The sequence below is a fragment of the Candidatus Villigracilis saccharophilus genome, assembly GCF_016711665.1.
In genome coordinates this window covers 1-49,225 of sequence record NZ_JADJSO010000040.1, presented here as the reverse complement: position 1 = coordinate 49,225, position 49,225 = coordinate 1, and the positions used below count along the sequence as shown (strand labels likewise).

Genomic DNA, 49,225 nt, shown 5'->3' with positions numbered 1-49,225 from the left:
CAGGCGCAGATGCTGCTAAATTCCAGAACTTTGACGCGCCGAAGATCGTCTCAGATTACGGCTTCAAATCCATGAATGGCGGGCAGGTCTCGCATCAAGCAGCGTGGAAAAAATCTGTCTTTGAAGTTTACAAAGGGGCGTCCATTCCGTTTGAGTGGTCAATGACTCTCGTGGAAGAATGTAACGAAGTCGGCATTGACTATTTCTCCTCCCCCTATGATTTTGAGGCGATCGATTTTCTCGATCAGTATGTGGAAGTTTACAAGGCCGGCTCCGGCGAGATTGACTGGATCGAAGCCTTGGAACGCATGGCATCCAAGGGCAAGCCGTTTTTTGTCGCGACAGGTGCATCCACGATTGGAGAGGTGCAGCAGGCTGTTCATGCCATTTTGAAGATCAATAAGCAGCTTGTCTTGATGCAGTGCAATACCAATTACACAGCCAATCCCAATAATTATGACCACTTGCATTTGAATGTCTTAAAAACTTTTGGGACGATGTTCCCCGATGTGATTCTCGGGTTATCCGACCATACTCATTCAGTCGCGCCAGTACTTGGCGCGGTGACTTTGGGCGCGCGTGATCGAGCGCCACTTTACGGACAGCAACGACCGCGAAGGCCCCGACCATAAGTTTGCGATGAACCCTGAGAATTGGGCGAAGATGGTCGAAGAGACTCGTTTGCTCGAGCGCTCGCTTGGGGGCTCTGATAAATTTATCGCAGAAAATGAGCAGGAGACACAGATCGTACAGCGCCGCTGTCTGCGTGCTGCGCGTGATATCAAGGCAGGCGAGGTGTTCACCCGTGACATGATCGATGTGCTGCGCCCTGCTACACCGGGCGCGATCAAGCCTGACCAGCTTCAAAATGTCGTTGGAACAAAGGCGTTGACGGATATGCCGCTCGGCAAGGAGTTGCGCTGGACAGATCTGGGCGCGTAAAAAAACATGTCATTGCTTCGTTGCACTGCCCTGGCGGGCGGTGCCAGGGAAGTGCAAGTGCGCTCCTCGCAATGATGAATTATGTATATGAAAATTCTTTATTTTTCCCTAGGCTACTGCACTCATGATCATCGCTTCTTGAAATCAATTTCAGACGGCGGGCATGAAGTGTTTTTTGTCCAATTGGAAGGCAATCAAAGACTGGTGGAGTCCCGCCCTGTGCCTAAAAATGTGACTCAAGTTATTTGGAAGGGTGGACGAGAACCATTCCGCTGGAGCAATCTGGCCGAGTTAACTTTAGACTTTCGGCGTTTAACCCGAGAGATCAAGCCTGACCTGATCCACGCGGGACCGATTCAAACCTGCGCGTTCATTGCTGTGTTAAGCGGGTTTAGCCCCATCCTGACCATGTCGTGGGGATTCGATTTAATGGATGATGTCCACCGCAATAAATGGTGGGAATGGGTTACGCGGTACACGTTGAAGCGTTCCACGTTTTTTACAAGTGATGCAAATGTGACTCGCGATAAAGCGGTTATTTATGGAATGAATCCCGAAAAAACAGTAGTATTCCCCTGGGGCGTTGATCTTGAACATTTTTCACCAAGCACGGATCACTGGTCACTGAACACTGATCACTTCACTTTATTTTGCAATCGCTCCTGGGAGACCCGCTATGGCGTGGATGTGCTCGCGCGCGCATTCGTAAAAGCGGCGCAGCAAAACGAACGTATGGATATGATCCTGCTAAATGGCGGTTCCCAGAGCGGACATCTCCGCCAGATATTGCAGAATGGCGGTGTGCTGGATCGTGTTACATTCGGCGGACAGATCTCGCAGACCGATCTGCCGCGCTGGTATCATATGGCTGATGTTTACATATCACCTTCGCATGTGGACGGTTCTTCTGTTTCGCTGATGGAAGCGCTGGCGTGCGGACTGCCTTGTCTGGTTTCAGATATTCCCGCCAATAAAGAATGGGTTGTTGAAAACGAGAACGGCTGGTTGTTCCGCGATGGTGATGCGGATCATCTGGCGGAAAAGATTCTCGCGGCCATCTCTCAAAGGGAGAATCTCTCTCAGATCGGCAGGGCAAGCCGATGGTCGGCAGAGATGCGCGCGGATTGGAAAAAGAATGCCGAGGTGTTGATGAATACTTATCGAAGTCTCATGGAGAGGAATTAATATGTTGAACCATAAGGAATTACTTGATGGATTTCGTCAGACCAGCGTGAAGCAGGGCGACACGATCATCGTGCATACTTCGTATAAATCGCTCGGGGGGGTGGAAGGCGGCGCGGAAACGGTTATTGACGTGATGCGCGAACTGGTTGGTACGAATGGCACGGTGATGTTCCCTGCCTTCAATTTTCAATCATGGACGGAGACCCATTATTTTGATGTGCTGGAAACTCCATCCAGGATGGGCATGATCACGGAACTGGCGCGCATCCGCCCTGACGCGAAGCGGACGCCGCATCCCATCTATAGTTTTTCCGTTTGGGGTGCGCGTGCGGATGAATTCTCCAAAACGGATGATGTCGAAGCGTACGGCCCGAACTCTGTTTTTGCATTATTCCACAAAACGAACGGGACGATCGTGAGCATCGGACTGGATTTCAACAGCACGTTTTCTCTGCACCATTATGTGGAATTCAACACAGGTTGTGACTATCGCCGCATCAAGGAATTCTCCGGTATCTATGTCGGATATGACCGCGAGCCGTGCATCAAAAAATATTCGATGTTTGTGCGCAAGAACGAGCGTGTCAAGACATACATTGTGCCAGGCATGAATGACCTGCTTCATGCAGGCGTGATCAAGGAAGTTCAGGTTGGCGCTGCGAAAGTCCACTTTGCGACCGCAAATGATTTTTACGATAATATGTCCGTTATTGTGCGCGAACACCCTGAGAAACTGCACTACATTGAAGAACCGAAATATTAGTGATTGGTAATTGATAAATCGTAATTTGTTGGCCGGGCGGCCGACAGATAGACAAGGAAACAAGTATGAAATCCTATACATCGTTAAAATCCGTATTGGCAGAATTCTTCCCGCTGCACCGCACATTGGCATCCGATGACCATGATAAGACGTTGGAGATCATCGGCTCGTACATGCCTGATTCCTCCAACTACACCATCGAGACGTATGCTCCGCTTGAAAAGGCGTGGACATGGTATGTGCCGGAGCGTTATGTAGTGCATGAAGCCTATCTGGAGATCGAAGGCGGCGAGCGCGTGGTGGATTTCAAGAATAATCCGCTTTATATTGTTTCCTATTCCCTGCCTGTTGATAAGACACTTTCATTTGAAGAACTTCAACCGCATTTGTACTTCAATGAAAAACGTCCGCATACGATTCCGTGGGTCTTCAAATATTATGACCGTGATTGGGGCTTCTGCTTACCAAAGAATATCTTTGATAAACTACCGCGCGATAAAAAATACCGTGCGGTCATCAGATCTGAATTCGTCACCGATCCCAAACAGGGATTCAAAATGGCAACCGCTGTCATTCATCCCGAAGGTGGAGCGAGCGTTTCGGCAGGCGAAATTATTGTGCAGGCGCATACCTGCCATCCCATGCAGGCCAATGACGATGGCGCGGGTGTGGTCAGCGCTATTGAACTGGCGCGCCGACTCGCTGAAAAGCCATTGCCCGCAGGTTCAATGAGCGTCCGCTTTTGGTTTGGCCCCGAAACCATCGGGACGATCGTTTACCTCTCGCACAACGAAAATATTATTCACAATTTACGCGGCGGCATCTTCATGGAAATGACGGGTAATAAAAATAAGATCGCCTGGCATCACACCCGCCAGCATACACACCTGCTTGACCGCATTACAAATTTTATTGTCGGTAAGTCTGCCCATGAGGAACGTGATTTTGCCGCCGCTCCCGCCAACGACGAACGCGTCATCAATGGACCGGGCGTCAATGTGCCGTGTATCTCGATCAACCGCTGGCCTTATGATGAATATCACACCAGTGATGACAATCTCGATATCATGCACGAAGACATGCTGGTCGGCGCGGCGGAAACAGCGGAGCACATCATCCGCATTTACGCCAGCAATTACATCCCGAAGCGTACTTTCCGTGGACCTGTTTTTCTCAGCGGAAACGGCCTGTGGGTTGATTGGCGCGAGAATTGGGCGCTCAACCGCGCCATTGAGAAGATCATGATGCGCTTCGAAGGCGGGCTTTCCGTTTTTGAGATCGCTGAACAAGTCGGCCTGGATTACTGGATGGTGCGCGACTACATCGAAAAATTCCGCGCAAAAGGATTTGTCACTGCTGAACCGATTCCGTCCGAGGCGCAAAACGCGTAAGTGCGGATCGCGATCCGCCCCAACAACAATATATGAAACCAAAAGTTGTAGCCATCATCCAGGGACGTATGTCCTCATCCCGCCTGCCTGGAAAGATCCTTGCAGACATTGCGGGTCAACCGATGTTGACCCGCGTATTCACCCGCACTTCACGAGCGAAGACGCTGGATGAAGTTATATTTGCCACGACGACAGACGCCTCAGACGACCCCGTAGCGGAGTACTGCGACTTTAGTGGCATTCCCTTCACCCGCGGCAGTTTGTTCGATGTCCTTGATCGTTATTATCAAACCGCTTTGCAAGCCAAAGCGGACATAGTTGTCCGTATCACAGCCGATTGCCCTGTTATTGATCCTGAATTAATAGATACTGTTGTAAATACCTTGCTTGAAGATGAGTACGACTTTGTATGTAACCGTCTGCCCCCGCCTTGGAGTCGTGTCTATCCTATCGGATTGGATGTTGAAGCTTGTACATTTAAAGTATTAAAGAAGGCGTGGAAGGAAGCCAAAGAGCCCCAGCATCGTGAGCACGCCATGCCGTATTTTTATGAAGACGTTCAACTGACAACCTTTAACCGTCAATTGCAGACTGGCACTTCCCCGCGTGGGTTCAAAATTGCCCTGATCCATAACACCACCGACTTTGGCGATTATCGATGGACGGTGGATACTCCGGAAGACCTTGAATTCATGCGCCAGGTGTACGCTCGCTTTGATGGACGAGACGATTTCACCTGGAAAGAAGTGCTTGACCTTGTACACGATAACCCGGAACTGATGAAAATTAATGCGGGTGTGGAACATAAGAAGTGGAAGGATATAGATAAGAGAGCCTTGAAACATTAATTTGTTGGAACGTTTTAACTTGTAAACGATTTTTTATGCCGCTGATCACATTATTTTCCGCTCCAAAACCATTCACGAATCCGCATATTGCGATAATTCAGCGCAATGCGATCAAGTCATGGACGCTGCTTCCTGACGTTGAAGTCATTTTGTTTGGCGAAGAAGAAGGTCTGCCCGAAGCCGCGCGCGAATTGGGCGTCAAGCATATCGCTCACGTTTCACGAAGCGTGACTGGCATACCGTTGATCTCGTCCATGGTTCAACTGGCAAGAGAGAATGGCAGCAGTGACCTGCTTTGCATCATCAACGCGGATATGATCCTCATGCCCGATTTTCTCGAAGCGGCGAAACAGGCTGTAAAGTTGAACGATAAATTTGTGTTGTTGAGTCAGCGTTGGGATTATGACATCCCGGCTGCGCTGGACTTTGCCGAAGGGTGGGAGTCAAGGCTAAGGGAATCTGTCAGAAAACAGAACCAGCTTCACCGTCCCGCGGGAAGCGATTTTTTCCTTTTCCCCAGAGACTGCTATCAAGACATCCCGAATTTCACGATCGGCAGGGCAGGCTGGGATAATTGGATGATCTATCAGGCGCGCATGCAGAACTGGCCTGTCATTGACTGCACGCCGTCGGTGATGATCATTCATCAGAATCATGATTACAGCCATCTGCCGGGCGGGAGGCCGCATTATAACCACCCTGACACCGATGTGAATATTCGTCTAGCCGGGGGGCAGGCGCATATCCGTTACACCATCCTCGATGCGACCCATCAACTCGCGGATGGTAAACTTATCCGCCCGAAGATGACTTCGCTGCGCTTCACACGCCGCTTTGAGTTGTTTCTGCGTTCTATATTTTCTTTCCTGCCGGAGAAGACGCTTGAGAATATCGTGAGACCGAAGCGATGGAAGAAGCGATTTAAGAAATTATTCAAATAAGTTGAAAGGTTGAAAGTTTGAATGTTGGAAAGTTTTGAACCTTCAACCTTTCAACGTTCAACCATGGAACCGATATGAGAAAAGGCCAAAACCCCGCCAAGTTCGTCAAAGATGTCGCCCACCCCGAGCGGATCACAGTTGCGTTATTAAATTACATCCCATTCCTGAGTGGATTCTATGCAGAGACATTGGAAGTGCTGAAGGTCTCGCTCGAATCCATGCGCAAAGATGCGGGGCTGCCGTTTGACTTGATGGTTTTCGATAACGGCTCCTGCCCTGAAGTGCGCGACTTCCTCGTAAAAGAAAAAGAAGAGGGACGGATCCAATATTTGATCCTCTCTGAAAAAAATATGGGCAAGGGCGGCGCGTGGAATGTGATGCTGACAGGCGCGCCGGGCGAGATCATCGCCTACACCGATGCGGATGTTTTGTTCTCCCCGAACTGGCTTTCGCGTTCTGTGGAGATTCTCGAAACCTTCCCGAATGTCGGCATGGTGACCGCGCGTCCGTTCCGCACGCCGCCTGAGTTTTACGAAGGGACTTTGAAGTGGGCGAAGGATAATGCCACGCTTGATGAAGGTCAATTCATTCCGTGGCAAACCTTCCTTGAATTTAACCTCTCACTTGGCCAAACCGAAGAAGAGAACAAAAAAGTATATGCCGAGACAAAAGATTGGCGTATCCAATACAAAGGCGTGACCGCGCTCGCAGGCGCGTCGCATTGGCAGTTCACGGCCTATAAATCCACCCTGCAGCAATTCCTGCCCTTTGACATGGACAAGCCCATGGGACAAGTCCGCCAGTTGGACAAGCGCATGAACGATGCGGGTTTGCTGCGCCTGATGGTCTCTGATCCGCTGGCGATGAATATGTCCAATACGCTGGGATATTTGCGCGGGGAGTTGGGGAAGGGACGAGTAACGAGTAAAAAGAGAGTGAGTTTCGGCAAGCGTATATTGGAAATTGGTTTTATCAAGAAGATTTTGTTGGCGGTGTATAACAAGATCTTCAGTTGGTATTACTCTTAAAAACTAAACACGAAGACTGCAAAGTTCGCAAAGAAAAGAAACTTTGCGGTCTTCGCGGGCTTGGCGGTTCAAAGGTTTCATGACCAAACGTATCTTCATCTCCGCCGACCACGGCATGGCAATCATCTACTTCCTGCAAAGCGACGTCGTCCCGACTCTGCTTGCTGCGGGCGTTGAGATCGTCGTCCTCACCGACGATGACACCAAAGAAAAGATCGCATCACGTTTCACTCGTCACGGCCTCACCTTCGAAGGCTTGCGCCTCAAGCAAGCCAATGACTACGCAAAAAAGTCAGCCCGCGCTGGCAGTGGCTGCTCGGCTACCTGCGCCGCGTGGGCGGCTCGCGCCGCATCAACACTGAAGCCATGGACAGCCACATCTGGGAAGTTTGGGCCGAGAACGGCTGGAAATTCCGTTTTGGTATTTGGATTCCCTCCGCGCTGATGATCCTGCTTCTGCGGAATTTTTCCTTCGCCCGCAAACTTTTGGTGCGGATGCAGAACCGCTTCACGCCTAGCCCGGGTCTGTACTCTGACCTATTCAAAAAGTACCAACCCGACATGGTCATCGCCTCAACCCCCGGCTGGCGTATGGACCGTTACCTCCTGCGTGAATCCGCCCGCCGCGGAATCCCGAACATGACCGTCATTGTCGGCTGGGATAATTCATCCTCGTACAACATCTCAGGCGCGGATGTGCAGTGGGCGACCTGTTGGTCAGAATTGCAAAAAGAAGAGCTCGTCAAAGGCTCCGATTGGGATCCCGAGCATGTGCACGTGGGCGGTATCCCTTCGTATGACGGATATTTCCGCAAGCAATGGCTCATGCCGCGTGACGAATATTTCAAACTGCACGGGCTTGACCCGCAGCGCAAGTTAATTTCATACGCCAGCAGTTTTGTTCATTTTGCGCCGAACTTCCCGAACATCGAAGCGCTGGCAAAACTGGTCTCGTCCGATTCACTGGCCGAACCTTCACAGTTGTTGATCCGTTTGCATCCCAGTCATTTTCAAGACAAGCCGAAGATCTTTGCAGACGAACGCGCGCAGGTCTTTGAATTGGAGAAAAAATATCCGCATGTGCATGTTGTCCAGCCTGTGGCATTGGGCGGCTCGCTCGGCTACTACGGCGGCGAGGACATGGACGAGAAGTCATCCATGATGGCGTATTCGGATGTGGTGGTGACCGTCTATTCGACCATGCTGGTCGAGACGGCTGTCCATGACACGCCAATGATCGCAGCAACGATTGACACTCCCGGTGGATGGAACAAGCCGAAGAAGTTCTCGCTGTCGCTGAAAGAGATCGGCAACTGGCCCACGCACAAACGTTTTTGCGATGCCAGGGCGGGGCGGGTAGCAGCAACAGATAAAGAGCTGCGTTCCATGTTGAATGCCTACCTGAAAAATCCGTCCCTTGATTATCCCGAACGCAGAAAATTTATCGAAGATGAAATCACATTTACAGATGGAACATCAGGTAGACGAACGGCAGAATTTATTTTGAAAGTGTTGGAGAAAACAGGTCGCGAAGAGCGCTAAGAAAAACCCTTTGTGCTTCGCGGCAAAAAAAAAACATTTGTGCTCCTTCGTGGCGTCGTGGTAAAAATGAATAAACCCATGTTCCTCTTTTACTTCTCGATCACTCTCGCCATTTGCTCCAGTGCGCTCTATCATTTCGTCGCCAAGAGCACGCCATCGAATGTGAATTTCACTGTATCCCTTTTAGTGACGTACGCCGTTGCTTTTGCCGTGACCCTTCTTACCTTTTTCTTCTTCCCCGCCAAAAATGGAATCACGGCAGAACTCAAACAACTCAACTGGGCCAGCATTGGACTTGCCGTTGCCATCGTCGGAATCGAGTTTGGTTTCCTGCTTGTTTACCGCTCTGGCTGGAATTTGGGCATCGCTGCAGTGCTGACGAATGTGGTCGCCTCGCTGATCCTGCTGCCTGTGGCGATTTTTCTTTTTAAGGATAAAATCTCATGGGTCAACATTGCAGGGATTTTTGTCTGCCTCGCGGGGTTGGTCATGTTGAATTGGAAACGATAGTTTGGAGACACACTCATCATGCTTTCCCGCTTAAGGTCCGCCGCCCGTATCCTGCTCAAGGGCGATCCAAGAAAGAATAAACGCAATCCCATTCCCGCCATAACGCTTGAGGAAGTCGCCGAGATCAAGCAATTCTTTTCGCGCGAGAAGTTCTTTATCTTCGGTCATGCCCGTTCCGGGACGACCCTGCTGACCCGTCTGGCGCGCCTGCATCCCGAAGTACATTGCAATTATCAGGCGCATTTTTTCACACGCCAGCCGCTGCTCAAGTCACTGGTCAACACGCCCGAAGCGGAAGAATGGCTGACTCGCAAATCCAATCGTTGGAATCAGGGCGGGGATCTGTCTGCGCTGGTACTGCGCGCGTCTGCCGATTTTATACTGGAGCGTGATGCCGCCCGCGAAGGAAAAAATATCGTCGGCGACAAGAGCCCCTCTTCCACGATCCACGGGCAGGCAGTCCGTGATATGCATGCGGTCTATCCTGATGCAAAACTGGTGTACATCGTCCGCGATGGACGCGATGTGTTGATCTCGGAACGCTTCCGAAATTTTGTGGAGGAATCCAAGTTCCTGACTGCGGAAGATCAGCGCATTATTGCCGACCTGAAAGTTGATCCTGCTCCGTTTACAGATGGCCGCCGTTCGATATTCACCGAGGCCTTCATCCGCCGCGTGGCAAAAGGCTGGGTCGCAAATCTTAAAGAAACCGAAGATGAAGGCCGCAGGTTATTCGGTGATCATTATTTCGGTATGCGCTACGAAGACCTGTTGCAAACTCCTTTTAATGAAATGAGCAAATTGTGGAACTTCCTCGGCGTGAAAAGTGTCGATGCGGCGCTTGGGGAGAAGATCAAAGCTGAAATGTCATCCAATCCCGATGAGGAGTGGCAGGCCAAAAGGAATGAAGGCATCGCGTCCTTCCTCCCGAAAGGACATGCCGGTAACTGGTCGCGCTTGTTCACAGAAAAAGATAAAGCCGTCTTCAAGGAAGTCGCGGGGGAGATGCTGATCAAATGGAATTATGAGAAGGATTTGAATTGGTGAAATAATGAAATATTTAATTGCAGGTCTGGGTTCCATCGGACGCCGTCACATGCGGAATTTGATCGCGTTGGGTGAAAAGGATATTGTCCTTTTCCGCACGCGCAAAGCGACCATGCCCGATGATGAGCTTGCGGGCTTTCCCGTTGAAACCGATTTTCACGAAGCGCTCAAGAAACACAAACCTGATGCTGTGATCGTGGGGAATCCGACATCCATACATTTGGATATTGCCATCCCTGCCGCGGAAGCAGGTTGTGCTATTTTGCTTGAAAAGCCGATTTCAAATTCAACTGAAAGGCTGGGGCAACTCGAATCTGCGGTGAAGAAAAGCGGGTCAAAAGTGTTGGTCGCTTTCCAATTCCGCTTTCACCCCGGGCTGATGCGCGCAAAGCAGTTGATCTCTGACGGCGAAATTGGGCGGATCATTTCCGCGCATGTGCATTTTGGAGAATACCTGCCCGCCTGGCATCCGTGGGAGGATTACCGCCAGGGCTACGCGGCGCGCGCAGATATGGGCGGCGGCGTGGTGCTGACGCAGTGTCACTCATTGGACTATCTCCCGTGGCTGGTTGGGAAAGTTAGATCCGCCTGGGGTTTCACCGGTAAGTTAAGTGATCTGGAAGTGGATGTCGAAGATACAGCCGAGATCGGGCTGCGTTTTGAAAGCGGGGCGCTGGGAAATCTGCATTTGGATTTCAACCAGCAGCCGCCCGCGCATCGTTTTGAGATCATTGGCACGAAAGGCACTATCAAGTGGGATCTTTCAGATGGCGCGACCCGTATCTATCGCGCTTCAGCCGAATCGCTGTCGATTTCAACGGGCAGGGAGATCAAGGCCGGCGGGGAGTGGGAAGCGTATCCGCTTCCTGAAAATTGGGAACGCAATGTGATGTTCCTCGAACAGATGAAGCATTTCGTCGCGGTGGTACGCGGTGAAGCCGAACCAGCCTGTACTCTGGAGGATGGCGTGCGCGTCATGAAGTTGATCTCTGCTGTGCACGAGTCGCAAAAAACGGGGCAATTGGCGCATCTCTAGTTTTTCCTGAATTTTAAATCCAAAATTCATTGACTGAATTTTGGAGTATAATTTTCGCTTGTCTGAAAATTAGCAGTAACGATTGTACAGAACGGATCGTTGCTTCATAACAATATTGGAGTGAAAATGACAAAAGCAAAATTAATTCCCCCCTATGGCGGCAAACTGGTCAATCTGGTTGTTGAAGGCAAGGAGCGTGAAGAGCTGCTCGCCCGCGCCGGGAAACTGCCTTCCATCAAGATCACCATGCGCAACATGTGCGACCTTGAGTTGATCGCCACCGGCGGATTTTCTCCGTTGACGACCTTCATGGGCAAGGCTGATTATGACCGCGTGCTCAAGGAAATGCGTCTCGCGGATGGAACTCTCTTCCCGCTTCCCATCACCCTGACAGCTGATCCGAAAGAACTGCCGACAGTAGGCGAAGAACTGGCCTTGCGCAGCGCAAATTTCGATCTGATCGCGGTCATCACACTTGATGAGGTCTACCACTGGGATGCTGAGGCTGAAGCCGCTCACGCTTACGGCTCAACCGATTCCAAGCACCCGATGGTTTCTGAGATGGCACGCTGGAACAAAGTCTGTATCTCTGGTCCATTGAAAGTTGTAAATCTTCCCAAGTATTATGATTTTGTGAATTTACGCCACACTCCTGCTCAGGTGCGTGCCATGCTCGAAGAGATGGGACACGACAACGTGGTCGCATTCCAGACCCGCAATCCCCTGCACCGCATCCATGAAGAACTGACCAAACGCGCCGCTGCGGAAGTCAAAGGCTCGTTGATCGTACATCCTGTGGTTGGCATGACCAAACCCGGTGACGTGGATCATTACACCCGCGTCCGCACATACAAGGCATTGGTCGATAACTACTACGATAAGAAAGACACCATGCTCAGCCTGCTTCCGCTGGCGATGCGCATGGCCGGCCCGAAAGAAGCTTTGCTTCACGCCATCATCCGCCGTAACCATGGCGCCAATCACTTTATTGTTGGCCGCGATCATGCGGGGCCGGGCAATGATTCGTCGGGCAAACCATTCTACGGCCCGTATGATGCGCAGGAACTCATGCAGAAGTACGAAGCTGAACTCGGCGTCAAGATGGTTCCGTTCGAGATGCTGGTCTATCTTCCCGATGAAGATCGCTATGTCGAAGAGAAGGATGTTCCCAAGGGCGCGAAGGTGGCAAATATCTCCGGCACACAAGTCCGCGATGATTACCTTGCCAAGGGCAAGCTGCTCCCTGAATGGTTCACCCGCCCTGAGACCGCCGAGATTCTGCGCGAGATGTATCCTCCCCGTCACAAGCAGGGATTCTGCATCTGGTTCACCGGTTTGAGCGGATCAGGCAAGAGCGCGACCACCGAAGTTGTGACCACTTTATTGCTTGAGCGTGGACGCGAGATCGCCATTCTCGACGGCGATGTTGTCCGCACGCACCTCTCCAAGGGACTTGGCTTCAGCAAGGAAGACCGTGACACCAATATCATCCGCATCGGCTTTGTAGCCGGTGAGATCGTCCACGCGGGCGGCGCAGTCATTTGCGCGGCCATCAGTCCCTACCGCGCCACACGCGCTGAGGCCCGCAAGATGGTCGGCGAGAACTTTATCGAAGTTTACATGGACACTCCCGTTGAAGTCTGCGAACAACGCGATGTGAAGGGTTTGTATGCCAAAGCGCGTCAGGCGATGATCGATGGCAAACCGATGGGATTCACCGGCGTGGATGATCCCTACGAACAGCCGATCGAGCCCGCGATCACACTTAAGGGATTTGGCGCATCAGCAGAAGAAAATGCGCATATCGTTATTTCATATCTTGAAGAACAAGGTTATATCGCCAAACAGGCGTAATTGATCCTCACGTAGAGACGCTTCCGAAGTTTCTCTCCCGATGGGAGAGGGACTTGAGCGAGGGGCGTCTCTACGCTTTATTTAAATGAAACACTTTTTGAAATCCCATTTTCTTTTCCTTGCAGTACTCAGCTTGATCGCTGTGATCGCAGTGTGGGCTGTTCTTTACAGCACACCGCAGGGACTCGGGCTTTCAGACGACTCGATTGCGTACATTGCCGGCGCGCGCAGCATCCTCAGCGGACAGGGCTATCGTGAAGCCTGGCTGGCGTCCAACCAACCCGTTACGCACTTTCCCCCCGCGTTCTCATCCATCCTTGCATTGATCGGCCTCAGCGGACTTGATCCACTGCGCGGCACGCGCTTTGTCAATTCCCTGCTGTTTGGCGGAAATGCGTTTTTGCTTGGAATTCTCGGCTGGCGCATGACCAAATCACAAAGTGCGGGTGTGGTGCTGGCCTTGTTATTTGCAGTCAATGCTTCATTTCTCAATGCTCATGCTGTTGCGATGAGCGAACCGCTCTATATTTTTTTCAGTCTTGCCTCATTCCTTGTATTTTTCCAATACTTTAATACGAAACAAAACTCCTGGCTGGTATTAACGGGTATTTTTGTGGCGTTTGCATATCTTACGCGTTATGCCGGTCTTGCATTAATTGCCACATTCCTGGTTGCGCTGATCCTGCTGCAGGATACCTGGAAGCAAAAACTGACCAGCGCCGGGATTTTTATTTTCAGCGCTCTTCCGTTCCTGCTGGGCTGGAGCATCCGCAATAAACTTGTCGCGGACAACGCCACCAACCGCACATTGATCTGGCATCCGCTCACAATTGAAAACATCAATACCGCAATATTTAATTTCTCCGAATTTTTCATTCCTGTTGAAACCTGGCGGCGTGCGCTTATAAAAATCCCCAACTTCTTTGTTACCTTATTATCATTGATCGCATTGGTTTTGCTGGTTTGGTTGTTGTATAAAGGATTGAAGAAATTTCTTGATCCTGCTGCCGAACGACCAGAAATTTTATCCTTCACCAGCGGACTGTATATCTTTGGGTATCTCGCCTCGATCGTCTCTTCGATGCTGTTGTTCGATGCCAGCACCAAATTTAAACTCCGTATCCTGGCGCCGGTATATGTCTCACTGATCATCCTGCTTGTTTTTCTTGGATATTGGCTGTGGCAGAGACGCGCAATGATTTGGCGCAGTATTGTTATTATTTCAACATTTATTATTCTTGCACTTTCCTTTAACGACATAGCAGGTCTCGCGGCAAAACTCCACAAAGGCGGTCAGGGCTATGCCTCCTTCCAATGGTATGATTCGCAGGCCATGGATTTCCTGGACACGCTCCCCGAGGGAACACGCATCTATACCAATCAGCCCGGCCCTGTTTACCTTTATACGGATCGCCCCAGTTATGTCCTGCCCGATCTCGTAGACCCGGTCACTGACCTGCCGCGCGAAGGATATGTTGAAGGTGTGGACGCGCTTCAAGAAGACGTGCTTTCGGGTGACGCCGCGCTCGCCCTCTTCAAGTTTGGTTCGGAAGAAGAGGATGTCCAATCCATTTATATACAACTCGCCGATGGCTTATATCTTGCGCACAACACGCATGGCGATAAAATCTATACAGCCTTTCCATAAGAGGAGCACATCATGACCGTTCTGGATAAATTCAACTTGAAGGATCGCGTGGCCGTTGTCACAGGCGGCGGCGGACAATTGGGATTTGAGTTTTGCAAATCGCTTGCCGAGGCAGGCGCGGCTGTTGTCGCGGCCGATCTGAATATGGAACTTGCCACCCAGACAGCCGCCCGCCTAACCGAATCCGGCTACTCTGCGATCGCTTTCCCGCTCGATGTCACCCGCATCGAATCGACCCGCGAGCTGGTCGCTGAGACGACGAAGCAATTCGGCCGCCTTGACATCCTCGTCAACAGCGCCGCCCTCGACCCGAAATTCGACCCCGAGGCCGCCTCCAAAGGGATTGCCCCCGGCGCCTTCGAAGATTATCCGCTTGAACAGTGGAATGCTGCATTGAATGTAAATCTAACGGGTATTTTCCTTGTCACTCAGGCTTGTGTAAAACAAATGATCGTACAGGGCAAAAAGGGCAGTATCATCAACATTTGCTCGACCTATGGACTGAACGGTCCCGACCAACGCATCTATATCAAAGACGGCAAACGCGTGGCATTCAAACCCGTTTACTACACCACCACCAAAGCCGGCGTGATGGGATTTACCAAATACCTCGCCGCTTATTATGCCGAGACCGAGATCCGCGTGAATGCGCTCACTCCCGGCGGCGTGTTTAACAATCACGAAGAATATTTCGTCAAGAATTATTCCGCCAAAACCATCCTCGGCCGCATGGCCAAGAAGGATGAAATGAACGGCGCGTTGTTATTCCTCGCCTCCGATGCCTCTTCTTATATGACAGGTAATAACGTCATTGTCGATGGCGGATGGACTGCCTGGTAGTGGCGCAGCACTGCGCCCCTACGGAGAATGAATGACCGAAATCCTTGCCCTTATCCCCGCGCGTGGCGGTTCCAAAGGAATTCCTCGCAAAAATATCCGCAGTTTTGCAGGCTATCCGCTGATCGCGTGGAGCATTGCCGCCGCCAAACAATCTCAGTTGGTGACCCGTGTCATTGTCTCGACCGATGATGAAGAGATCGCTGCGGTTGCGCGCGAATGGGGTGCAGAGACTCCCTTCCTGCGTCCTGCTGAATTTGCCCAGGATAAGACCACCGACCTGCCCGTCTTTGAACACGCGCTCAAGTGGCTGGAAGAGGTTGAAGGATATCACCCTGATATAGTTGTACAATTGCGCCCAACATCTCCCATTCGTCCCCAAACAATGGTGGATGATGCCATTCGTATCCTGTTGAATCATGAAGATGCGGATTGTGTACGCGGTGTGGTGCCTGCCGGGCAAAACCCATTCAAAATGTGGCGTTTCAATGGCGAAGGCAAGCCATTGAATCCATTGCTTGAAGTACCGGGGATTGCCGAGCCGTATAATGCGCCGAGGCAGATCCTGCCTCCTGTTTACTGGCAGACAGGTCACATTGATGCGATCCGTGTTTCTACCATCGTCAACAAGAAATCGTTGACCGGTGATGTCATCTATCCATTATTGATCGACCCGAAATACACGGTGGACATTGATACCCTGCCTGATTGGGCAAAGTATGAAGCATTGGTCTATAGCGGCTTGGAAATGATCTCGCCGGGCAAACCGCGCCGCGCGATACCTGATGCCATCCAAATGATCATCTGTGATTTTGACGGCGTGGTGACAGATAACCTTGTCATCACAGATCAGGATGGAAAAGAATCAGTCACGGCTTCCCGTAGTGATAGTATGCACATTAAGAAATTGCATGAGTTGGGTGTTGAGGTGATGATCCTCTCCTCGGAACCGAATCCAGTTGTGATGGCGCGCGCGAAAAAGATGGGGGTGGAGGCAATTCACAATGTGGGAATGCAGAACAAGGGGCGTGTGATGCGGGAAGTCCTCGAGCAGAAAAATGTCAAAGCGGAGAACGTCATCTATGTTGGCAATGACCTGAATGACCTTCCCTGTTTTGAGATCGCGGGCTGGTCTGTGGCGGTCGCGGATGCGTATCCTGAAGTGATCCGCGCGGCTGATCATGTGTTGACAACGACCGGCGGTCACGGTGCGATCCGTGAATTATGTGAAATTGTTTTGAAGCAATTATCTCAAAAGGAGAATTAAAAAATGGCTCGTGAAATTAAATTTGGAAACCGAATGATGGGTGATGGTCATCCTGCGTATGTGATCGCTGAAGTGGGAATTAATCACAACGGCGATCTTGATATCGCCAAGAAAATTATTGACGCCGCTGCTCACGCTGGCGCGGATGCGGTGAAATTCCAGAAGCGAACTCCCGAGGTTTGTACGCCGCTAGATCAGCAAAAACAAATGCGTGAGACGCCGTGGGGCTACATCTCGTATTTGGATTATCGTTATAAAGTTGAGTTCAACGAAGAGCAGTATCGTGAGATTGACCGTCATTGCAAGGAAAAGAAAATCGATTGGATGGTCTCGGTGTGGGATGAGCCTTCGGTTGATTTCATGCAAAAGTTTGATACTCCCGCGTATAAAGTTCCGTCTGCATCGTTGACCGATCACAATCTTTTAAAGTATGTCCGCAAGACGGGCAAGCCTATTATTATTTCCACGGGCATGTCCACGATGGAACAAATTCATAAAGGGGTGGATGCGGTTGGCGAAGACAACCTTGTTATCATGCACTGCACCAGCACTTATCCATGCGAGCCTGATGAGCTGAATCTCCGAATGATCGAAACCCTGCGCAAGGAATTCCCGAATAATCCCATCGGCTATTCAGGTCACGAAGTCGGGCTGGTGCCTTCCGCGGTGGCGATCGCTCTTGGTGCGACCTCTGTTGAACGTCATATTACGTTGGATCGCGCCATGTGGGGCAGTGATCAGGCCGCGTCTGTTGAGCCAGGCGGTTTTGAACGTCTGGTGAAATATATCCGTGTCACTGAAGCTGGTCTCGGTGATGGCGTGAAGAAGGTGTATGAATCTGAAAAGGGTTCCATGAAGAAACTGCGCCGCGTTGTAAACGAATAATTTTGTAGGGGCGCAGCATTGCTGCGCCCCTACGGTTAATTATGGGATTTACTCAAAAACTTCGCCGCACGCTCCGCCCGCTGGGCAAGACCGCTCAAGCCATCCTGCGATGGAAGCGGTTTTCTTTTAATGATGCGCCGCCCGTCTTTGGAAACTCCAAACCGAAGAGCGGCTCGCATTTATTATTACAAGTCCTGAACGGCTTTACGCAGATCATGCCATATAAGTATGTGGATGCGGATCCTGTACGGACGATCAAAAAAGACGGTGAACGGTGGACAGCGGACAGTATTGCAGCCAGTTTACGTGCTGTCCCGTCTGGTGTGATTGGCTGGGGTTATGTCGAGGCTTCGACTGAGAATGTGGCGGTTTTATGCCAGCCAGGCCGCGTCAACTATTTTATTTATCGTGATCCGAGGGATATGCTCGTTTCGCAGGTTTTCTTCGCGACTGACATGCACGGTGAACATGGAATGCACGATTACTACAATGCGCTCCCTGATTTTGACGCGAGATTAAATGTTGCAATTACCGGCATTGATAAAGACGGGTTGAAAATGGTCAGCGTGAAACAGAGATATGATGGCGTCTTTCAATGGCTGGAACAGAAGGATGGAATGTGCATTCGCTTTGAAGAATTGATCAATAACCGCGATGTCACGTTGAACGCAATGCTGGATGAAGTAGAGAAGACCGGTTATAAGATCCCAACTCCGCGTGAAAAGGCGCTGCCTGTTTTAGTGGATGCCATCCAGCCGAAGAAGAGTCATACCTTCCGATCGGGGAAAACAGGTGGATGGAAGCAGTATTTCACAGAGGAGCACAAGAAGCTATTCAAGGACGTGGCAGGCGATTTGCTTGTGAGGCTGGGGTACGAAAAGAATAATGATTGGTAAGTTTTCCGCTTAGTCACTGAAATAAATACTGTGACAACGGACCCTTTCCCGTGGTTTTGTCATGATGGATTCGATTTCCGTTTTCCATTTTATAGAATGGGGTGTTTCCCGGTGATGCAAAAAGTCTTCCTTTGTGCGATAGACTTCATGGATTACAAAGCAGGATATGTCATCTTCATTTTGCAAAATATCGTACCGCACATTTCCATTTTCTCTTCGCGTGGCAAGAGCACACTCCAGAGTTTTTTGAAGAAAAATTTCAATTTTGTTTTCAAGTACATGTGCTGTGACAGTTAATGTGTACATAATATCCTCCATGTTTTGGTAATCTCAGTATACAATAAGTTACTTCTCTATGTGTTTTAGGTGATTTGATAATGATTTCTGGCATAAAAGACTTTTATACCCAGCGCATCAAGCGCGGACTTGTCCGCAGGCTCAATAATCTTAAGATCTCATCTGTGGCGCGCAAGGTGGCCCGCAAAGAGCCGCCGCCAAATGGCGCGCCTGTTGTATTCTTTAAGGCATCCACTGGCATTGATGATCTATCATGGAACAGCGGATTTCATTTGCTGGCATCATGGGCATTTCGATTACAGGGAATCCCTGTGGTTTATTTTGCGTGCGACTCTGGTTTGAGTAAATGTGTGCTCGGTACAAACCGCGATGATCCTCATAAGGAAATGCCGTGTAAGTCGTGCGTCATGCAGTCGAAGGTTCTGTATAAAAACGTTGCAATGTTCAACCGTTCAATCATTCAAACTTCCAGCACTAGCTGGTTCAACTATCAGCGTGATGACAGACTCGTTGAGGCATTGACCAGGCTCCCTGTCGAAGAGATGATGCGTTTTGAATGGGATGGAGTTCCGCTCGGAGCGTTGTGTCTGCCCGGGCTGAGATGGGTCTTGAGAGTCCACCATCTGAATGATGATGAATCGACTCGTTATCTGTTTCGGGAATATATTTTATCGGCGTGGAATGTGGCGCAGAAATTTGACGCGCTGCTCACTCAGGCTCAGCCTCGGGCGGTTCTTGTTTTCAACGGCCAATTCTTCCCCGAAGCGACCGCGCGGTATGTCGCCCAAAAGCGCGGACTGCGCGTCATCACCCATGAAGTTGGCTTGCAGCCTGCGACCGCGTACTTCACCGAAGGAGAAGCGACTGCATACCCGATCACAATTCCCGAGTCGTTCGAGATGAATGATGAACAGAATGCGAAGTTGGATGCGTATCTTGCAAAGCGTTTCCAGGGTGACTTCACAATGGCAGGCATTAAATTCTGGGCGGACATGAAGGGACTCGACGAGACGTTCTTAAAAAAGGCGGCGGACTTCAGGCAGATCGTGCCCATCTTTACCAACGTCATCTTCGATACCAGCCAGCCGCATGCCAACACGGTCTTTGAGGATATGTTCGATTGGCTGGATCTGGTGCTGGAGGAAATTCGTTTACACCCAGAAACCTTGTTCGTCATCCGCGCACATCCTGATGAAACCCGCGTTCGCAAAGCCAGCCGCGAAACTGTCGAGGGTTGGGTGGCAAGCCGCGGTGTGGACAAAGAATCGAATGTTGTTTTTGTCAGCCCGAAGGAATCGCTCAGTTCGTATGAGTTGATTCTAAGATCCAAGTTCGTGATGGTCTATAACTCGACGATTGGGCTCGAGGCGTCCATCATGGGCGCGGCGGTGTTATGCGCGGGCAGGGCGAGATTTACACAATATCCCACGGTGTTCTTTCCGCACACGATCGAAGAAGTACGCGGCAAAATGAAGGAATTTTTGGCTGTGAACGTGATCGTTGTTCCGCTTGAGTTCAAACGCAATGCGCGCAGGTTTTTGTATTACCAGTTATTCAGAACATCCCTGCCGTTTGGGAAATTCCTTGAGCCATCCGTGAGAACCACGCAGACCAGGTTGAGGTCATTTGGATTGAACGAGCTGGTATCGGCTGATTCGATCAAGGTGATTATGGATGGGGTGCTGGCGGACGGGGATTTTATGTTGGGAGAGTAATCTGCCAATTCTTTCCTGAAACCATTAACGTGCCTTTGGGTTCCCTGTTCGAGATTGTATGAACAAAATAGCAGCCCATTTTCTACACGGTATAATGTCTTTGGAGTGGCTGAGCGTGGTGTAGACATATACTAACACTACATCGTCCCGCTTTACAAAATTTAGGAATATACATGTCGGTTTTTTCTTCGTATCTCAATTTGCACAAAACTGATCGCCGTTGGGCGATTGTTTTGTTCTTAATGTTGATTGTGGTATCTGCGCTTTATTTTTTGAATGCGAGCCGGTTAAATCCAACCGGTAATTTCTCCACGTACGCAGACGATACCTATATCCATCTCCGCTTTGCGCACAATCTTGTCAACGGCTGGGGCATCGTCTGGAATCAAGGCGAACAACCTGTGGAGGGATCGACCTCATTTATTTATCTTTTGATGATCGCTGCGATTGAAAAGCTCGGGGTGCAGCCGATTTGGACTCTCGCTTATACTTGCGCGATTTTTGCCGTGCTTGCGATCGCAACCACGTTTGTTCTCCTCCAAACAATAAATCAAGACCATTTGCTTGAGAATTTGACAGCCGTTATTATGCTTGGTCTCTCTGCTCGGCTCATGATTTGGGCCAACACAGGCCTGGAGGTAACACTGTATGCCTTTGCGCTTGTCCTGTGCGTGTTTCTCTATATTTTGTATCGGACCGGCGCAGTACCGCCGTATTTTGTGGGGCTGGCGTTTGCAGTCACTTCCTTTATCCGCCCGGAGTGTTTGGCTATCTTTGGAGTGACAGTTGCGTTTGAATTAATTACCATCTATTTGTCTGGAACAAAAAATTACCGCCCAATTTTCATGTTGGTCGGATCATTCCTGATCATTTATTCGCCGGTCTTCTTATGGAAATGGTCATACTTCGGCTACCCCTTTCCAAACACATATTATGCAAAAACAGGCGGCGGTCTGATCCAGATCAGTGCTGGCGCGGCTTACTTGTGGACCAATTTGATTGAGACTTTTATCCCATCCGGCTTGCTAGGGTTGGTTTTTCTTGCAACATTGCGGAAGGGTTCGTACTTTCTCGAAAAAACATATTTGTTGATCATACTCTTGTCTTCCTGGCTGATCGTGGCCATGAACGGCGGCGATTATATGCTGAAGGGCCGTTTCCTTACTCCAATATTCCCGATTCTGTTTGTTCTGGTTGGACTGGGGATTTCGCAATTGGCAGATCGTATCTCCCGCTTGTACCGCATGATCCTTATTTTCTGGATTGCTCTTGATCTCTTTTACCGTGTGGTATCTCGAAAAACCAATTGTAAAAAATTATGCTGATAGACCTTTCCCAACAGCAAAGGCGAACAAGCCGAGAGAGATCGTTTCAACACCAGAGTTCGTAATGATTGGCAGATCACTGCGCGATATTGCCCAGCCCGGGGACTCGATCGCCTTGGTACCTATTGGGGCAATTGGGTATTATTCTGGAATGACTGTATATGACATGGTCGGCCTTGTGGACCCAACCATCGCTCACGAACCCTTTTCGCAGGAATATATAAAATCCTCGTGGCGGCCGGGACATGACAAGGGGGATGGTTTATACATTCTTCAGCTCATGCCAACTTATATACTCATAGTTGACAGATTGACTTATGAGCCCTTATCCGGAGTGGATGATTGGGCGCTTCAATATAAATCCATCGCTGAAATTTGGAATTCTCCGCAATTTCACGAGGAATACCACTTTTGCCCCATTCGCATAAGCGGGTGGTATATCAATCTTTATTGTCGTAATATCCCGCCGCCCTAGCTGTTTCCGACCAATCAATCCTTCAATGTAATATATTTTTTCCTTGGATTGATCCCCGTCATCCCCGAGAAAAATCCCTGCACTGCTTTTATATCTTCTTCCATATTATCTGTGAGGTTAAATACTTGTCCAACACGGAGGGCCTTTTTCTTTCCGTCAACGATTGCCATCACCATTGGAATCTCCGCATTCTTGGCAATATGATAAAAACCGCGTTTCCATTCGGTGACGTGATGGCGGGTGCCTTCTGGGGCAATGGTCAAAATGAACTTGTCTGATCGGTTGCACGCATCCACCATTTGTTCAACCAGTCCCTGCGATTTTTTTCGGTCCACTGGAATCCCCCCGCACCAGTAAAAGAACCATCCAAACGGGTTGCGGAACAGCTCTGCTTTGCCCATGAATTTGACATTTGCCTTAAGATGAAAGATCGCGCCCAGAAATAATAAAAAGTCCCAGTTCGAGGTGTGCGGCGCGCCGACCAAAATAAATTTTGGAATATCTGGCAATTGCCCTTCAATCCTCCAGCCAGTCGTGCGGAGGATTGAATTGGCGATTAATCGTAAAAATGGGCTGATAATAGGGGTGGTAAAGATGGTGTTTTTCAAGTTTTTGTCCTCGAATATATAACCCTGAAATATCATTTCCGTCTCTCGGATTTTTCATTTTGTTTCAACCTGTGAAAATCTGTGGTTAAATAACCATATGAGATTGAAATCAGCCATCCGCTCGATCGTCTATCAAACCGAAAAACTTACCCAGCTTGCCCGTTTTGCTTCGATCCCCAAGCCGCAAAACGATTGGCCGATTCTGATTGGCATATCCTTTCCCAAAAGCGGTACCCACCTGCTTGACCAGATTTTGCTTGGCTTTTCAAATGTCGCGCCGTTTTCCAAACGCATTCATTCTTTTTATGCTGAATATCAGGGTGAAAGCGGAGTAAAACACAACCCCGAACAAGCCCTTGCCTGGCTTGATTCTCTGCGTCCATGTGATATTGCATCAGCCCATCTCTTTGCGCGGCCTGAAGCTGTTGCCCAGATTTGCTCGTCAAAATTTGTTCCCTATTTTATTTTCCGCGACCCGCGCGACGTGGTCGTCTCGCATGTTTTTTACGTCACCGATATGGAGGCGCGCCATGTCCATCATAATTATTATCAATCGCTTCCTGATTTCAATTCGCGGCTTAGTGCCAGCATTCTCGGCAGACCTGATGCGAATATTGAATTCTTGAATATCGCCGGGCGCTTCGCTCCATATTTGGGATGGCTCGATCAGCCTGAAGTACTGGCGATTCATTTTGAGGATTTGATCCTGGATCGCACCTCTGTATTGACCCGCATCATGGAGCATTTCCTCGCCCGCGCTCCGCTTCACACGCCCCGACAATTGATCCTGAATTCCCTCGAGACCTCAATCAACCCGAAAAAGTCCCCGACCTTCCGCTCAGGCAAGACTGGCGAATGGAGAAAGTATTTCACTGACGAACACAAACAGATATTCAAGAATGTTGCTGGAGACCTGTTGGTCAAGCTGGGGTATGAAAAGAATAATGACTGGTAGCTGTTCCATCGTTATCCGCGCTTATAACGAAGAAAAACACGTAGGACGTTTGCTTGAGGGAATAAACCAACAGACGGTCAAAGATGTTGATGTAGTTCTGGTGGACTCCGGGTCAACCGACTCAACCATTTCGATCGCCGAATCCTTTGGCGCGCGGATTGTGAACATTCGTCCCGAAGAATTTACTTTTGGGCGCTCGCTAAACTATGGGGTGGGGGAAGCGAAACGCGAATTCGTTGTCATCGCCAGCGCGCATATCTATCCTGTTTATCCCGATTGGCTGGAAACCTTGCTTCGTCCATTTCAAGACGACACGATCGCATTAACCTACGGCAAACAGCGCGGACCAGAATTCGCCAGGTTTTCTGAGCAGCAGATCTTTCATCAATGGTATCCCGATATAGGCAAGGTGAAACAGGTAACCGCTTTTTGCAATAATGCCAACGCCGCCATTCGAAAAAGTTTGTGGGAGCAAAATCCGTATGATGAAACGCTGACCGGTCTGGAGGATTTGGATTGGGCAAAGCGGGCTCAGGAGCAGGGACATGCCATAGCCTATGTCGCCGAAGCGGAGATCGTTCATGTTCACAATGAAACGCCGCGCGGGGTATACAATCGTTATCGTCGCGAAGCCATGGCCTTGCGCAGGATATATCCCGAGGCGAATTTTAGCTTCTACGATTTTCTCCGATTGACAACGACCAATGTTTTGAGTGACCTATGGCACGCGGCGCGCGAAGGTGTGCTGTTTAAAAATATTTCATCCATTTTCTGGTTCCGTTATATGCAGTTTCATGGAACCCGCATGGGGCATCGAGAAACCAGTCTCATCACACCGCAATTGCGTGAAACTTTTTATTATGCGCGAGAACGAAAGAAAAAAGAGGCAAAGAAGCGAAATGTGGAGCCGATTCGATATGAAAAGAAATAGATAGGTGTTTCGATAGTATCGTAATCATGGCTAAATTACTTTAAATAACACAGTCTGATAATGAAGCATTTCACAGAAGAGGCTATGGCTGGCAGTCTATGCTCCTGATCGAACAAAAAGCGCGCGGATTTGATTCAAATTGCATGTGATTGATTCCGCTCAAACGGTGCACAATTTGCATAAATCCGTCGGTTATGAAGTCACAAATCTGTATATAAAAAGGTTTTGTAAAATTATCATGTCATCCCTCTCCATCAAGCCCGCAAACGAATTCACCATTCCCCAACTCGCGGAATTAATGACGCGCAGTTTTGAAGACTATTTTGTTCCCGTCAATATCACGGACATCATCCTGTTGGCCATGCTCCGTCGTGACGGTATAGATCTCGCTTCCAGCCGCGTGATCATGAAAGATGACCAGCCGTCTGGCTTGGCGCTCATCGCCCGCCGCGGCTGGGCAAGTCGCCTGGCCGCTATGGGGCTCGTGTCCACTGCGCGGAATGGCGGCACTGGTACATGGGCGATGCGGCAGCTTATCGAAGAGGCCGGGTCACGTGGTGAAAAAGAAATGCTTCTGGAAGTCATCGAGCAAAATACAGCCGCTGTGAAATTGTATGAGAAATTTGGCTTTACAAAGATCCGCAGGTTGGTGGGGTACAGGCTGGATACTTCGCAAATTGCTCCTGCCGCCTTGCGCAAGGATCAAGAATTACAAGAAATCGATATTCGCGAATTGGCGCGGGTGGTATCGTATCACGGCCTTGAAGACCTGCCCTGGCAGCTTTCTGGTACCACCATCGCGCATCATACGCCGCCTTCGCGCGCCTTTTGCTTAAAGGATGCCTATTGTCTTGTCAGCAACCCCGAAACTACAGACGTGGCCATCTCGTCCGTGTTGGTAAAAGCCCGGTCCAGCGGAGCAGGCTTGAGCGGAATCCTGATGCGCGCGCTTTTTGCGCGATTCCCAAATAAGGTCTGGCACGTTTCACCGGTCTTTCCCGAAGAGATGAGCATCATCTTTGAACAGGTTGGCATGACGCGCGAAACGCTTTCGCAGTGGCAGATGTCTTTGAAGTTGTAAGACGAAGTGCCCGTTATGGGTATAAAATAGGGCAATGAAACTTGCCGCCCTTGTTCCCATGCGCCACCACAGCCAGCGCGTCCCAGGTAAAAATTATCGCCCGTTAGCGGGCAAGCCTCTTTTTCAACATATCATCGAGACCCTGCTCGCCGTGCCCGAAATTGACACGGTGATGGTGGATACTGACTCCGAGCCAGTGATGGATGGAGTGCGCCGCCTCTTTCCTGCTGTAAGGCTGATCCAGCGCCCCGGGCATCTTCGCGCTGACGATGTGCCCATGAACGATATTCTCCTGCACGATACGGCGCAGGTGCAGGCGGACTTTTACCTTCAAACCCATTCCACGAATCCGTTGTTGAAGACGGAGACGATCTCAAAAGGAATCAAAACCTTTTTCGAGGCGTTCCCAAAATACGATTCACTTTTTTCTGTGACGCGCTTGCAAACGCGATTGTATTTCCAGGATGGACGCGCCATCAACCACGACCCCGCGGTGTTGATCCAGACGCAGGATCTGCCGCCTGTGTATGAAGAGAATTCCTGCCTGTATCTGTTTACCCGTGAAAATCTTGAAAGGAAACACCATCGTATTGGAGATAAACCTTTCATGTTCGAGATAGATAAAGCTGAAGCCTGGGATATTGATGAAGAACTGGATTTTGAGATCACAGATTTTTTAATGAAGAGAAAGCTAAAGAATGAATTTTAAAAATATAAAGAAGGTAGTTACAAGTTGGTTTTCCAGACCCTGGTATCCCATTGCGATCAGCGCGTACCCCGTGATGGCTTTATTGTCTGCCAATACCGGGCAAGTCCAGCCTGGCGTAGTTGTTCGCCCAATGGTTGCATCGGTTGTGTTTGGCGGGCTTTTATTCTTGATTGTCTGGTTGTTCACACCCGGCAGGCAGATACACAAGGCTGCGTTTCTCACAACACTTTTGTTGGCATTGTTCTTTACCTATGGTCATGCTTATATTTATATTGACCAGAAATTCCCCGATGCCAATTACACGATCTGGCTTGCAGTGGGCTGGATCATTTTGTTTTTTCTGGGGGTTTTTTTGGACAACCCGCCCAAAGTTGACCTTCGTTTCGTCAGCGGCGACTCTTAATACGGTCGCGCTGGCGCTGCTGATCATGTCATTGGCGCAGACCAGCTTCGGGGACGGGCCGCGAGGCGCGCATGCTCTTGGTTTGAAAAATGCACCGATTGATTCAAACCTGGTGCGGTCGGGCGATCCGCCGGATGTGTATTTCTTTCTTCTGGATTCTTACACGCGCGCCGATCTATTAAAGCAAGCCTATGGTTTCGATAACAGTGAATTCATTAATGAGTTGGAACGACGGGAGTTCTTTGTGGCGCAGTGCAGTCAGAGCAATTATGTCCGTACAGAGTTGTCGCTCGCCTCTTCGCTTAATATGGAGTACTTGCAGGAACTGGATGAAGCCTTTACGCCCCAAAGCATTGCGCGCCGCGTGTTGTGGGATTCGTTGACACATAGCGCGGTACGCTATAACTTTGAGAGCATGGGCTATGAAACGGTTGGCTTCGAGACGGGGTTCGCGTGGCTCGATCTGACCGATGCGGATCATTACTTGAGCCCGCCGCCCATTTCTTCAGGGATGACCGAATTTGAAGCACTATTCCTGCGAACCACTGCGGCGCGCTATGCGCAGGATCTGGGATTGGTGGATCCTGATTACCTTTTGGGAGTTGGCTTCCGGGACCGATTTAATTTTATATTCAACAGCATTGATGGGATTTCAAAAGATCAAAAGCCGACTTTTTCTTATATCCATGTGATCTCGCCGCACCCGCCGTTTGTTTTTGATGCTGAAGGCAACCCAACTTATCCGCCTGACTTTTGGAATGATAAGGGATTGTACACACCTGACCTGTATCAAAAAGGCTATGTGGACCAATTACAGCACTTAAACAAAACCATGCTCGATGCGATTGATACGATCATTACGAATTCCGAAGTGCCGCCCATTATCATTATTCAGGGTGATCACGGTCCGTGGATGCAGCCAAAGGAAAAGCGCTTCTTGAACATGACAGCGATATATTTTCCGGGCCATAAGGATGAAATTTATTCAACGATCTCGCCTGTAAATATTTTCCGGCTTGTCTTCAACACCTACTTTGGTGGAAAATATGATATTCTCGAAGATGTCAGTTATTTTTCGCCTGTGCCCAATCTTTATGATTTCAGTGAAGTTCCATACCCCTGCAATATTACGGATCACTAAATGAATTACACAGTTCTTCTCACCGCTCCTTATATGCTGCCATTCCTTGAACGTTTCAAGCCAGTATTCAAGAAATATAACCTTGATCTCATCGTCCCGGATGTGCAGGAACGCATGGAAGAAGATGACCTGCTGAAATATGCCGGTCAATTTGACGGCGCAGTTTGCGGGGATGACCGCTATTCAGCGCGCGTACTGGAAGCCTGTTCTCCGCGCCTCAAGGTGATCTCCAAGTGGGGGACGGGGGTCGATTCGATCGACGCCACGGCCTGCTCCCGTTTCGATATTAAACTGTGCCGAACACCGAATGCCTTCACCACCCCCGTAGCGGATACCGTCCTCGGTTACATGCTCGCATTTGCCCGCCGTGGCCCGTGGATGGACGCCGCGATGAAACGCGGTGAATGGGAAAAGATCCCCGGGAAAACATTAAGCGAATGTACTTTGGGCATCATAGGGATTGGGAATATCGGCAAAGCGGTCACACGCCGTGCGCGCGCCTTTGGGATGAAAGTCCTCGGCACGGATATTGTCGAAGTTGATCATGTCTTTATTTCAGAGTCAGGCATTCACATGACCGATTTTGAATCGCTGCTTGCCGATTCCGATTTCATTTCAGTCAACTGCGATCTCAATCCAACATCGCATCATCTGATCAATGCGAATACACTCGAGAGGATGAAATCATCAGCCGTGTTGATTAACACGGCACGCGGACCCATCGTGGATGAAACAGCCCTTGTCGCCGCGCTCAGTTCAGGTCAAATTGGAGGCGCGGCTTTGGATGTCTTTGAGTTCGAGCCGCTGCCGTTGGACAGTCCATTGCTAAAGATGGATCATGTCATGCTTGCCCCGCACAATTCCAATTCAAGCCCGACGGCGTGGGAGCGGATTCATTGGAATACGATCAAGAATCTGGTGGAAGGGCTTGGACTAAAGTACGAAGAATAAAAAGGAAAGAAAAAGATCATGGCTGAATCAAAAACTGTATTGGTTACTGGCGCAGGCGGGGGGATTGGCCGCGCGTGCATTCATCACTTTTCTGAGAAAGGCTGGCGTGTGGTCGGCGTGGATCGTTTTGATTTTGGGGATGACTTTCCAAAAAACGGTCGTTTCATTAAGGCTGATATTTCGCATCCTGATTCGGTTGAACAGATTTTTCAGGAAGCCAGGGATTTTCATCCAACTCTGGATGCCCTGATTAACAATGCCGCGGTTCAGGTTGCAAAACCACTTGTGGATACAACAGTTGAAGAATGGGATTCTGTAATGGCGTCCAATCTGCGTTCTGTTTTCTTATTTGCCAAACTAGCGTATCCGCTTCTAAAGATAAAAGGCGGCGCTGTAGTGAATATCTCCTCGGTCCACGCGGTCCAGACCTCCGCGAATATTGCCGCGTACGCCGCCTCCAAAGGCGGGATGCTGGCGTTGACACGCGCCATGGCGATCGAATTTGCGGCAGACAATATCCGCGTCAATGCGGTTCTGCCCGGCGCCGTGGATACCCCCATGCTTCGCGCGGGACTTGGCCGCGGGCACCTTGGCGGAAGTGACATGCAGGAACGTCTGGATAACCTTGCGCGCAAGACCGTCAACGGGCGGGTCGGCACGCCCGCCGAGATAGCGCATGCCATATATTTTCTTGCAGACAATGAACAATCCTCCTTTATGACGGGACAAGCCTTGGTGGTGGATGGCGGCGCGACTGCAAGATTAAGCACAGAGTAACTCTTAATGCAGGTCACCCGCTCTCTGTTCTTTTTGACAGCCGGTATTTTGGTTGTCCTCAGCGTTCTTTCACTCCTCAGATCTTTCATGGGCACTGACCTGCGGATTTACCTCGTCTATTCCATTTTGATGGCTGCGGATGCCGCGTGTATGTTTGTGTGCGGACTGTTCCTAAATAGAAAGATCAAATTGCTGTTTTGGTTCGCATTCATACTGCTCGGTCTCAACATTCTTTTGACCATATTTGACCAGTTCGGATTGGTCGATTTGCTTTTTGTTCTGTTGAATATGGCGACGCTTGCATCTTTGATCATCTTCCGCAGGGAATTATTGCCCCAATGAAACATACCTTTAAGTCCATTCTTCCAAGTCCAATGCTTCAATTTGCGCGCAATACCTACGACTCGTTTCGACGCATTCCTCAACTGCCCGCGGCTTATTTTCATCCGTGGCGGCGAGAGAGCATTCGCCGTCTCGCCGAACTTAAAGATATTCACAAGGGCAGGCGCGCTTTTATCATTGGCAATGGACCAAGTCTCAAACAAACTGACCTATCCAAACTCAAAAACGAAATCACCTTTGGGATGAACCGCATTTATGTGATCTTTCCCGAACTTGGCTTCCACACAACTTATTATTCAGCCACCAATGACCTCGTGATCGAACAATTCCATGACGATATTCTTGCGCTCCCCATGCCCAAGTTTTTAGCATGGCGTTCGCATCGTCATTTCTCCCCGACCCTGCAACTTCCCAACCTGCCAACCTTTCTTTACACATCCTACACGGGTCCGCGTTTTTCGCCTGACGTGCGCGGGCGTGTTTGGGAAAGCGCCACGGTTACGAATGTCACACTTCAACTGGCTTTTCACATGGGCTTCGAGCAGGTCATCCTGATCGGCGTGGATCATAATTTCACGTCCAAGGGCGAGGCCAACAAAACGGTCATCTCACAGGGCGATGACCCGAACCACGTCGCGCCTAATTATTTTGGCAAAGGCGTCCGCTGGCAATTGCCTGACCTCGACACATCCGGAGATCGGCTATGCCATGGCGCGTAACTTTGACAAAAAGGCAGGCCGCGAAGTGTTGGATGCGACGGTGGGAGGCAAGCTGACCATCTTCCCCAAAGTGGACTACAATTCGCTCTTCTGATTTTCGCCCTTTGACTTTTGACTCCATGACAAAAACGCTTCCCGCCCGACCTGCAAACTGGTTCATTCTCTTTATCATTCTCCTCGCTTTGGGCGGATTGCTGCGCCTGCTAGACATCACCGACCCGCCCCTTGATTTTCATTCCTCGCGCCAGCTTCGCAATTCACTGGTGGCGCGTGACATTTATTATTCCATTCTGCCATCTGCGACAACCGAACAGCGCGAGCTTGCCTCTTCCTTTGCAAATTCCGTCGGGAGATATGAACCGCCCGTGATCGAATCGATCGTGGCGGTTACCTATCTTTTCACGGGCGGAGAGAACATTGCATCTGCCCGTGTTTGGGAGACTCTCTTCTGGCTTTTGGCAGGCATTGCTTTGTTTGACCTGATGCGACGGGCAATTTCACCGTGGGCGGCATTGATCGGATTGTCTTTTTACTTCATCCTGCCCTTTTCGGTGCAGGCGAGTCGATCCTTTCAGCCTGACCCATTGATGACATCAGCATTTGTTGTCGGAATTTATTTTCTTTATCGCTGGTCGGAAGAACAATCCTGGAAGTGGACAATTCTGGCTGGCGTATTTTTAGGATTCGCCGTGTTCGTGAAAATTGTGATCGTGTTCTTCGTTGGGGCGGCAGCGATTGCAATGGTCTTGTTCACGCTGAAAAGGGATTTTTGGAAATCAAAGCAGGTTTGGTCCATGGCATTGATCATGATCCTGCCTGCGCTGTTATTTTATGTCCTTCTTAATCAAGGCCGTTCCACGGAATATTTCCTGAGCTGGACCGTAGCGTTGATCGGCCTGATTACAAGCACCGATTTTTACACCAAATGGCTGGCGTTTCTCGGACAACTATTTGGGCTGACCATGATCTTCCTCAGCATTGCTGGCATCTTTCTTGCAATTCCGCGTTTGAGGTGTTTGTTGGTCAGTTTATGGGTTGGTTATGTTTTATACGGTTTAACTCTGCCATTCCAGATGTACACGCACAGTTATTACCATATTCAACTGATCCCCATCGTTGCGCTGGGATTGGCCGCGGCGTTGAATCCGCTCATTGAAAGCGCGGCAGGTCAGGGCGCGGTCGGACGCGCGGGCTTCATCGCTGTGATCGTGGCGGTGATCGGATTTCAATCCTGGGTTTCGCGTTCCATTCTGGCTGCGGAAAGTTTTCGGCATGAACCCGCGTTCTGGCAGCAGGTTGGCGGAGCGATCCCCGCGGACGCAAAGGTGATCGGTCTTACTCAGGATTATGGGTTTCGGCTGATGTACTACGGCTGGCGGAAGGTGATCTTGTGGCCGTATAGCACGGAACTGGCTGAGGTGCGGAACGGCAATGTGGATTTCTCAGATCGTTTCGATGAGTTGACCGCTGGCAGGGATTATTTTTTAGTGACAGCCTTCGGTCAGCTTGATAAACAGCCTGCGCTAAAGAAATTACTGGATGCATATCCTGTTGCCGTTGAGGGCGACGGGTATGTGTTGTACGACCTGATTCCATGAAACTTGTTTCGATCATCACGCCGTCGTTTAATCAAGCTGCGTATCTTGAACAGACCATATTATCTGTTTTAAATCAGGATTATTCGAACATTGAATATATGGTGCTGGACGGCGCTTCAACGGATAACAGCGTTGATATCATCAAGAAGTTTGAAAATCGACTTTCATATTGGGTTTCGGAAAAAGATAACGGTCAGGCGGATGCGATCAACAAAGGATTGGATCGGGCAAAGGGCGAAATTGTCGCGTGGCTGAATTCAGATGATTATTATTTGGCGGGGACAGTATCATCAGCTGTGAAAATATTTGAAGAACATCCGCATGTCGTTCTGGTGTATGGGAACATGCTGGCTGTTGACGAACACGGAAAGACCTTCAATACCTTGAATTACAAACAATTGACCCTGGAAGACCTTCTCTGCTTCCAGATCATCGGACAGCCCGCTGTTTTCATGCGCCGTTCCGCGTTGAATGACATCAGACTCGATCCTGATCTTCACTTTTTATTGGATCATTACTTATGGATCCAGATCGCCCGCCGTGGAAATATTCTGCATGTAAACGAAACCTTGGATGAAAGTCTTGCACCAGTGATTGGGAAAATAAATCGTCGTGCGCTTGCCTCGGCTCATCGCGTGGATGCGCGTTACCTGCTGGATGGCGGACAGTCCGCGGGTGCGCTCTCCGCGTGGATGCGTGCTTTATTTATTCATCCGCCCACTGCTTTGGCGCGCTGGAATATTTTTGTTTCCGCTGTTTTAAATTTGCTTTGGTTGGGGGAATTGCGGGAAAAGGTTTTGAAACAACGCAAAATAAAGTATCAAAAGTGACAGCCAAAGCCGAAGATCAAGGATCGCATTGATTTTCTGAATATTCGTACACAGTCCATGAGTCGATCTCTTGCATGGCGCAGTAATGAGATCGCAAGTAGGTTGTCTGTTCATCCATAGAGTCTGTGCGAATTGGAAATTCGTACATGGGCTTTGATGAATTTGTATTGATGATCAAGCGGGGACGGTTTTGAATGACATCGTCAAAAAATTCAATGATCAATTCTTCATTTACATAGCCTTCACGGTCAAGTGCATACTGATACGTAAAACGGGTCGGGCTTTTGCGCTGCGAAAAATAATTAACAGAGGTTTCAGCACCCCATAATAAAACGGACTCATCCGCGGCCGTGGCGTCTTTTATATAATTGATGACGGTTTCATGTTTGGTGAACTTTCTGTAGATGAAAAGTTGATCCATATAGTTGTAAAATGAATTCCATATAAAAAATCCTGTAACGGCTGCAACGGCGGCATTTCTCAAAAGAACGGGGATCTTCCACTTTGAGGTCAGTGAAATAACCGTCCAAACGGCTGCTCCCGCAAAAAGCGCAAGGACTGGGAGCATGGTCATAAAGTAGTGGGGATAGGTTTTTCTGGAGATTCCGATCAGCATTAGTTCAATGGGCAGGTTGAGCAAGCCAATAAAAAGAAGAGGCAGCATTTTGCTTATGGAATTCCTCTTTAGTAGGATCAAAATTACTGCGCAAACGTAGCCTGCCAGCGAAATTTGGAACAGGCCTGTCCTGGTAAGTGGTTTGATACCGTTTAAGATGGAATCAAGCCGCGTTGCCAGTCCACTACTGGTGACTGAGGCGTAAATAAAGTTGTACTCAAAGGCTGCGCTCCAAAATTCCGGGAGCGCGTCTTGAAGCCAAAAGAATACAACCACCATCCCGCTGACTGTCAATCCGCCAAGGAAAATAAGGGATGTTTCGCGGCCCCACTGCCTGATCTGCCCCGATGTTAATTCCCGCAGGGTCAGGTAAATCATGATTGCGATCCATATCCCGATTGCGGTTTGTTTGGTGAAGAAAGCGATTGCGCCAGTTAATCCGATCAGAAAAAAATGCCAATCTTTATTTTCAGACTTCTCTGAGTTGTATGCCAGCCAAAAGGCTGTAAATTGTAAAGGCAGGGTGTATTCAGTTGTGAAATTTCCTCCCTGCAATAAGGGAACCAACGACAAAAGCCAAAGCATTAAACTGAATACAGCTGGAAAGACCCCGAAGAACCTTTTTATGAGCTGGAATCCAAGATATGCTGCCAGGAATAGCGCGGCGAGCTCGATCAGCCAGACACCCCAGCGTGAATTATTCGCGAGCGCCAGCCCCAGCGCGTTTATATAAAAGATGACCGGCGGTTTGTGATCCCATACATCCCGATAGGGCAGTTCGCCATTTAAGATGCGCCATCCCATGTAAAGGAATACGCCTGAATCTCTATAGGCATAAGGCATATTCAAAGGGCTCGTTGGCAGCAGAACACATAATGCCCCGCACAGAACGAGCAATTTTTCCCAGGTTTGGTCTATGATATTTCGCAATAAGCTCATCTTGGTTTGGCTTTTTTGAAGCAAGTTTCGGGTATTTATCCCGGTAAAACAGCTCTGTAAATATGAGTATATCAAATCTACGCGTGAATTATCCCCCGCTATTTTTACGTTACAATTACAGCGCTTGCCATGAAAGATAATCCTTCTTTTTTTGCCCCCCGTGTCGCCTGGGTCACAGCCTTGCTTGTTATTTTCATTTTTGGCTTTGCCATCCGCCTATACGATCTCACTGACCTGCCGCTTGATTTCCACCCCACCCGCCAATTGCTTTCTGCATTAAAAGCGCGTGGAATGTATTACCAAACCCTGTCCGCTGCAGATATCCCAGCGGAGCAGCGCGCCTTTGCCATTCAGCAATGGAGATTCCGCGCATCAGTGGAGCCTGAATTTTTTGAGCGGATCATCGCTTTCACTTACAAATTTACCGGAGAGCAGGTCTGGATCGCGCGGATTTATTCGTCCTTGTTCTGGATGATCGGCGCGGTCTTTTTATTTTTACTCGCGCGTGACATAACCTCAACAGACGGCGCGCTGGCGGCAACAGCTTTTTATCTTTTTTCCCCGTACGCCATCCTTGCCTCCCGCAGTTTTCAACCTGACCCGTTAATGGTGATGCTCATCATCATCTTTTTATGGGCTGTGTATCAGTGGGCACAGCGGCCTGCGTCTTATTTTTATGCGATCCTTGCCGGCTTGTTCGGCGGATTTGCCATCTTTATAAAGCTTGTGGCGGCATTTTTTGTCATCGGCGGCGGCGTGGGGGCGTTACTTGGGCGTGGATCATTGCGTGAAGCGCTGAAACAGCCCCAGGTTTACGTCATGAGCCTGCTTGGCATCCTGCCGGGCGCTGTGTACGTGTTGTATGGCGTTTTTATCGCGGGCTATCTGGGTCGGCAATTTGGCGGCCGATTCATCCCAGCCCTTTTTCTGAGTCCATCTTATTATCTCGGCTGGATCGGAATGCTTAACCTCGTCATTGGCGGATTCGTTTTTATGACCGCCCTGCTGGGACTTTTCTTTTTGGACAGGGAAAAGCGCCGCTTCCTGCTTTCGCTTTGGGCTGGGTATGCTTTCTTTGGTATTTATTTTAATTATCATATTTCCAGCCACGATTACTATAGTCTGCCATTGATCCCCATCGTTGCCCTGTCCATTGCGCCGCTCGCCGATTGGTTCTTCGTTCAACTTGCCAAAATCGCTGTAACTCGTTTGATGCGTTTTGCTGTTATTGGTCTTCTGCTTTTAGGTTCTTTCATGTCCCTTTGGAGTACGCGTTCCCAAATGAAATCTGTTGATTATCGTCCCGACGCACAGATGTGGGCGGAGATCGGTGAGAAAATTGGCGACAAAAATAGTGTCGGATTGACTCAAGATTACGGTTCGCGGCTTGCGTACTGGGGCTGGAAGAACATCTCTTCCTGGCCCACGCATGGCGACCTGATTTACCATAATGATCTTCGCGGTGCTCATGACGGGCGTGATTTTGAAAAACAATTTGAAGAACTCGCCCTAAAGAAAAAGCTCTTTTTGGTAACCGATTTTTCGGACCTGGCGCTTCAGCCATTTCTCCAGGAAAAATTGTTGGAGTACCCTGTATTCGCTAAAGGGAATGGGTATGTGATTTACGATATCAGCCAATGAAACTGGCAGGAAATTTATTCGAGATGCAATTTGAAATAAAAAATTATAGAAAGCTATTCTTTCATACCATCATCGGGATATGCGCGTTCGCCATGCTTTCTGTCATGGGAGTGTATTCGTATCTTGGCATCTATTCCCGTTATATCGCCGATGATTACTGTGAAGCCGTCCGTGTGACCAGGTCTTCACCTATCAGCGCGGTGGTCGAACGATATCAGGCCGGAGATTGGCGGGCTGCCAATCGTTATTCCAATCTGCTTTTTGTTGGCTTTAGTGAATTGATCGGCGGGAATAACTATGCAGATCACGATCGTGTCCATGGTGATCATTTGGACTGTCGGTTTGGCATGGAGCGCCTATGGTGCGGAGATTGCTGAATAAACTGGACGAATTCAATGGACTGGTTCCTGGGTGCGGCTTTGGGGGTGTTCAGTCTTTTGCAGGCGCCCAATCTTTTTCAAATCATTTATTGGCGTTCCTCCATGATGACTCATTTTGCGCCCCTTGTTTTTGGTACGCTCCTCCTCGCTTTTTCATGAGCCAGCCGCTTTTCTGGATGACCTATCCATTGATCTTCGTTGCCACATTTATTATTGCCGGGTTTTCCGAGCCGCCCATCACGACCATGGTCACAGGATTATCCCTGATCATGCTGGCGGTCTGGGTTTGGGGAACAGCGCCTGTTAAACAAAGGTTCCTGGCATTGCTTGCCTGGACATTCACAGGCGCGATCCTGGGATTGATGGCGCTGGTATTTTCGCCAGCCAACGTAAACTTGGAAAAAGATGTGATTCCCGGTGTGCTCGACATACTAAGAGATTCGTTTCTTTATAGCTATATCTTTATCGCTGATTCGATCAGGGTATTCCCAATCCCCAGCCTTGTTTCAGCTTTGATCCCCGCGCTATTAATTTGGTTATATTTGCAGACCACCACCTTGGAATTTTCTCGAACACAAAAACGCTTTCTATGGATGATCGTTTTTTTTGCTCCCTTTCTCATGTGGATACTCATCGCGGCTGGCTTTTCTCCCAGCGTATATGGACAGGGGTTTCCAGTGGAACGGATGCGCTTTCTTGCCCGCACCATCATGACTGTCACGATTATGCTCGAAGGTGCGCTGTTTGGGATCTTGGCTCAGGATTTTAAATTAAGATCGGGTCGTAGTTATGTTCAATCATTTGCCGTGGTTCTGCTGCTCGTTCTCGGATTGATCTATCCTTTGAGAGCCGCTGTAACTGTTTATGAAAATAATTATAATGAATATCGTTCCCGTGCCGCGCTATGGGATCTGCGTGACGCTTACATTATCCATCACGCGGATCTGGGCGAAAAGATTTGATCATCCCGCTTTCTCAGGCGTGTATAAAATCAAGGAACTGGATCTCAACCCCGATCACTGGACGGATCACTGCGTCGCAATATTATGGTGTGGAATACAATTCAAAGCTGTATCTGTTCGAATGATTATATTTTGGAATACGCAAGTGAACAAAAATAATCCCATCCTCGTAAGTGGCGCGCATCGTAGCGGCACAACCTGGGTCGGCAGGATGCTGGCCGCCAACCCGCAGACCGCGTATATCAGCGAACCGCTTAATGTTTTGCACCGCCGCGGCGTGTACCGCGCTGAGGTGGACCGCTGGTATACATATATTACTGAAGAGAACAGATCAAATATCTTCCCGCCTTTCAGGAACTCCTGGGATTTCGTTATCATCTTTTTGCAGAAATGCTCTCGTTGCGTTCCCAAAAGGATTTCCTCCGCCTGGCGCGTGACCTGGCTGTCTTTACAAAAGGGAAACTTCTCAAGCAGCGGCCGTTGCTAAAGATCCCTTCGGTTTTTCCGCGCCGTGGTTCGCCCAAAATGGATTGTCGGTCGTCATCACCATCCGTCATCCTGGCGGCTTTGCAAGCAGCCTCAAACGTCTGGATTGGCCCTTTGATTTTAATGACCTGCTCAAACAACCCATGCTCATGCGAGATCATCTTGAGAAAGACCGCGCAGATATGGAAAATATGCGGACTGATGACATTGTGGGACAGTCCGCGTTGCTTTGGCGGATGATCTACCGTTCGGTTCATGCTACCCGCAGCCTGTTCCCGGACTTCAAGATCGTCCGCCACGAAGACCTTTCCCTGGATCCCGCCGAGGGTATAAATCTCTGTATAAAGTCGCTTGGTTTAACTTTGGATGATAAAAGTCCGTGGTACGATCGTTAATTCGGCGCTCTGAAAACAGGCCGGTTGTCGAGAGAAAAAGGATTCATTCCGTAAAATTGGACAGTTGCGTCAACATGGATAACTGGAAAAAGCGACTGACCCGCTGCAGAGATCGTTCGCATCCGCAAAATGACCGAAGATGTATCCCATCTTTTTACTCCGATAATGAATGGTAGACCCCCCTTCCTGTTACCTAATGAATGATCACTGATGTCTAATCTTCCCCTCATGTCTCCCTCATTACCCTTCCTTTAATCGGGCGCAATGCCTTGAAGCCACGATCCAGTCTGTCTTTGGGCGGGACTATCCGCACCCCGTTGGTACATCATCGTGGATGGCGGTTCAACTGATGGCAGTGTGGATGTCATTAAAATGTGAAGGTGGACTCGCGGGTGGGTCAGTGAACAGGATAAAAGGCCAGACTGATGCGATCAATAAGTTCAACCGCGCCAATGCCTGAGATGTCAGCGTGGATGAATTCAGACGATATACCATACCGTCCTGGCGCCGTCGGCAGGCTGTGAAATTCCTGATGGATAACCCCGAGATCGCGATGGTATGTGCTGACTGCGACTTCATTAATCGGCAGGGTGGTGTGATCGGTAATTCAGTTTCGCGCGAGACAGATCATCATCGTTTGCGTGAGGGCTACGTCCACATCCCATGCGGACCATGTTTTCCGCGCCAAATATTGGAAGGAACTTGGCCCTTGACCCGTCTTTTCTTTTGCAATGGATTATGACCTGTGGACACGCATTAGTGCGCGCGTCAATAAAATATTTGCGGGGACAAACCTGAACCAATTTTCGCATCCACAATTTCGGCAAAAACCAGGTTCAGCGGATGACCGCTGTTGGCCTGAAATGCTCCGCGTTCATTATCGGGATGGCGGTGGTTTCTTTTCTGTGATTGTCGCAAAATATTATCTGAGAAAGATCATTGGCCCGCTATGGAAGTGGCGCATCAAACGAGCCTGAACCCATGAGATACCTTTTCACACCTCCTTCCCTTGACGACTTCATCCGCTTGCTCAGAGCCTGGCGCTTTTGGATGCTCTGTGCTTTCCTGCGCGATTCTTGGCGCGATTGTTTATTATATTATCCCGCCACCATTTCGTGCGCGCAACTGTTAGTTGTGGATTTCAATCTGGAACGAGGCCTGGCCCCCAGGATACGGACCGCCAGCAGTTTTAATTACTTGGAACGTGAGGCGCGCAAGTTGAAGGGAACTCGCCTGGTCGACGAGTGTGATGGGACAGTTGTCGTCACAATTCGCTTTGACCGTTGCCGATCTGCGAGGCAGTTCGTTACAGCTTGGCCAGCCTGCCGAAGCGGGCTGGCATTTTTATGCGGATGACAGCGACCCGCAAATTGCCGCCTCCCTGGCTTCAATTTGGGCGCAGGCTTTCGTTGATGAGGTGCAGGATCAGGTGGATTCTGGCACGGTCAACGACCATGTCCGCCTGGAAGTTACTCCAGTCACAAGACCTGCCAATGGAACGCAGCATCCCAATGAGCGGATACTTGCTGCAGGTGCTTGGCTTTCTTACAGCGGCTGTGTTTGTAATACGTTGTTCATTAAAACCCAGGGCGGAGTCCGACATCACTTGATGCGCGTCTATGAATATAAAACTTATGCAAAACAAAGGCATGGGAACTACTTGAATAAATTCGCTTCCTTCCTTTGGGGCGCGGTCCTGCTTGCCGTGCCTGTCACCAGTTTTCGCTGGTTCCCCTTTTTAGGGGAAGGCACGTTCGTTCGTCCGCTGGCGTTATATCCGCTGGTATTGCTTCTTCCTCTTTTGCTTGTGCAGGCGTTTCGTAAAAAAATACATTTATATTGGGCGGGCGCCTTCGTGGCTCTGGCTGTGTTGATCCTTTTCATTTTCACTGCGACCAGCTTCGGGGGTATGTTCGATCCGCTTCCATTGCGCGGGCAGATATATTTTGGACGCGCGATCCGCGCGTTGGTCACGCTCCTGATCGGCGTCGCTTTTTTCATTGCCGCGGTCTGGATGAATAAAGATGAAAATGATCTGCGTTTTTCGGCGCGCTGGATATTCGCGGGTATGTGCCTTGATATTTTTTGGAGCGGTCTGCAGGCCGTCACTTTTATACAGACCTGCCGAAAAAGAAATGGTCACCCACTGGCAGCTTGACAGTTTTCGATGCTGGATAGTCCGTTCGAATCGGATTTCCAGCCTGGCAGTTCGAACCCGCCTGGCTGGCGGGACACCAAGCGATTTCCAGTTTATTCCTTTCCATTGCCAGCCTGCGACGAATTACCGGTCACTCGTCGAAATGGCTGGAACCTGTTTTTTGGCGTTCTCCCTGCTGGTACTGTTGGCCACTTCTCGCGCGGAGGAGTTGGTCACGATCGCGGCGGCTGGTCTGACAACGCTATTTCTCGGCCGCGACATGCTCCGCGCGATCTGGAATTGGTTTGTTGGAGGTTTTACGCGCGCGCGTTTTGGATGTGGCGATTCGTGCGCAATTCTTCTGCCGTTGTTGGCTTTATCACGGGTGCGTTCCTTTTTCTCGGACAAAAAATATTTCAGCCGTTTGCGGAATATCAACGCGGACAGCCTGAATGAATATGGGTTGTGGATATCAATGCGGGCGCGCGCGGCGCGTATTCGATAGGAGCCAGGGCCGCGTTTGAGCAGCATCCCTGGAGCGGTGTCGGGCTCGGTGCAAGCGGATTTTAGATGTATGAAAACCTGCCTGATTGGGCATTGACCACTTTGCAGGAGATGGCCAGGCAACTGGACCTGCCAGTCGCTCGTACCCTTACCCGAAAAATCTTTATGTGCGCCTGCTGGCTGAGACTGGATTGATCGGCTTCTTCCTTTTTCGCATTTTCAATTCCATCTGCTTGGCGATATTCTTGACTTGTCGCACCGTAAGGAGCTCCTGGGCGCGCTTTGCGGTCACTGGTGTTCGCATGGCTTGCGATCGCATTCTCTAATCTTCACCCAGGATTCGCTCGCAACCCAAATATCTGGCTGGTACCTGGTATTCTGGTGGGTCTCAAGGCCTGGTCAGGGATAAGAATCTGGTCCCAAACTGCAGATTTAACGTGTTTGTTAGAATTGAGAACAAGGTGCAACCTCCTCACGTTGCGGGCATTTGATTTTTCGTTATGATTGGGATATGATGCGTAAATTTGAAACTCCCTACATGGCAGATTGGTTTGCCATCTCTCTGCGCTGGATCACCCTAGTGGGCCTGGTCGTATCGCTTGGACTTGGGCAAAAACTGGAGATTATCCTGTCGTGGCCGCTGGGATTACTGATCGTCTGGAACCTTGTTATGACCATGCTGGCAAGTTCCAATGTTCGCATGACGTATCATCGCCGCATCAGTTTTTTTATGGACCTGGTATTATCAGGCGCTTTTTTTCTGGTGCAGGGCGGCCTGCAAGGCCCGGCCTTGTGGACGGGATTACTACCCATTTTAACCAGTGCGATCTATTTTGAATTTCTGGGGGCATTGCTGGCGGCCGGTTTGTTTTCCATACTTGTGATCAGTATGAGTTTGTTTGAAACCGGCAACAGTTCCTTGGCGATCATTGTTTCCATTAGCATGATTTTTTTAAGTTTGCTTTTTGGATTTCTTGGCAAACGCATGATCATACGCATCAGGCAGAATCGTTCGCAGTTTTTTGGATTCAGAAGAAAAGAAACGGGCGGTCCAAACCGAACGGATGCGCGCGATCTACGAATTAACATCCGAGCTTTCCTCCACATTAAGTTATAAACGTGTGCTTGACTCTGCTTTGGACATGAGCGCTGGCTGTGTTGGATCCCGACCCGGAACAACTGGTGAGCGACCCGCTGGTGGGTATGGTCATGTTATTCAGCGGTGGTAAATTGCATATCGGTTCAGCGCGGCGATTAACGAGCGCGGATATGCGTGTTACATTCGATGCGGCGGAAGGTTTGCTCAAAAGGGCGCTTGATGAAGGCGAACCGATGCTCCTTAATAACATCGGCTATGACCCTGAACTTGGACGTGTGGTTGCGCTCCGAACCTGTACAAGCGGATATTGTTTTCCCCTGCGCAGCGGGTTAAATGTGTATGGCGCCTTGTTGTTTGCTCATCCCAACCCCGATTACTTCAATTCGGAACGCAGCAACCTGCTTGATATCATCGGCAGACAATCCGTGACCGCCATACAGAATGCGCGTTTGTATCAGGATCTTGTCGAAGAGAAGGAGCGTATGGTGGAAGTGCATGAAGAGGCGCGCAAAAAACTGGCACGCGACCTGCATGACGGCCCCACCCAATCGGTGGCGGCGATCGCGATGCGGTTGAATATTACGCGGCGCATGATGTCCAAGGATGTCCAGGCGGCTGGCGAAGAGATCATTAAGCTGGAGGAACTGGCGCATCGCACCACGAAGGAAATTCGTCACATGCTTTTCACCCTGCGCCCGCTCATTCTCGAATCCCAGGGTCTTACCGCAGCGGTTCAATCCATGGCCGACAAGATGCTGGAAACTTTTTCTCAAAAAATGACCGTGCAAATTGATGAACGTGTCACCAAACAATTGGAGATGGGCAAGCAGGGCGTGATTTTTTATATTATTGAAGAGGCGGTCAATAACGCCCGCAAACATGCAGCTGCTGACACCATTGCCGTGCGCTTGAAACCAGTGGAAGCTGGTATCGCGCTGCTGGAGATACAGGACAATGGCGTTGGGTTTGATGTCGGGGCCATGTCCCAGGCCTATGATAAACGCGCGAACAGCAGCCTTGGCATGGTCAATCTGCGGGAACGTTCTGAACTTGTGAATGGTTTGCTGCATATCGATTCTGCCCCAGGCAAGGGCACAAAAATCCAGGTTTATATCCCTCTCACAGAAGACGCCGCGGACCGTATCCACCATCCGCGCGCAAAATAAAAATGCCGATCGCCGCAGACCTGTACTATTTCTCGCACGAGTCGCAAGACAATTCCGTGAAACGCCCTCCGTTGATCCTTATTCACGGGGCGGGCGGCAGTTATATCTCCTGGCCTGCACAGATCCGCCGTTTGGAAGGTGAAAGAATTTTTGCGCTTGACCTGCCGGGCCATGGGCAATCTGAAGGAGTGGGCAGGCATTCGGTGGACGAGTACGCCGAGGATGTAATTGCCTTTATGAAGGCATTAAAGATTCGCGCGGCAGTGCTGGTGGGAATTTCGATGGGCAGCGCCATCGCGCTGACGGTCGCTTTGAAATATCCAAAGAAAGTATTGGGACTGGGTTTGCTCGGAGGCGGGGCAAAACTGCGGGTTGCCCCGCCTGTCCTGGAATGGGCGGCCAACCCGAATACATTTGAGTCTGCCGTGGATATGGTAAATGAAAATTGTTTCAGCGAGGGCGCCCCGCAAAGTTTGTTGGCCCTTTCAAAAAAACAAATGATGGAAATCCGCCCGCCTGTTTTTCATGGAGACCTTTTGGCGTGCAATGAGTTTGATGTGATCGGTCAATTGGAAAAGATGGATCTTCCCGCATTGATCATCTGCGGTGCGGAAGATAAAATGACCCCTGTAAAATTTTCAGAATTATTAAAAAGCCGCATCGCAAACTCGCAGCTTCACGTGATCGAACATGCCGGACATATGGTCATGCTGGAACAGCCTGATAGGATTGCGGAATTATTAAAGGAATTTGTTGATAACCTCCCGCAGCGTGTCAGGAAAACGAAACAGCCGCGCATCGCTGCTCCTGCTCAACAACCAGAACCTCCCCTGGAGGAAGGCTCATAACCCGAAGATTTTCGTCAAGATTGGAATGGCATTCATCACCGCAATGGCCCGATGGCTAAGGCGGTTTTTTTCGTCCATACCCATCTCCGCCATTGTTTTTTTGAGTTCAGGAAAATAAAAAATGGGGTCATATCCAAAGCCGCCATTGCCGCGTTCCTCTGCAATGATCTCGCCGTGGCAATTGCCTTCCACGATTTGGACATCCTGATCTGGTGCTGAAATTGCGATCGTGGCATGGAAGTGCGCCGTCCAGGGATGCGGCCTGTCTTTGAGATTCTCCAGCATGTAGGCACGGCGGTCTGCATCATTTGCGCCCGGCTTGGGATGATAGCGCGCGGAATGTAATCCTGGCGCGCCATCCAATAAGTCTACTTCGAGCCCCGAGTCATCGGCGAGGGAAACAAGTCCGCTGGCGCGGGCAAAGGCGATGGCTTTCTTTGCGGCATTCTCGGCATAGGTCGCGCCGTCTTCTTCCACTTCAAGGGTTAGGTTGATATCTGCCGGCGTGATGAGTTCCAGCCCCATATCTTTTAACAGTTCCTGTAATTCTTTAACTTTACCTTTGTTGTTGGTTGCGATCAGTAGTTTTTTCATAATTCGTCATTGCGAGGGAGTTCTTCCGAAGCAATCTCCTTGTTGATATTATTTAGCGCCCATTTTGCATGCGCGCTGACCAATGGCTCATCAGCTGTTTCAGCCTGCTCCAAAACGGGAATGTCATTTTTATTTCCCGTGTTTCCAACAGCCACTGCCAGGTTACGTAAGTATCCGCGCCGTTTGGCGCGTTTGATCGGACTTTTCTTGAAGCGTTGATTAAATTCAACGGGCGTCATGAGCAGGTCCGAGCTTAAGACCGGAAGCGGGATTTTCGGTTCGAAGGCAGGGTCTGCTTTTTGGGAGAATCGATTCCACGGGCAGACCTGCTGACAGACATCGCATCCGAAAATCCAATCCCGTGTAGGCGCTCTTAATTCATCTGGGATTTCCTCTTTGAGTTCGATCGTAAGGTAGGAGATGCAGCGGCGCGCGTCGAGGGTACGGTTAGGCAGGATGCACTGCGTGGGGCAGGCCTGGATACAGCGTGTGCAGGTGCCGCAATGGTCGGTAATAAGCGCCTCGTCGGGTTCGAGTTCGATGCCGAGCAGAATCTCAGCCAGAAAAAAGGTGGAACCCGCTCGGGGGTTGATCAGCATGGAATTTTTACCGATCCAGCCAAGACCTGCGCGCTGTGCGAGTTCGCGTTCTAGGATGGGGCCGCTGTCTGTGTAATAGCGATTGGGGATGGGATGTCCGAGCTGTTCTTCGATGAATTCAACAATTAATTTCAGGCGCGCGGGAATAACATCATGATAATCTTCGCCCAGTGCATAAGATGCAATTTGAAATTCTGCCTTCTGCCTTCTGCCTTCTGCATTTGTATAGGGCATTGCCAGCACCAGAATGGATTTACCCCCGGGGAGGATTTGTTTGGGATCCGCGCGGCGGCTGCGGCTGCGTTCTTCGGCAAGATAATTCATCGTGCCGTGTTTGTTTTGACCGAGCCATTCTTCAAAAATATTGTAGTGCGCGGGCGGCTCGAAAGAACTAACGCCAGCCAGGATGAATCCCAGCTGTTTTGATTTGATTATTATTTTTTGCTTCAAATCCTTCGGGAGCACCATAGTTGATTAGATTTAGCAGATTGATACTAATTTCCACATACAGTTCGCGGTCACGATCAATTGTAACCCGTCTAACTAAAGTAGTTACAATCTGACGCTTGATCTCAAATATCTCTTGACGCTCTTCATCGTTTTGAGGGAAGGAATTTAATGACTCAAGTCCTGCCTGTAAGTTGGCAAGGTATTCTGCTACCCTTGTCTCCCAATCACCTAGCGCAGGTTGTATCCGCTCTGAATGCGGTTCTTCAACTCCGAAAAGATCTCCCCGATCTTGTAATCGATCGTATCCGCACGTTCCGCATCCGCCTTGAACTTCTTGAGATACCGAAACAACTTCACATTCACAAAATCGATCAAATCATCGCCCGTCATCGCCTTGTGATGGTCCAGCTTCCCATCCTAATCCTTCGGCGTCGCCCACTTCTCCCAGCGAAACTCACCCGCAATGATCGGCGTGTAACTCTTCCCCGCCAACTCCGCCGAATCCTTTTTATCTTCCTCGAAATCAGCCAAATATTTCAGGAACAGAATCCAAGAAGTCTGCTCCACGTAATCCAACTCACTGGAACACCCCGCGTCTTTCCATAGTTTATCGTCAATGTTTTTGAAGGTTTGCTCGAATAAAGTTGTATCTCCTAATTAAATACCTGTATTGTGTCCCAAAGCGACTGTCACATTAACTAACCAATTGGATATTTACTTTCAACAATTGTTCCTGAACCAATGCCAGCAAATACGGACGCATTTCCGCCGCTTTACCGAAGCGGGCTTTGGCGATCAAGGTTAGTTCTGTGTACTGCCCGATCATACCCTCCAGATTGGTAACTTTCCAAGGCTCGATCAGGTTGGGCAGCAGGGTAACTGCCTCCTCCCTTATAGCTTCCAGGGTTGCGCGTGCAAGGCCCAGATCTGCGCTCATAATTTTGAGCGTGATATTGGCAATGGAAAATTTACCGCGGCTGAAATTTCGAACAGAACGGATCTCACCGTTGGGAACGATATACAACTCGCCTGATGACGACCTCAGCATGGTTGTTCGCAAACTTATCGTTTCGACAACCCCTTCTATGGGTCGGACACCTGAAATTTCGATCTTTTCTCCAACGGCAAAGATATCTTCAAAGAGAAAATTCAGTCCGCTCAGATAATCGCCTACTACAAGGCGGGCGCCGAAGCCTAATGCGGCAGTAAAAAGCCCCATCACCCAGGCTAATGTATTAAGATCAATGAACAACCCCATACTTGCCACAATTACGATAATGAGAAAGGTCAAATTTATTGTGCTGGAAATGAGACTATGTAGGGTCTTTTGTCGTTCTAGGCTGGGTTTGCGTCCATTTGGAGCCAATCGGCCAAGTTTCAACAACCAGTGCGTTACTACTTTCAAAAGGAAAGCAACCAACATGGCTGATATGAAATAGATCAATATGCGGATGGGGTTCTCCAGCCATGGGAATTGCGCCAGGAAGTTACTCATGGGATATCGAATTTGAAAAGGTCTGTAATTTATCATCAATGTTTTTGAAAGATTGTTCGAACAAAGGTGTTTCTCCTAATGCTGATTGAAATTGCGCAGACTGACAAATGTCACGGCCACCAGCGGGCAGTGTCCATGATGGCGCGGAGAAGCTCGCCGCTGATGTCTGGTCCGCAGAAATGGACGAGAGCAGGGGAGAGCAGTCCAACAGTGCTGACTGCGGATCAATAACTTTGAAATTTCAGGAATGGCTTCTTTGCTCAGGAATGATTGGTCAAATAGGGATGCGGCATATTCAGGGTATTGACGTGCGAATGCGGCATAGGTCCGCGCCAATGCTTTCTGAAAAGCCAGTTTGGCAGTATCCCGTTTCAGCCACGTTTTAAGAGTCTCGGCTGGATCGAGTTTGTCAATTGTGTAGGAGATGACCGCGTCTGCAACGCTGAGGAATAAGTCCGCAAGCATGGATATGCTTTCCCCTGATAACAAAAGCCGCCCACGCAATTTGCGCAGGCGGTAGGATTATGCTATGATTTCCCTATCGACACGCGCCGAAATCGCGTAGTCCGTTTCAAAGCCTCGCTGGATTCGCGTCCTGCGGGGCTTGTCCGTTAAGTATAGACTAGTGCCCACCATTTGTCGATTGACAAATGTCACCACCCTTACTTCCTCCCTGGCGCAGCACCCTGTGGACAATTGTTGGTTGTTGAGCGTCGCACTGCGAAGTCCCGTAAGAGGAGTCTGCCGAAGTGTGACCGCGCCTTCGCTTGGGTTTTGCCGCTTAAAAATAAAAAGCGGGGCAAGCTGAAAAGCCTGCCCCGTTCTGGTTAAAAAAGTTACTGTCAAATACACTGACGCTGTCAAATCAAGTTTATTGGGATGAATCCCAGCTGGCGCGCTTTTTGCTTGATTGCCTGTTTTAGTGCGGCAGTCACTCTTTACTTGACGATGATCTTTACAAAAATGGCTTTGCCGAATGGGATGCCTTTGGCGTTCGCCATTTGCCAGGCGCTGGTGTATTCGCCGACTTTGATCGGCGCTTTGAAGTTAACCGAGACTTCGGCTTCCTGTCCGACTTCGACCAACGTGCCTAGCGGAACCGGGCTGTCCATCCATTTTTCCGCGTAGCCGCATAGATCAATCCGTAGCCATCACCCCATGAGCGGATCCCTGTATTCTTGATCTTCCAGGTCTTTACGAACTCCTGGCCCGGGGGTCATTGGTGTGCCGTCAAGAATGGTGACATCCACAGTGGCGTTGTCAAAGGAAGTGTCGTCGCATAACTGGCCCGGTGTGCCGAGCGCGATCTGGGTCGGATCCGTTGTAAAGGCGGCCGTTGGGGTTTCTGTTGCCAGCGGTTCAGGTATTGGCGTTTCTGTTGGCGGAAGCGGGGTGGGAGTAAATGCCGCCGCTGTAAGTGTCAACTCTGCCACTACC

General features: G+C 49.7%; 53 protein-coding genes and 2 pseudogenes. 45 read left to right on the top strand and 10 right to left on the bottom strand.

Annotated elements, in window-relative coordinates:
- The 19 genes from IPL17_RS13235 to IPL17_RS13145 all read left to right on the top strand — a co-directional run.
- A partial coding sequence (locus IPL17_RS13235; RefSeq protein ID WP_345307558.1) for an N-acetylneuraminate synthase family protein occupies nucleotides 1-632 on the top strand: 632 nt, incomplete at its 5' end.
- A complete protein-coding gene (locus tag IPL17_RS13230) occupies nucleotides 580-942 on the top strand; it encodes an N-acetylneuraminate synthase family protein (RefSeq protein ID WP_345307557.1) in 363 nt (120 codons plus the stop codon). The genes IPL17_RS13235 and IPL17_RS13230, both read left to right, overlap by 53 nt.
- Nucleotides 943-1,023: 81 nt before the next feature.
- Nucleotides 1,024-2,127 (top strand): glycosyltransferase, encoded by a 1,104-nt coding sequence (locus tag IPL17_RS13225; RefSeq protein WP_345307556.1) that lies wholly within the window; start codon nucleotides 1,024-1,026, stop codon nucleotides 2,125-2,127.
- Nucleotide 2,128: 1 nt separating this feature from the next.
- A complete protein-coding gene (locus IPL17_RS13220; RefSeq protein WP_345307555.1) occupies nucleotides 2,129-2,890 on the top strand; it encodes an AAC(3) family N-acetyltransferase in 762 nt (253 codons plus the stop codon).
- Nucleotides 2,891-2,955: 65 nt separating this feature from the next.
- Nucleotides 2,956-4,281, top strand: coding sequence for a DUF4910 domain-containing protein (locus IPL17_RS13215; protein ID WP_345307554.1), 1,326 nt, complete (start codon nucleotides 2,956-2,958; stop codon nucleotides 4,279-4,281).
- 32 nt (nucleotides 4,282-4,313) lie between these two features.
- Nucleotides 4,314-5,129 (top strand): glycosyltransferase family protein, encoded by an 816-nt coding sequence (locus IPL17_RS13210; RefSeq protein WP_345307553.1) that lies wholly within the window; start codon nucleotides 4,314-4,316, stop codon nucleotides 5,127-5,129.
- 35 nt (nucleotides 5,130-5,164) lie between these two features.
- Nucleotides 5,165-6,070: a hypothetical protein gene (locus tag IPL17_RS13205; protein WP_345307552.1), complete on the top strand. Its 906-nt coding sequence runs from the start codon at nucleotides 5,165-5,167 to the stop codon at nucleotides 6,068-6,070.
- 74 nt (nucleotides 6,071-6,144) lie between these two features.
- Nucleotides 6,145-7,098: a glycosyltransferase family A protein gene (locus IPL17_RS13200; RefSeq protein WP_345307551.1), complete on the top strand. Its 954-nt coding sequence runs from the start codon at nucleotides 6,145-6,147 to the stop codon at nucleotides 7,096-7,098.
- Nucleotides 7,099-7,177: 79 nt separating this feature from the next.
- A complete protein-coding gene (locus tag IPL17_RS13195) occupies nucleotides 7,178-7,543 on the top strand; it encodes a hypothetical protein (RefSeq protein WP_345307550.1) in 366 nt (121 codons plus the stop codon).
- A complete protein-coding gene (locus tag IPL17_RS13190) occupies nucleotides 7,465-8,640 on the top strand; it encodes a CDP-glycerol glycerophosphotransferase family protein (RefSeq protein WP_345307549.1) in 1,176 nt (391 codons plus the stop codon). The genes IPL17_RS13195 and IPL17_RS13190 overlap by 79 nt, the downstream gene beginning before the upstream one ends.
- 66 nt (nucleotides 8,641-8,706) lie before the next feature.
- Nucleotides 8,707-9,150 (top strand): hypothetical protein, encoded by a 444-nt coding sequence (locus IPL17_RS13185; RefSeq protein ID WP_345307548.1) that lies wholly within the window; start codon nucleotides 8,707-8,709, stop codon nucleotides 9,148-9,150.
- A gap of 18 nt (nucleotides 9,151-9,168) precedes the next feature.
- Nucleotides 9,169-10,197, top strand: a complete 1,029-nt coding sequence (locus tag IPL17_RS13180) for a sulfotransferase (RefSeq protein WP_345307547.1) — start codon at nucleotides 9,169-9,171, stop codon at nucleotides 10,195-10,197.
- Nucleotides 10,198-10,201: 4 nt separating this feature from the next.
- Nucleotides 10,202-11,233, top strand: a complete 1,032-nt coding sequence (locus IPL17_RS13175; protein WP_345307546.1) for a Gfo/Idh/MocA family oxidoreductase — start codon at nucleotides 10,202-10,204, stop codon at nucleotides 11,231-11,233.
- Between the two features lie 126 nt (nucleotides 11,234-11,359).
- A complete protein-coding gene (locus IPL17_RS13170) occupies nucleotides 11,360-13,087 on the top strand; it encodes a bifunctional sulfate adenylyltransferase/adenylylsulfate kinase (protein ID WP_345307545.1) in 1,728 nt (575 codons plus the stop codon).
- Between the two features lie 85 nt (nucleotides 13,088-13,172).
- Nucleotides 13,173-14,735, top strand: a complete 1,563-nt coding sequence (locus tag IPL17_RS13165; RefSeq protein ID WP_345307544.1) for a phospholipid carrier-dependent glycosyltransferase — start codon at nucleotides 13,173-13,175, stop codon at nucleotides 14,733-14,735.
- A 12-nt stretch (nucleotides 14,736-14,747) separates the two neighbouring features.
- The gene (locus IPL17_RS13160; RefSeq protein ID WP_345307543.1) at nucleotides 14,748-15,575 is read left to right on the top strand and encodes an SDR family oxidoreductase; all 828 of its coding nucleotides are present in this window, start codon (nucleotides 14,748-14,750) and stop codon (nucleotides 15,573-15,575) included.
- Nucleotides 15,576-15,606: 31 nt separating this feature from the next.
- Nucleotides 15,607-16,839: an acylneuraminate cytidylyltransferase gene (locus IPL17_RS13155; RefSeq protein WP_345307542.1), complete on the top strand. Its 1,233-nt coding sequence runs from the start codon at nucleotides 15,607-15,609 to the stop codon at nucleotides 16,837-16,839.
- A 3-nt stretch (nucleotides 16,840-16,842) separates the two neighbouring features.
- On the top strand, nucleotides 16,843-17,724 hold the full coding sequence (locus IPL17_RS13150; RefSeq protein WP_345307541.1) for an N-acetylneuraminate synthase family protein: 882 nt from the start codon (nucleotides 16,843-16,845) through the stop codon (nucleotides 17,722-17,724).
- 41 nt (nucleotides 17,725-17,765) lie between these two features.
- Nucleotides 17,766-18,620: a sulfotransferase domain-containing protein gene (locus tag IPL17_RS13145; RefSeq protein ID WP_345307540.1), complete on the top strand. Its 855-nt coding sequence runs from the start codon at nucleotides 17,766-17,768 to the stop codon at nucleotides 18,618-18,620.
- Nucleotides 18,621-18,629: 9 nt separating this feature from the next.
- Here the strand turns inward: IPL17_RS13145 and IPL17_RS13140 are convergent, their stop codons facing one another.
- Complete coding sequence (locus tag IPL17_RS13140; RefSeq protein ID WP_345307539.1) at nucleotides 18,630-18,926, bottom strand: antibiotic biosynthesis monooxygenase; 297 nt, start codon at nucleotides 18,924-18,926, stop codon at nucleotides 18,630-18,632.
- 71 nt (nucleotides 18,927-18,997) lie between these two features.
- Here IPL17_RS13140 and IPL17_RS13135 point away from each other — a divergent pair, with 71 nt between their 5' ends.
- From IPL17_RS13135 to IPL17_RS13125, 3 genes are all read left to right on the top strand, one after another.
- Nucleotides 18,998-20,632, top strand: a complete 1,635-nt coding sequence (locus IPL17_RS13135; RefSeq protein ID WP_345307538.1) for a hypothetical protein — start codon at nucleotides 18,998-19,000, stop codon at nucleotides 20,630-20,632.
- A 242-nt stretch (nucleotides 20,633-20,874) separates the two neighbouring features.
- The gene (locus IPL17_RS13130) at nucleotides 20,875-21,957 is read left to right on the top strand and encodes a hypothetical protein (RefSeq protein WP_345307537.1); all 1,083 of its coding nucleotides are present in this window, start codon (nucleotides 20,875-20,877) and stop codon (nucleotides 21,955-21,957) included.
- A gap of 64 nt (nucleotides 21,958-22,021) precedes the next feature.
- Entirely contained in the window at nucleotides 22,022-22,432 is a 411-nt protein-coding gene (locus IPL17_RS13125) for a hypothetical protein (RefSeq protein ID WP_345307536.1), read from the top strand.
- 14 nt (nucleotides 22,433-22,446) lie between these two features.
- Here IPL17_RS13125 and IPL17_RS13120 read toward each other — a convergent pair whose 3' ends face one another.
- The gene (locus IPL17_RS13120; RefSeq protein WP_345307535.1) at nucleotides 22,447-23,040 is read right to left on the bottom strand and encodes a lysophospholipid acyltransferase family protein; all 594 of its coding nucleotides are present in this window, start codon (nucleotides 23,038-23,040) and stop codon (nucleotides 22,447-22,449) included.
- Between the two features lie 97 nt (nucleotides 23,041-23,137).
- Between IPL17_RS13120 and IPL17_RS13115 the strand changes: the two genes are divergently transcribed.
- From IPL17_RS13115 to IPL17_RS13060, 12 genes are all read left to right on the top strand, one after another.
- Nucleotides 23,138-23,995, top strand: coding sequence for a sulfotransferase domain-containing protein (locus tag IPL17_RS13115; RefSeq protein ID WP_345307534.1), 858 nt, complete (start codon nucleotides 23,138-23,140; stop codon nucleotides 23,993-23,995).
- On the top strand, nucleotides 23,985-24,926 hold the full coding sequence (locus IPL17_RS13110; protein ID WP_345307533.1) for a glycosyltransferase family A protein: 942 nt from the start codon (nucleotides 23,985-23,987) through the stop codon (nucleotides 24,924-24,926). Before IPL17_RS13115 ends, IPL17_RS13110 begins: the two co-directional genes overlap by 11 nt.
- A 238-nt stretch (nucleotides 24,927-25,164) precedes the next feature.
- On the top strand, nucleotides 25,165-26,007 hold the full coding sequence (locus tag IPL17_RS13105; RefSeq protein ID WP_345307532.1) for an N-acetyltransferase: 843 nt from the start codon (nucleotides 25,165-25,167) through the stop codon (nucleotides 26,005-26,007).
- 34 nt (nucleotides 26,008-26,041) lie between these two features.
- Nucleotides 26,042-26,716: an acylneuraminate cytidylyltransferase family protein gene (locus IPL17_RS13100; RefSeq protein WP_345307531.1), complete on the top strand. Its 675-nt coding sequence runs from the start codon at nucleotides 26,042-26,044 to the stop codon at nucleotides 26,714-26,716.
- Nucleotides 26,706-27,119, top strand: a complete 414-nt coding sequence (locus IPL17_RS13095) for a hypothetical protein (protein WP_345307530.1) — start codon at nucleotides 26,706-26,708, stop codon at nucleotides 27,117-27,119. Before IPL17_RS13100 ends, IPL17_RS13095 begins: the two co-directional genes overlap by 11 nt.
- The gene (locus IPL17_RS13090; protein ID WP_345307529.1) at nucleotides 27,088-28,260 is read left to right on the top strand and encodes a hypothetical protein; all 1,173 of its coding nucleotides are present in this window, start codon (nucleotides 27,088-27,090) and stop codon (nucleotides 28,258-28,260) included. Before IPL17_RS13095 ends, IPL17_RS13090 begins: the two co-directional genes overlap by 32 nt.
- On the top strand, nucleotides 28,261-29,211 hold the full coding sequence (locus IPL17_RS13085; protein ID WP_345307528.1) for a phosphoglycerate dehydrogenase: 951 nt from the start codon (nucleotides 28,261-28,263) through the stop codon (nucleotides 29,209-29,211).
- 18 nt (nucleotides 29,212-29,229) lie between these two features.
- On the top strand, nucleotides 29,230-29,988 hold the full coding sequence (locus tag IPL17_RS13080; protein ID WP_345307527.1) for an SDR family oxidoreductase: 759 nt from the start codon (nucleotides 29,230-29,232) through the stop codon (nucleotides 29,986-29,988).
- A gap of 6 nt (nucleotides 29,989-29,994) precedes the next feature.
- On the top strand, nucleotides 29,995-30,330 hold the full coding sequence (locus IPL17_RS13075) for a hypothetical protein (RefSeq protein WP_345307526.1): 336 nt from the start codon (nucleotides 29,995-29,997) through the stop codon (nucleotides 30,328-30,330).
- Nucleotides 30,327-31,049, top strand: a complete 723-nt coding sequence (locus IPL17_RS13070; RefSeq protein WP_345307525.1) for a 6-hydroxymethylpterin diphosphokinase MptE-like protein — start codon at nucleotides 30,327-30,329, stop codon at nucleotides 31,047-31,049. Before IPL17_RS13075 ends, IPL17_RS13070 begins: the two co-directional genes overlap by 4 nt.
- A 119-nt stretch (nucleotides 31,050-31,168) precedes the next feature.
- Nucleotides 31,169-32,647, top strand: coding sequence for a glycosyltransferase family 39 protein (locus tag IPL17_RS13065; RefSeq protein WP_345307524.1), 1,479 nt, complete (start codon nucleotides 31,169-31,171; stop codon nucleotides 32,645-32,647).
- Nucleotides 32,644-33,477 (top strand): glycosyltransferase family 2 protein, encoded by an 834-nt coding sequence (locus IPL17_RS13060; RefSeq protein ID WP_345307523.1) that lies wholly within the window; start codon nucleotides 32,644-32,646, stop codon nucleotides 33,475-33,477. Before IPL17_RS13065 ends, IPL17_RS13060 begins: the two co-directional genes overlap by 4 nt.
- A 16-nt stretch (nucleotides 33,478-33,493) precedes the next feature.
- On the opposite strand, the gene IPL17_RS13055 is transcribed toward IPL17_RS13060, so the two are convergent.
- The gene (locus tag IPL17_RS13055) at nucleotides 33,494-35,032 is read right to left on the bottom strand and encodes a glycosyltransferase family 39 protein (protein ID WP_345307522.1); all 1,539 of its coding nucleotides are present in this window, start codon (nucleotides 35,030-35,032) and stop codon (nucleotides 33,494-33,496) included.
- Nucleotides 35,033-35,161: 129 nt separating this feature from the next.
- On the opposite strand from IPL17_RS13055, the gene IPL17_RS13050 reads away from it, so the two are divergent.
- From IPL17_RS13050 to IPL17_RS13000, 11 genes are all read left to right on the top strand, one after another.
- Nucleotides 35,162-36,673: a glycosyltransferase family 39 protein gene (locus tag IPL17_RS13050; protein ID WP_345307521.1), complete on the top strand. Its 1,512-nt coding sequence runs from the start codon at nucleotides 35,162-35,164 to the stop codon at nucleotides 36,671-36,673.
- Between the two features lie 23 nt (nucleotides 36,674-36,696).
- Entirely contained in the window at nucleotides 36,697-37,050 is a 354-nt protein-coding gene (locus IPL17_RS13045; protein ID WP_345307520.1) for a hypothetical protein, read from the top strand.
- Nucleotides 37,051-37,208: 158 nt separating this feature from the next.
- Complete coding sequence (locus tag IPL17_RS13040) at nucleotides 37,209-38,015, top strand: hypothetical protein (RefSeq protein ID WP_345307519.1); 807 nt, start codon at nucleotides 37,209-37,211, stop codon at nucleotides 38,013-38,015.
- Between the two features lie 145 nt (nucleotides 38,016-38,160).
- Nucleotides 38,161-38,502, top strand: a complete 342-nt coding sequence (locus IPL17_RS13035; protein WP_345307518.1) for a sulfotransferase — start codon at nucleotides 38,161-38,163, stop codon at nucleotides 38,500-38,502.
- Between the two features lie 43 nt (nucleotides 38,503-38,545).
- Nucleotides 38,546-38,896, top strand: coding sequence for a hypothetical protein (locus IPL17_RS13030; protein WP_345307517.1), 351 nt, complete (start codon nucleotides 38,546-38,548; stop codon nucleotides 38,894-38,896).
- Between the two features lie 469 nt (nucleotides 38,897-39,365).
- Nucleotides 39,366-39,638 (top strand): hypothetical protein, encoded by a 273-nt coding sequence (locus IPL17_RS13025; protein ID WP_345307516.1) that lies wholly within the window; start codon nucleotides 39,366-39,368, stop codon nucleotides 39,636-39,638.
- Nucleotides 39,639-40,142: 504 nt separating this feature from the next.
- Nucleotides 40,143-41,054: a hypothetical protein gene (locus IPL17_RS13020; RefSeq protein ID WP_345307515.1), complete on the top strand. Its 912-nt coding sequence runs from the start codon at nucleotides 40,143-40,145 to the stop codon at nucleotides 41,052-41,054.
- The gene (locus tag IPL17_RS13015; protein ID WP_345307514.1) at nucleotides 41,032-41,538 is read left to right on the top strand and encodes a hypothetical protein; all 507 of its coding nucleotides are present in this window, start codon (nucleotides 41,032-41,034) and stop codon (nucleotides 41,536-41,538) included. The genes IPL17_RS13020 and IPL17_RS13015 overlap by 23 nt, the downstream gene beginning before the upstream one ends.
- Before the next feature lie 510 nt (nucleotides 41,539-42,048).
- Nucleotides 42,049-42,654 carry a hypothetical protein gene (locus IPL17_RS13010; RefSeq protein ID WP_345307513.1) on the top strand — a complete coding sequence of 202 codons (606 nt, stop codon included), beginning with the start codon at nucleotides 42,049-42,051 and terminating at the stop codon, nucleotides 42,652-42,654.
- Between the two features lie 38 nt (nucleotides 42,655-42,692).
- Nucleotides 42,693-43,802 carry a GAF domain-containing sensor histidine kinase gene (locus tag IPL17_RS13005; RefSeq protein ID WP_345307512.1) on the top strand — a complete coding sequence of 370 codons (1,110 nt, stop codon included), beginning with the start codon at nucleotides 42,693-42,695 and terminating at the stop codon, nucleotides 43,800-43,802.
- A 2-nt stretch (nucleotides 43,803-43,804) separates the two neighbouring features.
- On the top strand, nucleotides 43,805-44,650 hold the full coding sequence (locus IPL17_RS13000) for an alpha/beta hydrolase (RefSeq protein ID WP_345307511.1): 846 nt from the start codon (nucleotides 43,805-43,807) through the stop codon (nucleotides 44,648-44,650).
- Here IPL17_RS13000 and rdgB read toward each other — a convergent pair.
- The 7 genes and pseudogenes from rdgB to IPL17_RS12965 form a co-directional block, all read right to left on the bottom strand.
- Complete coding sequence (gene rdgB / locus IPL17_RS12995; RefSeq protein ID WP_345307510.1) at nucleotides 44,645-45,244, bottom strand: RdgB/HAM1 family non-canonical purine NTP pyrophosphatase; 600 nt, start codon at nucleotides 45,242-45,244, stop codon at nucleotides 44,645-44,647. The genes IPL17_RS13000 and rdgB overlap by 6 nt on opposite strands.
- On the bottom strand, nucleotides 45,241-46,293 hold the full coding sequence (gene queG / locus IPL17_RS12990; protein ID WP_345307509.1) for a tRNA epoxyqueuosine(34) reductase QueG: 1,053 nt from the start codon (nucleotides 46,291-46,293) through the stop codon (nucleotides 45,241-45,243). The genes rdgB and queG overlap by 4 nt, the downstream gene beginning before the upstream one ends.
- Nucleotides 46,294-46,524: 231 nt before the next feature.
- A pseudogene (locus tag IPL17_RS12985) lies at nucleotides 46,525-46,935 on the bottom strand (type I restriction-modification system subunit M N-terminal domain-containing protein); the annotation flags it as partial.
- 52 nt (nucleotides 46,936-46,987) lie between these two features.
- Nucleotides 46,988-47,788, bottom strand: coding sequence for a mechanosensitive ion channel family protein (locus tag IPL17_RS12980; RefSeq protein WP_345307508.1), 801 nt, complete (start codon nucleotides 47,786-47,788; stop codon nucleotides 46,988-46,990).
- Nucleotides 47,789-47,863: 75 nt separating this feature from the next.
- The gene (locus tag IPL17_RS12975) at nucleotides 47,864-48,253 is read right to left on the bottom strand and encodes a hypothetical protein (protein WP_345307507.1); all 390 of its coding nucleotides are present in this window, start codon (nucleotides 48,251-48,253) and stop codon (nucleotides 47,864-47,866) included.
- 473 nt (nucleotides 48,254-48,726) lie between these two features.
- On the bottom strand, nucleotides 48,727-48,900 hold the full coding sequence (locus IPL17_RS12970) for an NBR1-Ig-like domain-containing protein (protein ID WP_345307506.1): 174 nt from the start codon (nucleotides 48,898-48,900) through the stop codon (nucleotides 48,727-48,729).
- 39 nt (nucleotides 48,901-48,939) lie between these two features.
- Nucleotides 48,940-49,225, bottom strand: a pseudogene (locus tag IPL17_RS12965) (hypothetical protein); the annotation flags it as partial.

What these genes read in the sequence shown, in the direction of transcription:
- IPL17_RS13225 (WP_345307556.1), top strand. Translation starts at nt 1,024, where the DNA reads ATGTATATGAAAATTCTTTATTTTTCCCTAGGCTACTGCACTCATGAT.
- IPL17_RS13220 (WP_345307555.1), top strand. Translation starts at nt 2,129, where the DNA reads ATGTTGAACCATAAGGAATTACTTGATGGATTTCGTCAGACCAGCGTG.
- IPL17_RS13215 (WP_345307554.1), top strand. Translation starts at nt 2,956, where the DNA reads ATGAAATCCTATACATCGTTAAAATCCGTATTGGCAGAATTCTTCCCG.
- IPL17_RS13210 (WP_345307553.1), top strand. Translation starts at nt 4,314, where the DNA reads ATGAAACCAAAAGTTGTAGCCATCATCCAGGGACGTATGTCCTCATCC.
- IPL17_RS13205 (WP_345307552.1), top strand. Translation starts at nt 5,165, where the DNA reads ATGCCGCTGATCACATTATTTTCCGCTCCAAAACCATTCACGAATCCG.
- IPL17_RS13200 (WP_345307551.1), top strand. Translation starts at nt 6,145, where the DNA reads ATGAGAAAAGGCCAAAACCCCGCCAAGTTCGTCAAAGATGTCGCCCAC.
- IPL17_RS13195 (WP_345307550.1), top strand. Translation starts at nt 7,178, where the DNA reads ATGACCAAACGTATCTTCATCTCCGCCGACCACGGCATGGCAATCATC.
- IPL17_RS13190 (WP_345307549.1), top strand. Translation starts at nt 7,465, where the DNA reads ATGGACAGCCACATCTGGGAAGTTTGGGCCGAGAACGGCTGGAAATTC.
- IPL17_RS13185 (WP_345307548.1), top strand. Translation starts at nt 8,707, where the DNA reads ATGAATAAACCCATGTTCCTCTTTTACTTCTCGATCACTCTCGCCATT.
- IPL17_RS13180 (WP_345307547.1), top strand. Translation starts at nt 9,169, where the DNA reads ATGCTTTCCCGCTTAAGGTCCGCCGCCCGTATCCTGCTCAAGGGCGAT.
- IPL17_RS13175 (WP_345307546.1), top strand. Translation starts at nt 10,202, where the DNA reads ATGAAATATTTAATTGCAGGTCTGGGTTCCATCGGACGCCGTCACATG.
- IPL17_RS13170 (WP_345307545.1), top strand. Translation starts at nt 11,360, where the DNA reads ATGACAAAAGCAAAATTAATTCCCCCCTATGGCGGCAAACTGGTCAAT.
- IPL17_RS13165 (WP_345307544.1), top strand. Translation starts at nt 13,173, where the DNA reads ATGAAACACTTTTTGAAATCCCATTTTCTTTTCCTTGCAGTACTCAGC.
- IPL17_RS13160 (WP_345307543.1), top strand. Translation starts at nt 14,748, where the DNA reads ATGACCGTTCTGGATAAATTCAACTTGAAGGATCGCGTGGCCGTTGTC.
- IPL17_RS13155 (WP_345307542.1), top strand. Translation starts at nt 15,607, where the DNA reads ATGACCGAAATCCTTGCCCTTATCCCCGCGCGTGGCGGTTCCAAAGGA.
- IPL17_RS13150 (WP_345307541.1), top strand. Translation starts at nt 16,843, where the DNA reads ATGGCTCGTGAAATTAAATTTGGAAACCGAATGATGGGTGATGGTCAT.
- IPL17_RS13145 (WP_345307540.1), top strand. Translation starts at nt 17,766, where the DNA reads ATGGGATTTACTCAAAAACTTCGCCGCACGCTCCGCCCGCTGGGCAAG.
- IPL17_RS13140 (WP_345307539.1), bottom strand. Translation starts at nt 18,926, where the DNA reads ATGTACACATTAACTGTCACAGCACATGTACTTGAAAACAAAATTGAA.
- IPL17_RS13135 (WP_345307538.1), top strand. Translation starts at nt 18,998, where the DNA reads ATGATTTCTGGCATAAAAGACTTTTATACCCAGCGCATCAAGCGCGGA.
- IPL17_RS13130 (WP_345307537.1), top strand. Translation starts at nt 20,875, where the DNA reads ATGTTGATTGTGGTATCTGCGCTTTATTTTTTGAATGCGAGCCGGTTA.
- IPL17_RS13125 (WP_345307536.1), top strand. Translation starts at nt 22,022, where the DNA reads ATGATTGGCAGATCACTGCGCGATATTGCCCAGCCCGGGGACTCGATC.
- IPL17_RS13115 (WP_345307534.1), top strand. Translation starts at nt 23,138, where the DNA reads ATGAGATTGAAATCAGCCATCCGCTCGATCGTCTATCAAACCGAAAAA.
- IPL17_RS13110 (WP_345307533.1), top strand. Translation starts at nt 23,985, where the DNA reads ATGACTGGTAGCTGTTCCATCGTTATCCGCGCTTATAACGAAGAAAAA.
- IPL17_RS13105 (WP_345307532.1), top strand. Translation starts at nt 25,165, where the DNA reads ATGTCATCCCTCTCCATCAAGCCCGCAAACGAATTCACCATTCCCCAA.
- IPL17_RS13100 (WP_345307531.1), top strand. Translation starts at nt 26,042, where the DNA reads ATGAAACTTGCCGCCCTTGTTCCCATGCGCCACCACAGCCAGCGCGTC.
- IPL17_RS13095 (WP_345307530.1), top strand. Translation starts at nt 26,706, where the DNA reads ATGAATTTTAAAAATATAAAGAAGGTAGTTACAAGTTGGTTTTCCAGA.
- IPL17_RS13085 (WP_345307528.1), top strand. Translation starts at nt 28,261, where the DNA reads ATGAATTACACAGTTCTTCTCACCGCTCCTTATATGCTGCCATTCCTT.
- IPL17_RS13080 (WP_345307527.1), top strand. Translation starts at nt 29,230, where the DNA reads ATGGCTGAATCAAAAACTGTATTGGTTACTGGCGCAGGCGGGGGGATT.
- IPL17_RS13075 (WP_345307526.1), top strand. Translation starts at nt 29,995, where the DNA reads ATGCAGGTCACCCGCTCTCTGTTCTTTTTGACAGCCGGTATTTTGGTT.
- IPL17_RS13070 (WP_345307525.1), top strand. Translation starts at nt 30,327, where the DNA reads ATGAAACATACCTTTAAGTCCATTCTTCCAAGTCCAATGCTTCAATTT.
- IPL17_RS13065 (WP_345307524.1), top strand. Translation starts at nt 31,169, where the DNA reads ATGACAAAAACGCTTCCCGCCCGACCTGCAAACTGGTTCATTCTCTTT.
- IPL17_RS13060 (WP_345307523.1), top strand. Translation starts at nt 32,644, where the DNA reads ATGAAACTTGTTTCGATCATCACGCCGTCGTTTAATCAAGCTGCGTAT.
- IPL17_RS13055 (WP_345307522.1), bottom strand. Translation starts at nt 35,032, where the DNA reads ATGAGCTTATTGCGAAATATCATAGACCAAACCTGGGAAAAATTGCTC.
- IPL17_RS13050 (WP_345307521.1), top strand. Translation starts at nt 35,162, where the DNA reads ATGAAAGATAATCCTTCTTTTTTTGCCCCCCGTGTCGCCTGGGTCACA.
- IPL17_RS13045 (WP_345307520.1), top strand. Translation starts at nt 36,697, where the DNA reads ATGCAATTTGAAATAAAAAATTATAGAAAGCTATTCTTTCATACCATC.
- IPL17_RS13040 (WP_345307519.1), top strand. Translation starts at nt 37,209, where the DNA reads ATGAGCCAGCCGCTTTTCTGGATGACCTATCCATTGATCTTCGTTGCC.
- IPL17_RS13015 (WP_345307514.1), top strand. Translation starts at nt 41,032, where the DNA reads ATGGTCACCCACTGGCAGCTTGACAGTTTTCGATGCTGGATAGTCCGT.
- IPL17_RS13010 (WP_345307513.1), top strand. Translation starts at nt 42,049, where the DNA reads ATGATGCGTAAATTTGAAACTCCCTACATGGCAGATTGGTTTGCCATC.
- IPL17_RS13000 (WP_345307511.1), top strand. Translation starts at nt 43,805, where the DNA reads ATGCCGATCGCCGCAGACCTGTACTATTTCTCGCACGAGTCGCAAGAC.
- rdgB (WP_345307510.1), bottom strand. Translation starts at nt 45,244, where the DNA reads ATGAAAAAACTACTGATCGCAACCAACAACAAAGGTAAAGTTAAAGAA.
- IPL17_RS12980 (WP_345307508.1), bottom strand. Translation starts at nt 47,788, where the DNA reads ATGAGTAACTTCCTGGCGCAATTCCCATGGCTGGAGAACCCCATCCGC.
- IPL17_RS12975 (WP_345307507.1), bottom strand. Translation starts at nt 48,253, where the DNA reads ATGCTTGCGGACTTATTCCTCAGCGTTGCAGACGCGGTCATCTCCTAC.
- IPL17_RS12970 (WP_345307506.1), bottom strand. Translation starts at nt 48,900, where the DNA reads ATGGACAGCCCGGTTCCGCTAGGCACGTTGGTCGAAGTCGGACAGGAA.